The following is a 57,671-nucleotide window of genomic DNA, read 5'->3' on the forward strand; positions in this document are numbered from 1 at the left end:
CGCTCATCTCCTTTTATATAGATTCGACAAAGACCATTTATTTCCATGCCAACAACAAAGGTTTATGAGTAATTGTTAGACAGTCTGACGTGCGGTTCAGAGAACAGGAATTGAGATCAACAATAAACGCTTCTATTCTGGTAGACAAGCTTGATCGAGTCCTTTAGTTACTGGTTACTGCGAACAGTCACATCCGTGTAGGCTCTATTCCCGTTAGGCAGGATAGCTACCAAAGTAAAACGGGTTACATTGCCGGTAACAAGCACATTTCCAGCCGTATCAACTGTGACTGTACCCACACTTCCATTGCTCGGATTTCCGACAATATCCTCCGGATTGAAAAATGTGTTAAGTGCAAAGTTATAGTTTTGAGCTTCACTCTGCTCGTACTCAATGCCATAATTGTCGGTAATCTTCAAATCCATTTTATCATAAGCGTTAAACAGACCATAATAGACTCCTCCGGTTACCGTTGCAGTATGGGTATAGGAGGATTTTCTGGCTTCAATTTTTTGTCCTGCCACGGCATCAGTTTTGACCTGAACGGAAACGGCTGTTTGTTTATTTTCTCCGTTCTGGGTTGAGTAAATGATGTTTACCGTAGCTGTACCCGCTTTGTTACCAAGAATATATCCTTTATGATCGGATGAAACGGCTGCCTTGACTATGGAAGGATCGGATGAAGTGATTGATTGAATAATGCCGGGTATTGCTATTTGTTCACCGGATGAATTGGTTGCATTCATCGTAATTTTTTTGGCAAATTTACTGGACACAGGGTTTTCTGCATCGGCTTTTGTTGTATACCCGGACAAGCCTGTTGCTGCCTGCGTTATTCCGCTGTCAATAACATTACTCAAATCATATGAGCCTGTAATCTCGTAGTTCAACGTACCTGATGCTGTTGACGAACCGATTGCAAGTGTACTGGATACGGTCCGAATGGATGATAGGCCGTCACCACTTAACGTTATAATATAAGAGCCGGGGCTCAAAACGGTATTAGACAATTTTAGAGTTGCTGTTTTTTTATCAAGTGACCAGCTTACGGTCTTGGACAGCTCTGCACCTTCCTTGTTAATCGACCACAGTGCAAGGTCTGTATCGACTGGCTGATCCAGAGTAACGACAATCGATTGGTCGCCGGATGCTTTGGATGAGAGGATGGCTGGACCTTGTGACTGATTTTGACCCTGACCTTGACCCTGTGTAGGAGTCTTGGCCGCGTTGAATGCCTCAGAAGACCCATAGGCTCCGACAACCAGATCAGAACGTGTCGCTACTGCGCTGCCAACTTTATCGGCAGGATGAATGCTTAATGAAGTGGCTTGTTTGACAGCATCCGTGTACCATGGAGATGATGACGTATTGACGGTCTTGCCCAGACCTTTGACAAGAACAGTATCTAATTGTCCAATGGTTACATTCTCGCCTGGGGCAAAGGTGGTGTCTGTCATGCCATCAATGAGACCTGCTTTTTTAGCAGCTTCAATGTAGGGAATAGCCCAACCATTGGCAGCGTCACTGGAACGAACATCAGCGAAGCTGGAGGTTTGGTTAGTCAAATCTATTTGCAGTTCGAAGATCAGTGAAGCGACTTTGGCAAATTGGGCTCTGGTCATATTTTGGGTGATACCAAAGCTGTCGCTGGATACGCCTTCGAATACTTGCTTGGCCAGAAGCGCGTCAATTTTGGATTTTAGTGCACTATCCACATTCGTCAGATCCTTGTAATCGGCTGTAGTTTTTAAAGTGTCAGCCATTGCTGTGGAAGCCATAATCGATAAGGCTAGAGTAGCAGCGGCGATCATAGAAATCTTTTTTTTCATTAGGGCCATACCTCCAAATTTGTTGTCCATTCAAGTATAACTATTTAGTTAGTATAATTATAGATTAGTCTTAGTATAGAATATACAGGGAATGGTTTCAAATTTACGGAATGTCGGTATGTCATTATGTATCAAACTGTAATCGTGGTTTCTTGACACAAGAAATGAAGCAGAAGCCTCCAGAGAAGTTGCAAGGCGTGCTTCACCATGTTAAGCTTCCATGAATTGTTGACGATTAATCATTCGAAGCGATTTCATTTCTTTCTAGGGCAATTAAATGCAGTACAGATGAAGCGTTATAAATGGCCTCGAATATTCTTTTTTCAGAAAGTAAGTATTGTTCCTGCTCATATAAATATAAGGCTTCCGTTAAGTCTTTAAGGGCCAATTCCAAGCAGTTTGCAGTGATTTTTGTGTAATTAAAATGTTCCATATCCTACTCAGCTCCTTTTTTATATACTTTATGCGGCTGTACAAAGGTTGTACTAGACTGAACCACTATTTTTAGGGTAGGGATGAAGGGAAATCTGATCGTAATCAAACAATTGAAGGTTGCCTGGAGTGTTTCTTTACTTTTTACATTAATGCTGTTATTTTACTTCCATGCAACATAAGAAAAGAACGGGGGTAAAAGGATGTTTACTGAACAAGAAAAGGAAGCCTTGTACAAGTGCATTTATATGAGAAGGGATGTACGGACATTTTTACCGGATCCTGTTTCGGAAGAAACCATAATGAAATTGCTGGATGCCGCACATCATGGACCTTCAGTAGGGTTTATGCAACCATGGAATTTTATCCTAGTTTCTACTGATCAAGTCAAAGAGCGTTTGGCTTGGGCAGCAGATAAAGAGAGAAGGGCATTAGCAATTCATTATGAAGAGACACGGCAAGACGAGTTTCTAAGTCTAAAGATCGAGGGGATCAAGCAGGCTCCTTATACGATTTGCGTGACTTGTGACCCAACTCGGGGTGGCTCTCATGTTCTAGGAAGAAATTCGATACCCGAGACAGATATTATGTCCGTTGCTTGTGCGATACAAAACATGTGGTTAGCGGCTTGTGCAGAAGGCTTGGCTATGGGCTGGGTAAGTTTCTATAAAAAAAATGATGTTCGAGATATCTTGAGAATACCACCTCATATTGACCCGGTAGCATTGCTGTCGGTAGGATATACAGACCATTATCCAGAGAAACCGATTTTGGAGACAGCCAATTGGGAAAAACGGAGGGGCCTGAATGATCTGATATTTAGTGAGACTTGGGGAAATTCAAAAAGCTGACCGAAGTTGATTATGCTTGATATGGAAAATCAGCTGTATGAAGTTAAAAGGAGGAGTCTGTAATATTATGATCCAACCCCAAGTCTCAACGACAGCTGATTCCGAGCCGCAAATAGCTTGCATCATATCAGTCACCTATCCCGTACGGCACGGTAATGTGGTTCGCCCTCTTGTGGATAGCGCCCCTACCTTCAGACGGATTTGCGAGGCAATTGAGACCGCAAGGCACAGTGTCTGGCTCACGATCACCTTCGCGGCGCCGGATTACCAGATGCCGGACGGACGTGGCACGCTGTTCGATGTGCTTGATCGGGCGGTCGCACGCGGGTTGGACGTTCGGATCATTTTTTGGCGCCCTAATCCGGAGAGCAGTGGGTATGGCCAAGCATTTGCGGGATCGCCTGCTGACCGTGACATGCTTGATGAGCGTCATTCGCGCTTCCGCGCCCGTTGGGACCGTGCTCACGCCGCCTACTGCCAACACCAAAAAATTTGGCTGATAGATGCAGGCCAACCGTCCGAGACAGCATTTGTTGGTGGAATTAATCCAACTTTCAAAGCCTTCGAGCCCGGCCACGTGGGAGAAGGTCATCGTCACGATGTCTACGTCGAAGTGATGGGACCATCTGCGACCGATGTGCACCACAATTTCGTCCAAAGATGGAACGAGGCCAGCGAGAGAATGCTGGAAGACGGCGTGTGGGGTCACAACGGCGACGATGAACTGTCCTTTCCGATGCACGTTACGGATCCCCGAGGCGACAGCCTCGTACAGATCCAGCGCAATGTCCATGCGGGCCGTTACAACGATAGTCACCCGACTCCAGGAGGGCTTTCCTACGATATCGCCGCAGGGGAGCGAACTATCTTCGATCAGTACAATCAGGCAATCTACGCTGCACGCAGTTCGATCTATATTGAGAATCAGGCACTCCCGATTCCAGAGATAGCTGCCAGTCTTGAGGAAGCTCTTAAGCGTGGTGTAGATGTTGTTGTCCTCGTTCCAGCCGAACCCGAGGAATATGTACGCGCAGCCCGCAGGAACCGGGACCACAAAGGTTTCTTTGCTCACATAGAAGCACTTGGTGACTATGAAAATTTCACGCTTGTCGGAATTGCCGGGCCCAATGGTCAGGGTGGGCGCAGCAATATCTATGTACACGCCAAAATCATGCTGGTGGACGATGCATGGGCGACAATTGGGTCCTGCAATCTTCACTCGAATTCGCTCTTTGGTCATACGGAGATGAACGCTGCCATATGGGATCCGAAAGTGGTGCGTGCGTTACGCCATCAACTTCTGTCTGAACACATTGGCCAGGACACCTCCTTGTTGGACGACAGAGCTGCGCTTCAGCTCTATCGAAAAGTTGCTCAAGAAAACCAACTCAAAGGAGAGTGCGGTGACTTCAACTGGGAGGGTCTTGCATTTCGTCTGGATCCGAAGACTTACGGCGAATAACAGTACATATTGCCTGGACTAATCATTTTAATAAACTGAATATCTCAAACGAAAAAAGCTATCTTTTATGTACAAAAAGAATAGCTTTTTTTGTGCTGTAGTGAATACATAGTTTGTGACCAACAATACTTCTTTACAAAAGTATTTATTAATTTTAAAGTAAAGGTAATAAATGTAATTTTCATATTGCCAAAGAATGGAGGAATAGAATGCGGTCGAAAAAAAAGATCTCTTATTTGTTACTCATCCTATTTTTTGCATGTATCGGTGCCGCGCTTTTAGGTAAGGTGCTTTTTTTGAGTGATACTACAGCAACGCAGGAAATCATTCCTATAACAGAACCCAAGCCTGTCACAACCGAAAATACGGCTCCACAAACAGCGAATAAAAATTTAATAGAGTTGATTAAAGCATATGGGGATATTCCTTTGATCGATGCTCATAATCATGATGCCAGCGATTATAAATATATCAGAATGAAAAATATGTGGGAAACGACCGCGGTCGATCGAATCGTTTTATTCGGTGACGTCTCTGAGCCCTCGGCAGTAAAAACGGATGAGATTGCATGGGAAGCCTACCGCGATCGCCCGGAAGTCATCATTCCCTTTTTCTCCGGAATCAACTTGCTTGAATCTTCAGGGGTGGATGCCGCTCGCACGATGCTGGAAAAAGGATATTTCGGAATCGGGGAAATTGCAGCCGCGTCCACCAATTCACCGGTATTGTCCAGGGTTGCTTGGAAAACGAAAGATTCGATGGACGGCTTCTTGCCACAAATTTATGAACTGTGTGCCCAGTACAAAGCCCCCGTCTTGCTTCATATCGACCCTCCCAACGGATTTGTAATTGAGAAATTCAAAGACGCATTAGCGTCCTATCCGAACACGACTTTTATTTTCGCGCATGCAAATGCCTTTAATTCTCCGGGAAACATCCGTGAGCTTTTGAAAACATATCCTAATGTGTACGCTGATTTCTTCGCAGGGTTCACAGCGTTTAATCCAGAAAGCTCCAATAAGCTTAAAGATTTTATACCCATTATGAAAGAGTTCCCTGACCGCTTTGTGCTGAGTACAGACTCGGGGTTCGGTTTGAAAAGTGAGGAACAAGCGATCGAAGGCATGTACCGTCTGATTGACGAGCTCGGAGACAAAAAGATTGCCACAATGATTGCCTATGATAATCTGTATGCTCTTATTCGCGATCAACCAGCCACAACTACACAAATTGAAGCTATTCGTAAGCTGGATAATGGAAAATTTCAAACACTCAATCTGGAAAGGCTAACAAAGCTGGAGGCAGGGGAAATTCTTGTAGGTAAGAAATAAGAACGAAAGTGAAACTGTGCACAGGTGGATATGGACGAGCGTTCGGTAACACGAATGGAGCGAATTGAAATATGCTGTAATGGCAAAGATATCTGATATACACAGTGTACCTTTGAGGAGGTGTATGATGAAGTTTGAGTTGGGACGTTGTTTGCTACAGGATCGCTTGAACGAATTAGATATGACATTAGAGGAACTCTCGCGGCAGCTTCGTTACAAACCTGAACGCATTTTAGATTATATAGATAACCAAAGAGTGATGCCACTAAAAACGGCAATCTCCATAGCCAACTCAGTCGGATGCAATGTACAGGACTTATATGAGTTAAGGCCGATAGACTGATGAAGCTTAAAAATATCGGAGGTAAGAGGTTCTCACCGTACAGGGGGCCTTTTTTTCTGTTTCATTTAGGGATGGAAAGTCCGTTTGTGATGCTGATTCCCATCATCATAAATTATTTTGCGTGTATTTCATATAATGCTACAATATGGGTAGATTAGATGGGTTAAGTTTCTTCAAATTATCGCGGCTCAGGATTTAACGGACAGAATAACGTAAGGTCATTTTATATTTCGTGCAAAACAAAACTGAAAATCTAAAAATATGGAAATTATAAGGAGATACAATGACAGAACATAAAGCAATACCAGAAAAAGAAACTGGGTGGAATTTCGACAACAGCTACGCTCGTCTGCCGAATTCATTGCATACCAGAATCAACCCAACACCTGCACGCTCACCAAAGCTGATCATTCTTAATAATCCGTTGGCCACATCTATGGGGTTGAATGTCCAAGCGCTGCAAAGCAATGAAGGTGTAGCAGTGCTTGCTGGCAACCAGATCCCAGATGGAGCTTTGCCTCTTGCTCAAGCGTATGCAGGGCATCAGTTCGGGTATTTTAACATGTTAGGGGATGGCCGAGCTGTGCTGCTTGGCGAACAGATTACACCATCAGGTGAGCGGTTGGATATTCAGCTTAAGGGATCAGGCCGTACACCATACTCCCGGGGAGGCGATGGTCGAGCGGCGCTTGGACCGATGCTGCGCGAATACATCATCAGCGAAGCCATGCATGCCCTTGGTATTGCTACCACCCGCAGCCTTGCAGTGGTGACAACGGGCGAGACCATAAACCGCGAAATCGGTTTTCCTGGCGCAATTCTGACCCGCGTGGCTGCCAGTCATCTGCGAGTCGGAACCTTTCAATACGCTGCAAGATGGGGGAATGACGAGGATCTACGGGCTTTGGCTGATTATACCTTACAAAGGCATTTTCCAGAAGTTGACGCTGCTGAGAACCGTTATTTGAGCCTACTTCAGGAAGTGATCAAGCGTCAGGCTGTGCTGATTGCCAATTGGCAGCTTGTGGGCTTTATTCACGGGGTGATGAACACCGACAACATGGCCATTAGCGGAGAAACCATTGATTATGGTCCTTGCGCCTTCATGGATGCCTATGATCCAGCCACTGTATTCAGTTCCATTGACAGTAATAGCCGTTATGCCTATGGTAATCAGCCGCATATTGCTGCATGGAATCTTGCCAGATTAGCTGAATGCCTGTTGCCGCTGCTGCACGTAAACGAGGAACAGGCTGTCAAATTAGCCGAGGATGCGATTTCAAATTTTGGCGAGCTGTATCACCGTAATTGGCTGAAGGGAATGAGGGCCAAGCTCGGAATGTTTAACGAAGAGCCAGAGGATGCATCTCTGATTGAGGATCTATTGGTTATGATGCAGAAATACAATGCTGATTATACGAATACGTTCCGTGCATTAACCATGGATCATCATGAGGACACGGTTTTGTTTGGCACAGAAGATTTTGCTCAATGGCATGAGCTGTGGCAGGCGAGACTCAGCAGGCAGCAGGAATCACAAGCTTCCTCGCATCAGTTAATGAGAAACAGCAATCCTGCGATAATTCCACGCAACCATCGGGTCGAGGAAGCTTTGGAAGCTGCCGAGCAACAAGGAGACTACAGTGTGATGGAGCGACTTCTGGATGTGCTTTCCAGCCCTTACGCGCACTCTCCTGAACAGGCGGATTACTCTACACTGCCTGAGCCATCAAACCGACCTTACCGAACCTATTGTGGTACCTGAATACGGACGATTTCCCTCTTCACCTTTGTTATGTGGTAAACTGTTGGTATTATGGTTAAAGATTGGGGGATCCTATGGAACAAATAGTGTTCAATCAACTTGAATTTGTACGCCGTCTTACAATCGATGCTGTGGAGGGAATATCAGAAAAAGCTCTGGATTTCATTCCAGAAGGGTTTAATAACAATGTGAGATGGAATCTGGGACATATTTACTTGGTTCAAGAGAGATTTGCCTTTCATTACGCTGGTGAACCTGTGCAATTGCCTGACAATTATGGTCGATTATTTGCAAAAGGTACCAAACCAGCCGATTGGAACGAGGAGCCTCCAAAACTAGACATACTACTTGAAATACTTGCAGAGCAACCGAAACGGATTCAGGCGACCTTGTCCAATCGCTTTGGCGAGCAAGTGAAAGAACCATTAACAACAGGCAGTGGTTTAACTTTAAGTACAATAGGTGAATTCTTAAACTATACACTTTATCACGAGGGCATGCACTTTAATGCGATACGTGCACTAATACGATTCACAGATAAAAGCTTGTAAATACAGATCGACAACGACTAACATGCGTATACTAAACGAAACAGCTAATGCTTAAAGATCCTAAGACCCTGCTCCAGGGTCTATTTGCATTGTTCGTGAATTAAATTCCATGCTGGAATGATTTACCGTTTAGTTTTATTTAATAGGGGTAAATACATAAGGAGCTTATTACATAGAGAAATTTTGGGAGGGAACTATTTTGAGAAAATGGACATCAATGTTATTAACCGTTCCGCTGCTGCTGAGCATCACTGCGTGTGGGCAAAAAGGTGAAGTTGCTCCTGCAGGGGCCAGTCAGCCAGCGGCTGGCATGAATCAACCAACGGCAACAAGTAAGGTTGAAACAACTAAAGGGATGCCAACAGTCGAAGAACTGATCAAAAAAACATCGGAGGCCAGTCAAAAGCTGAAAAGCTATTCCATGGATACGAAGATGGATCAGAATATTTCCGTTACCGTGGACGGCAAGAAGCAAGATCAGAAAGTAAATATGACTATGAAAACAGATGTGATTCAAGAGCCGATTGCCATGTATCAGGAAATCAAAATGGCGATGCCAGGCAATGGTCAAACTCAAGACATTAAGCAATACATCACACAAGAGGGAATATACATGCAGTCGCAGGGAACCTGGACTAAATTGCCTGACAACACCAAGGATCAATTAATGGCAACGATTAAAAATCAGGCAAGCCCGGATAAGCAGCTGGAGCAATTCAACTCTATAACCAAAGATACCAAGGTTACAGAGGATGGAGGCAATTATGTGATGAGCGCGACGATATCCGGCGATAACGTTAAAGAGCTGGCTAAGAAGCTGATGAACAGCTCAGGCAGCAATAATCCGCAAATGAATGCGATGATGGAGCAGATGAATATTAAGAGTATGAAGATGACGTATGCCATCAAAAAGGATGAGTATATCCCAATGAGTATGAATGTCGAAATGACCATGGATATGGACCAACAAGGACAAAAAATTTCCATGGATATGAAAATGGACAATACCTTTTCCAATCATAATAAAGTAGCTGAGATTAAAGTGCCTGCAGAAGCTTTGAAAAGTGCCAGTTAAACATCACTTGTAATGGAGAGAGTTTTGTCTCCTGTATGTGCCTTACGAATCTCCAAAAAGCCACAATGCGATAATTCGCATTGTGGCTTTTTCATGTAGCAGGTCCTGCTGACAAATCAGGCTTTAATCGTGTGATACTTATGATGGCCTTACCCCGGCGGTAGAATTCCGCAGTACCAATTGAGTCGGCAGCGTCAATTGCTTACGCTCCAGCAGCGGATTTTCAATGACAGACATGAGCAGCTGTGCAGCGGCTGCGCCGATTTCTTTATCCTGCTGGATGACGCAGCTGGGCGGGATACGAGAGAGCGTAGAATGCTCGTAATCGTCGAAAAATATGACGGACAGCTGTTCAGGTACCCTGATCCCAAGCTCCTCTGCCGCTTCGAGCACTGCAATTCCGCTGCTGTTCGTCGCCGCGAACACGGCGGTCACATCGGGATTCCGTTCCAAAAAAGACCGAACGAGAGATTTATGTTCAACGAAGGTGTCGCCTTGTTCAGCCTTCGGTGGATGTTCGCTAAACAACTCGATCAGACAGCGGTGATGGTCAATCGGAATGTGATGCTGGGTCAGCGCTTTTTCAAAACCTGTCAAACGGTCTTCCAGACTCGTAGTTGACCGATTGTGCAGGGCGACGAACGCGAGGTTGGAATGACCGAGATCAATAAGGTGAGACGTCGCGTCATATGCACCGCCTACATTGTCCGAACAGACGCAATTCGTGTCGACCCCTCGCAAGTAACGGTCTATGACGACAACCGGAAATTTATTCAATGTCAGTCGCAAAATATCTTCGCTATAGGATTCACCGTCAACCGGTATAATCATGAAGCCTCTGGCTCCCATCCTGGAGCATTCCTGCAGTAATTGCCGCTCTTTCTCCTGATCATTCCGTGTTGAACGGAACATGATGGGATATCCATGCTCGGACAGCAACTCTTCAGCTCCAGCCAAAATATTTGCAGACAAAGAGCTTTGAATACTGGGGGTCAAAAAGACAATGGGCCTGAATGCACCTACTGCTCCCACCGCGCGTTCCTGAGGCATCGAGAGGTTATCCTGATCAGCTACAGCCTGCGAAATGAAAGAGCCTTTACCCTGAATACGGTAAATCAGCCCTTCCTTAACCAAATCGGACAGTGCGTTTTTGACGGTGAACCGGCTGACTCCGAACTGTTTGGCCAGCTCCGCTTCCGTGGGTAACCGATCATTTGCCTGCCATTTATTTTGATGAATATGTTCAAGGATGTAGTCTCTGATTTGCGAGTACAGCGGAGCGCGTTTCGCTTCACGTATCATAATGTAGGGCCTCCTCTGTCCAAAATATACATACACATCCTATCAAAAATAATACCAATATACAAATTTATTTTGTTGTATTTTTAGCAGTGAATAGCGAGTATATCTAATGTATGAGGTTAAAAAATAAATCTTTACAAGTATATTTGTTAGATTTATATTTAAGTTGTAATATATGTATATTTGTATGTTTGGTATTTATGGATCATAACAATGGAGGGAATTACATGAAATCGATCGACGCCCGGCTCAGGAAGCTCCTTGGAAATGCGCCAAAAAGCTATTGGGAAGAAAAAATAAGCTCAAAACCAGGTTATTGGGGAGAACGGTTATTGTCGCAGCTGGTTTTTGCTCATGAAGTTTCTAAAGTGGAAGGACGCAAGTATGACGAACCGATTGAAGCAGCGCTGTCCTATGTAGAAGACCAAATCGCCGAAGAAGGCGTCATTGGCAAGCATACAGCACAGCACGTTGAGAGCATGCTGAGCGAGCTTGCTGCTGTAGCGAAAAGTTACGATATCATCTGCGCTGCACACGCCCATATCGACATGAATTGGATGTGGCCATGGGATGAAACGGTTTCTGTTACCATCGATACGTTCCGAACGATGCTGAATTTGCTGAACGAGTACCCCGATTTTACATTTTCTCAATCACAGGCGTCCATTTATCGAATCGTCGAGCAGTACGCACCGGATATGTTGGAGGAGATCAAAGAGCGTGTTAAGGAAGGGCGCTGGGAAGTGACCGCGTCGCACTGGGTGGAAGCAGACAAAAACATGCCGAACGGTGAAAGCCTGGCCCGGCATTTGCTTTATACAAAACGATATTTATCGCAGCTATTCGATATAGACCCGGACAGTCTAAATCTCGATTTTGAGCCGGACACTTTCGGGCACAGCGTCAACGTGCCCGAAATATTGGCGAACGGCGGCGTTAAGTTTTACTACCACTGCCGTGGTAATGACGGACACATTGTATATCGCTGGCAAGCGCCTTCCGGTAAGTCGGTTATCGTTTATCGTGAGCCGACGTGGTATAACGATAGCGTACAGCCCATTCTAGGATCGTATGTCCCGGAAATTTGCCGCCAAACCGGCTTGAAAACCTATTTGAACGTTTACGGTGTTGGCGATCACGGCGGCGGCCCGACGAGACGCGATTTGGAACGTATCATGGATATGAACGACTGGCCGATTTATCCTCAAATCCGCTTTGGCACCTTCAGTGAGTATTATAAGCTCGTCGAACCGATTGCCGATAAGCTGCCTGTCGTGACCGGTGAAATCAACTTCGTCTTTACTGGCTGTTATACATCACAGACAAGGATCAAGACAGCAAATCGGATCGGAGAAGCGACGTTAAACGAAGCTGAAACGTTCAGCTCGGTGGCGGCGATTGCAACGGGGTCCGCATATCCGGGAGCGGCGTATGAGGAAGCTTGGAGAAATGTGCTGTTCAACCAGTTTCATGATATTCTTCCCGGCTCCGGTGTCATCGAAACCAGAGAGCATGCGCTCGGTCTGTTTCAAAATACGATGGCGATCGCGAGCACGAACCGTAAGCTTGCGCTTGAAAGTATTGCCGCCACGATCGATACGTCACAATGGAGCGGACCTGAAGACAAGCTCACGGTGTCCGAAGGTGCAGGTGTCGGTTATGGCACCCGCGAGTTCAAAATTACGCAAGTCGAACGCGGCCGCGGTAATACGCGAATCGTTCATTTCTTCAATCCCTCTGTATACGACCGCGAGGAGACTGCTGAATTCGTACTTTGGGATTGGAATAGCCGAATTAAAACACTGATTGTCAGGGACAGCGAAGGCAGAGATACTGCACATCAAGTGATCGATGAAGGTTTTAACCCATATTGGGGACATCATTACATGCGGCTGCTCGTATATGCCAAAGCCTCGGCATGCGGTTATAGCACATACACCATTTCGGAGGGTGAAGGATCGGTGAATCCTTTTCTGCCAACTGATCCGAGGGTGGAACGAGAGAATGAGTATGTGCTTGAAAACGACGTACTGCGGGTCACCTTTCATCCCGTCGATGCAACGGTCATATCGATGATCCAGAAAAAAACGGGTACACAAATGATAGATGCATCCCGTCCCGCTGGCTTGTTCCGTCTGATTCAGGAGGATACCGGAAAAGGGATGAGTGCTTGGTATATTGGTCGCTATATGAAGATCGAGAATGCGCATAGTAATGTGAAATTAAAAATGATCTCGGATGGCAGCATACGACAATCTTTGCAATACGAGCTCGAATGCGGCGCTTCCAATTTGAAAGTCATCGTATCGCTCGACCGGAATAATCCGCGTCTCGATTTTCAAGTAGAGTGCGATTGGCACGAAATCGGCAAGTCGGGCATAAGCATTCCACAGTTGAACTTCCATTGGCCGCTTGCCTACGAAAGCGCGACTTATAAATATGATGTGCCGTTTGGTACGATTCTGCGCAAGCCGCTTGACATGGACGTCCCGGGTAATAGCTGGGCGCTCGGCGTGCAAGATGCGGGCAAACCATCTGTCATGCTTGTGACGAACAACAAATACGGGTTTCGCGGGACGGACAATGCGTTGTCGGTTTCACTAATCCGCAGCTCTTATGCTCCTGACCCGTATCCGGAGTTTGGCAATCATCACCGTATCAGCATTGGGGTATGCGTTGTGGAATCAGCCTGCGATCAAGAACTGATCGAAAACGCATACCGTTTCAATCATCCGTTCAACGTATTGTCGGGTACTCCGCATACAGGTACTCGGCCGCTTGACGGAAGTTTTTTGAAGCTGACGGAAGGCAAGGTGGTTGTAGCCGCTGTGAAAATGCCGGAGCAAGATACGGATAAACGGTGGATCATCCGTGTTCACGAAACAGAGGGGCAGCGAACGACAGCAACGCTGCAGCTGTTCCAAGCCGTATCAGAAGCTTATTACGTAGATATGAACGAACGCAAGGTAACCAACGATGGTTCGATTCAGGCTAGTGGCAAGACGGTTACATTCGAAGTACCAGCCTATTCGGTTGCATCGATTTGCCTGGAATTCGAATAATGTACGGGCATTAATTGATAGTGTTACTAATAGATCACCCTGATTCATTCTGGGTGATTTTTTTTCTGTAGACGAATGTTATAAAATGACGTATTATAATGTTATAAATAAACATTTTAAGTTATAATCGAACTTAAAAAATTTTAAACTATGATTTTAAGGGAGTGGATTTAATTGTCGCTACAACTAAAACCAAGATTAAATCGTATGTTCAGTGCGCAAGGAAAATGCTTTGATGTGGCTGTTGATCACGGTTTTTTTAACGAGTTTGGATTTTTGGCTGGAATTGAGAATATGAAGCAAGCGATCGCAACGATTGTGGAAGCAGGTCCCAATTGTATTCAACTTAGCATTGGGCAGGCTGGACATCTCCAATCGATCCCTGGCAGCCAGAAGCCTGGGCTCGTGCTTCGTACAGATGTGGCTAATATTTATGGAAGCGTGCTGCCGCGTTTCTTGTTTAGTGAGCTTATCGATAAGGCCATCGAGCATGCTGTTCGAATGGATGCGGTGTCGGTGTGTGTAAATCTTTTACTGCTGCCTAATCAGCCAGAGCTGCACTATCAATGCACTAAAAATGTTTCTTTACTAAAAACAGAATGTGAGAAATACGGTATGCCCCTGATGGTAGAGCCTTTGGTTATGGCGAGTCAAGCTGAGGGCGGTTATATGGTAGATGGTGATATTCACAAAATTATGCCGCTTGTTCGCCAAGCTGTTGAATTAGGCGCGGATGTGATTAAAGCTGACCCTTGTGAACGTGTAGAAGAATATCACCGTGTCATTGAAGTTGCTTCCGGGATTCCAGTACTTGTTCGTGGCGGAGGAAGAGCCAGCGATGAGGAAATTATGAACCGTACCGTAGAATTGATGAAGCAAGGCGCTTCAGGAATTGTATATGGCCGCAATGTCATTCAGCATCCGAATCCAGCGGGTATGACCAAAGCCCTGATGTCGATTGTCCACCACGGAGCCTCCGCAGAGCAGGCCCAGGCTTTATTAACTCAATAACATTGAGAAGGAGATCATTGTAAATGTCGAAAAAAATCATTCGCTTTGGGGTTATTGGCTGCGGTTTAATGGGGAAAGAATTTGCCAGCGCGGCAGCCCGTTGGTGTCATCTTACTAATGTTGATTTTGAACCAAGGATTGTGGCTGTATGCGATGCGAATTCTGTGGCGACGGAGTGGTTTCAGGATAACATTTCAAGTGTGGAAGCCGCATACACCGACTATAAGGAGCTTCTCGCCAATCCTTCTGTAGATGCCATTTATTGCGCGGTTCCCCATCAGCTTCATGCGACAATTTATATCGATATTATCGAGTCAGGCAAGCATTTATTGGGAGAAAAGCCGTTTGGTATTGATCAGCAAGCAAACCGACTTATTTTAGAAGCCATTATTAATCATCCTGAGGTCATCGTTCGCTGCTCCTCTGAATTTCCTTTTTACCCGGGAGCTCAACAAATCTTTCAGTGGGTCCAAGACAATAAATTCGGTAAAATTATTGAAGTCGAAGCAGGCTTCTGGCATTCCAGCGATCTCGACCCAACAAAAGTGATTAACTGGAAAAGGCGAATCGCCACCAATGGCGAATATGGATGTATGGGGGATTTAGGCATGCATGTCCTACACCTACCGATGCGTTATGGCTGGAAGCCGAAGTCTGTAAGTGCCTTATTGTCCAAAATCATACCGGAGCGACCGGACGGTAAAGGAAACATGGTGCCCTGCGAGACGTGGGACAATGCCATCCTTGCTTGTGAGGTGGAGCTTGAAAACCAACAGTTTCCTATGATTCTCTCCACCAAGCGGATTGCCCCGGGTCATGCGAATACGTGGTTTATCCGGATAACAGGTACGGATTTCTCTGCAGAATTTACAACGAAAAATCCTAAGCAGGTAGCTTCCTTACCGTATACACCAGGTGGTGCTCAAGCATGGCATGTAGTAGATGCTCCCTATAAATCAGCGTATGGCACAATAACCGGAGGTATCTTTGAGTTCGGCTTCTCGGATTCAATTCTCCAAATGTGGGCAGCTTTTTGTGACGAGCTGGCGCATGGAAAGGATACACAGCAGCCTTTCTACTGTGCAACTCCAGAAGAGGCAGCAGACAGCCATAAGATTTTTACAGCTGCATTGGAATCAAACCGGACAGGGCAAACGATATCGATTGACTGGAGGGATTAGCTTTGAGTGGCAACGAAGCAGAAGTGATCGTCGCGGGGCACATCTGTCTGGATATCATACCGACTATCTACGAGAAGCAGGCTGGAATGGAGGCTTTGCTGGTTCCTGGTAAACTGGTGGATATAGGTCCTGCCGTCATTTCAACAGGAGGTGCTGTCTCCAATACGGGAATTGCGCTTCATCGGCTGGGCAGCAAGGTGAAATTAATGGGCAAAATCGGTAAAGATCAGTTCGGTGATGCTATTCTAAACCTACTGAGACAGCATAGTTCGACATTAGTCGATGGTATGATTGTATCACCTGACGAGCATAGCTCTTATTCTATCGTGATTAGCCCTCCACACATAGACCGGACCTTCCTGCACTCAACAGGAGCTAACGATACGTATTCAGCTTCAGACCTAACTTCTGAACAACTCCAGAGTGCACGCTTGTTTCATTTTGGCTACCCTCCTTTAATGCGCAGGATGTATGAAAATGATGGTGCTGAATTGGCCTTATTGCTCAAGAAGGTCAAGGATAGCGGGTTGACCGTATCGCTTGATTTGGCTAAGCCTGATCCTGAGTCCGATGCGGGTAAAGCCGATTGGCGTGCTATATTTACAAAAGCACTTCCTTATGTCGATGTGTTTCTGCCGAGCTTTGAGGAAATTCTTTATATGCTGCGTCCTGATTATTACGAACAGTTTCGGCAAGAATCTCTGTCAGGGGATCTTTTACCCTTTGCGAGTGGAGCTCTTCTATCTGAAATTTCGGAGCAATTGTTGGAGATGGGTGCTGCTATCGTAGTGCTGAAGCTTGGCGAGTATGGCTTGTATGTACGAACAACGTCCAATGAAAGTCGGCTGTTGACTATGGGACGCTGCTCACCCGCTCAAGAACATCTCGTCAATTGGACGAATAGTGAGTTGATAACTTCTTGTTATAAGGTGGATGTTGTGGGGACTACAGGTGCCGGCGATTGTACGATTGCAGGATTTTTACATGGCCTGATGAGGGGTTTAACTTTAGATGATACACTACATACCGCTGTCGGTGTCGGTGCGTGTAATGTTGAACAGGCAGATGCTACAAGTGGAATTCCGGATGGATCCGTTTTGTGGAGTCGAATCAGCAGTGGTTGGACAAAGCGTGAAATGAAGCTTAATTTGCATAATTGGAGCAACAATGAGGATGACCTTTGGGTTGGACCTCATCACAAATCTGTGGAGAAGGGCAGGGATCATCTATGAAACGAAGTGAGTTTGGTAAAGCGCAGGAGCGTGCTGCCGCGATGTTGAAGTCTAGCGGTATTGCATTAACGAAAGAGGAGCAGGAGCATATTGAAGTCGCGGGTTTTGGACTTGGCGAGCTTGACATTCAAGGCTTGGAGCTCATTACTTATGTGAATAATGACCGCTACTGCGCTAAAGAATTAGTATTGTTCCCACGCCAGACGTGCCCAGAGCATATACACCCACCAGTTGGCGATGATCCTGGCAAAATGGAAACCTTTCGCTGCCGCTCAGGAAAAGTATTCCTGTATGTCGAGGGTGCAGTTGCGGCAAACATCCAGTCGACGATTCCGCCAGGAAGCGAGCCTTATTACACCGTGTTTCATGAGATCGAATTACTTCCCGGTGAACAATATACGATAGCTCCTGGTACTAAGCATTGGTTTCAATCGGGCGACTTGGGTGCGATTGTCTCCGAATTTTCCAGCACTAGCCGTGATGAGTATGATATCTTTACAGACCCCCGTATCGAACGGATACCAATCGTTACGGAAGATGAATAAGAGGATATCACCCCATGATTCTATACGGAAAAAGCTGGTCGAGACGCGAACTCGAAGCACGTGTAGGCAAAATTGAACAAATCGCTGGTATTAAACGGTTCAAAGGCATAGAGGGAAATGAAATGGGTGTTGAGCAGATTCAGGTACGAACGGGAGCGGGCTTGACCTATTATGTAACCCCATCCAAGGGCTTGGACATCTCTCTAGCTGAATTCCATGGAGTGCCGATTAGCTGGCAATCTCCCAATGGGGATGCTCATCCCGCTTTATATGACGCTGCGGACAATGGCTGGCTTCGAACAGCATCCGGTGGTTTGCTTATGACCTGCGGATTGATGCAAGTAGGCTCATCTGGTAAGGATGATGGGGAAAGCCTTGGTTTGCATGGTCGAATCCACCATACGATAGCAAAGCAGGTCGCGGCTGTAAGCAGCTGGTCTGATGACGAAATGGATATGAACATTTCTGGCGAGCTGGAAGAAACCTCGATCTTTGGAGGGTGTCTTCGCTTATCGCGCCAAATTAGCAGTCGTCTCGGGAAGAACGAAATATTCATTCAGGACGAAGTACGCAATATGGGCTTTCAGCGCTGTCCGCATATGATCCTCTACCATTTCAATTTCGGATTTCCATTGTTAAGCGAAGAAACAGAAATCCATTTCAAGGATACCTATGTGCAAGCGCGAGAAAACGGTAATTCGATTCATGGCTATAAGGAGTGGCACGCTCCGGATGCAAATTATCAAGAACGAGTCTATTATCACGAATTGCAAGGCGAACCGGAAGTGCAAATTATCAATCACCATTTCCCTTTTCATAACGGGGATGCTAAGGTACAGGCTACGCTTCAATGGTCATCAGACACCTTACCGAAGCTTGTTCAATGGAAAATGCCAGGAGCTGGAACCCATGTGCTTGGCATAGAGCCTGCTAACTGCCATGTGGAAGGCCGTCATAAAGCGCGTGAGCAAGGAACTCTTGTCTTTCTGGAGCCCGGTGAGACAGTGAAATATAGCTTAAGGTTGCTCCTGACCTAAGTTCCGTGGATAATAGAGGGATTGAAGAAAAGTAACGGGGGTTCACCATGACGCATAGTCCAATCATCAACCAACGTCAGCAGCAAATTTTGGATCGAATGGCTCTGGACGGCGAAGTTAAAATTGCTGAGTTGAAGGATACGTTTGACGTTACCGAAATGACGCTGCGCAGAGATCTGGAAAAGCTTGAGTTCATGGGACTGCTTAGGCGTACATTCGGAGGCGCCATTCTCATCGGCAAGGATATTGCACTGCAGGATCGAACGGGTATCATGATGGATGAAAAAATGAGCATTGGCCAGCTAGCTGCTCAGCTTGTTAAGTCTGGTGATTCGATATTTTTGGATGGCGGCTCAACAACGCTGCAAGTTGCCAAATATTTGAAATCGGAAATGAGCATTACCGTCGTCACGAATGCCCTTAATATTGCCGCTGAGCTTCAGGCCAAGCAAATTTCTACAATCGTAGTTGGAGGCATGCTTCTGGATAAAACATCGACTTTGGTAGGTCCTATTGCCGCAGGCTCCATTGCCCAAATGGCATTTGACCGTGTCTTCATCGGTACCACTGGAGTATCGATCAAGCATGGCTTTAGTAACTCCAATATGCATGAAGCCGAAATTAAACGGCTTGTCATCGAGCAAGCTTCAGAAGTGAATATTGTCATGGATCATTCGAAGTATGGGTTGAAGGATTTGTTCTCGTTCGCGGCTCTTGAAGCTGTAGATCGGATTATCTCCGATCGACTTCCCGATCTGGAATTGGATAGTATACTTAAGGAAGCTTCTGTACAAATTGTAGTCAAGAACTGATTGCCCAATAGAAGAAAACGCCAAGCTCTGGAACCACTCAGGCTTGGCGTTTCTTTTTTTAACACAAACTTTACATGCATTGCGATAAGATATGTAAAGCACAATCTAATCGTTCTTGTACGAATTTGGACACGGGGGGTTACAAGTTGAAATTGTCCATTGGTAAACAAATCATCATCGGTTTTCTGATCGCTCCGCTTTTGCTCGGTGTCATTGGAGGGATGTCTTATCGGTATTTACAGACGGTCAATGAATCGTATACGGCACTGGTGGAGGTACAGGCACGTGCTGCCTTTGATTCACATGTTATTCAGTTCGACGCGGCTCAGCAAATGAATTTCCTTAACGCTTATTTTGTAGTCAATGAGAGCCAGTACTTGCAAGGGTTTCAATCGACGAATGCAGATCTGAACGAACTGGTGGGGAAAGTGTCAAACAATTTGTCGGAGGAAGGGAAGGTAACGGCGAAAGAAATTTCGGAACTGAATAAGAAGCTGCAGACTCAGGCGGATAAAGTCGCAGCGCTCTTGAAAACAGACCCGAAAGAAGCGAAAAGGCTCATTAGTCTGGAAGTGCTTCCGACCGGCTCGGAAATCAAAAATGTGACCAAAACAATCGTTGACCAGCAGGAGCAATTGATGAATGAAGCTTATCGGACGAATGCGCAGCTTGTTGAGTCGACACGTCAAATGATTGTCATTGCCAGCGCCGCCGCGATCCTGATTGCGCTAACATTCGGGATGATATTGGCCGCTCGTATTTCCCGACCTTTGGCTGTAGTTAACCGCCAATTGAAAGATATAGCGGAGGGAGAAGGCGATTTGACCCGACAAATTGTGATCAGATCCAAGGGTGAATTTGGAGAACTCGCTGGATCATTCAATCAGATGGTGTATAAGCTTCGTGAGCTTATTCAACAGGTGGGTACCCATGCGGAGCAATTCGCAACGCATTCCGTACAGTTAAATTCCAGTGCTGCAGAAACGGGGGAGGCGTCAGAGCGAATTGCTACCACGGTTCAGGAGGTCGCAGCCGGGTCGGTGAAGCAGCATATAAGCGTAGCAGAGAGCTCTCGCATCATCGATGTGATCTCACGACATGCCGAGAGGATTGCCGTCAAATCCAGTCATATGTCCTTGACCGTAGACCATGCAAAGGAAGCGGCTTATCAGGGTCATGATGCGATAAGAACGGCCATGAAGCAGATGACCGAGGCTCACGAGGTGATGACTTCGATGAATGAAGTCGTTGGTGGGCTTCAGGATAGGGCTTTGGAGATTGAGAAATCGATCGAGCTCATCACCGATATAGCCCGTAGAACGAATCTGCTGGCTTTGAATGCCGGGATTGAATCAGCGCGTGCAGGTGAACAGGGCAGAGGATTTGCAGTCGTCGCAGGGGAAGTACGCAGCTTGGCTATTCAATCGGCACAATCGGCGGAAACGATCGTCGAGCTGATTGCAACGATTCGGGAAGAAACCCGGAAAGCGGCCATGCTCATGAACGAAAGTACGAAGGTTGTCGATTCCGGGTTGCAGGACGTGAACCATGCGGGAGCGTCGTTCAACTCCATCGTTCAATCCATCGGTGAGATCGATCAGGAAATGATTGAGGTCACCGAGGTATCCGGCCAGATGGAAACAGACACGGTTCACGTTGCTCAGGCGATCCATGCGATTGCCGAGGTTGCCGCAGCGAATGCGAACGGCACGCAGCATATTCTTGCCTCGACACAAGAGCAGCTTGCATCCATGGGACATATGACAGGCTCGATCCGGCATTTAAGTGATGTGGCGGGACAGCTGCAGCTGTCTATCGACCGTTTTAAAGTATAGTCGGCATACTCCATTTACACGTAGGCTCTTCCCCTGGTTAGTATACACGGAACTCCTTTGCCAATCGCACCAGGCTGGGACATCTCCTCCAGGTAACGACGACCACGTTCACATTTTTTGCATCGGCTGCAGACATCGGAGGTAACTACCTTCATATTAAATTTATATTTATCTATCGAAGAGGGTGGCGTGTTTTTCTTTGTGGCTTTTTTACTCACTATACTCACCTCAAATGTTGGTTTGAAGTATAGTATGCTGTTCGTCGGTGATTGGACACATATCCAATACTGACTTTAATTCATACATCTTGATTTTTGTTTCGTCTGCTGAGTTGTCGAATTAATGTAACGATGAAGATCAGAAGGAGCGGAAAAATATAAGCGATATTATTAAGCAACGGCCATGTTGTATTCACGATTTCTTCAAGCGCGGATTCTTTGGTATAGGTAGTGAGTGATAGCAGAAGGCAGATAAAAGCGACGGGAAAGACCAGGAAACGTTCGTTTTTTAATCTGAGCCATTGCGACAGAACCCTCATAAGAATAAGCAGAAGGATGGACGCTTTGAAGTAAAAGCCGATAATAAGCGAGAATCCGATGACCGATTCGATTCTTTCGATGATCTCCTGAACAAAGATCAACCGTGCAAGCTGGTATAAGGAATATTTGAGTTCACCTGACAGAGGCCCCAGTACCATAATGCTGCAAATGACCGAGGTCAGCAACGTCATGGCATTAACAATGAGCGCAAGAAACAAGTGCTTCCCGACCTTAGATGTATCCTCTTGCTGCACGTAAGGCAATATGATGGAAAAGACCACAAGCTCGGCATAGGGAAATCCATAAACGATATATGCAGCTTTAAGAATGGGCCCGATCCCATCGGGCATGACAGGAAGAAGGTATTCCAGATGAAACAAATTCCCGACGAGCACCCAGATGATGACGATGAATCCAAACATCAGAGCCAGTAAGACAGCGGCCATTCGGGCCATAACCTCAATGCCAGCAAGCGCCGTCAAAGCTATCGTCACGAATAGTAGAGAGTTTACGGCATAGGTAGGCGTCTCTTTTAACATCGTGCTTTTAAAAAAGGTTCCAATCTCAATCACGATGCCAGCTACATGCCAGAACATCACGCAGGTAAGTGGAATGAGCAGCACCGTGGTTAATACGTTCCCCAGCGTAATGCGACTGTATTCAATAAGTGATTTATTCGGAAATTGACGATATAAATAAAGAACGCCTGCTAACAGGATCATTCCCATTGCCAAAGCGATCAGAAGAGAAATCCATGCTCCATTGCCGGCAACGTTCGTCAGGGGCGCAGGGATGATGACGATGGAAGAGCCTGTCATAAAGAAGAGGAATAGCATGGTCATCTGGACAGAGCTAACACGTTCTTGCTTATTCATAGGTTCCTCCCGATTCCAGGTTAGTGCATTATGAAGACTTTGCAGGATCAAGCCATTGGACGATTTGCTTGGCCGGGCCATTTAATAGATTGAAGATGGTGTCAAGATTAGGCCACGACTTGGTGGTAACAAATAGAAAACCGAGATAAAGAAGAGGCGCCAGCATCGCCCCATAGACAAGCCGATCGCGGGGGCAGGCTCCTCTGAACTTTGGTATGTCGCAGACAAGCATAGCGGCAGCCAGTAACAAGAAGCAGACTAATTTACCAATCATGGCTACTTCTCCTTTGTTCCAAACGGGGTTCCTACATTCATGCCAGTACTCAGTACTTCGACATCCACATCGATCTGGAATTGACTTTGGGCAAGTCGCTTATTCCATGTCGGCTCAAGGTGTTTCCAGAGCTTGGGATTTTTCCTGTAAATTTGATTTCCGATTCCGATGGCGTCCAACTCCTGTCGCTTGAAAATCGAGATCGCATGCTGAAGTTGTTTTTTGACCATGTCTGTGATTGTATGCTCGAAACGTTCTACGTCTTCTTTCGTTTTTAAAAGGGAGCATCGCAGCTCTCCAACCGTTCCTTCGATTCGAATATTTACCCCTATCGACACGACATCATCTTCTACTATAGGCGTTACTTTGCTGTTGAAAGAGAGAACTTCAAACGATTCTTTGTTTTGAACTTGATCTTTGGCGCTGTTGATACAAGGAAATTCCAGTATCCCACTCATGTATTTGTCTGTCAGCATCATGAACGCTTCCGTATCCGTCTCCTCAAGGATGTGAACCAGCTTGCCGTCTTTGATAAACGCGACTCCAGATACCTCCGCTTTATTTTGCGAGCCGTTTTTATGAATGTAAGGGATGGCGGAGGTTTTAGAGGGACTTTTCAATTGAATCGCCAAGTCATACAACGGGATGCTGGAGGTTTTGGCGGAATAAAGGGAACCGCTGGTTTCCATCTTTTTGTATTGTTGGCCAATAGTCTGCTCAATAAAGGGTTGAATTTTCAAAAAATCTCCGGCTGATCCTTCTGCAATCAAGGGGAGGACCGTGCCGCGAGGTTCTTGGTCTCTGGAGAAAAAATCAAGAACTTCCCGTATGTTTTGGGTTTTGGCCAACTGTTCTCCGATTAGAATAACACGCATATGATCCCACTTGGGCTTGCGTCCGAACTTCTTCGTGATGTCCCGAATGGCTTCGAAGATCGTTTCACCGCTCGTTTGGATATTGATGCCCTTCTCTGCAGGTTTCGCACTTGCGCTCGTTTCCATCTTAGTTGAAGGATTGTAGAAAAGGGTCGTTAACTGGATGAGATCATCCTTGGTCCGATCAATGGCCACCGCTTGGACATATCCGTATTCGTCCAATTCATTATTATCCCAGCATCCAGCGGTCAACCCAAGGATAACTAAGGAAACGAGAATGGAATAAAACGGCTTCACGGCACCTTCTTCCCTTCTGAGGCCTTTTTGTGCAAGTGTCGATTACGCGGCGAATGAAGCAGTACCCGTTGCGGTAAAACGATAATGGCATCCCTCAGTCTGTTGATGTCCAGCGGAGCTATTGACGAAAGGTACGGCTGTCCCAAAGAAGTCAATGTTGCCAAGTGAAGGTAAATCAGTATGAAGCTGACCATGATACCGAGTCCTCCGAACGTTGCTGCGATAATCATTAACGGAAACCGCAATATTCGGATCGCGATTGCCATATTGTATTGAGGGAGCGCAAAGGAAGCAATGCCCGTTAATGCGACGACAATCACCATAACCGGGGATGAGATCTGTGATTGTATGGCTGCTTGCCCGATGACCAGCGCTCCAACGATGCTTACGGCAGAGCCGATCGGTCGAGGCAATCGAATACCTGCTTCCCTCAGCAGTTCAAAGAAAAATTCCATAATGAGCGCCTCAATCACAGCCGGAAACGGAATTCCCTCCCGTGTGTTCAATATCGCAAGAAGCAGAACGGTCGGAATGAGCTCAGAATGGAAGGTGGACAAAGCAATGTAGGTACTCGGAAGCATCAGCGCGATAATAAAAGCCGCTACTCGAATCAATCGAATTAAAGAAGAAAAAATTGTTCGATAATAATAATCTTCACTTGTCATAAAGAACTCCACGAAATTACCCGGACAGATTAATATAGAGGGGCTTCCATTCACCATAGCGATGATCTTGCCATCCAGCAGAGCCGTAATGGCAGTATCTGGACGTTCCGTATATCGAACCTGCGGAAAAGGGGAATAGCGGGAATCCCCGATCCACTCTTCGAGATAGGAAACTTCGAGAATTTCTTCCTTATCGATTTTGGCCATACGATGCTTGAAATCGCTTAACGTATCAGGATTCACAGTTCCATCCAAATAACCGTACGATACCTTTCGCTGGCTCTGCTGACCTGCTGTAAAAAACTCGAATTTAAGCTTTGGCGATTTAAGCAAGCTGCGAATGACGCCGATATTACGGTCAAGACTCTCAATGAAGCTTACGTGGGGGCCTTGTACAGCAGGCTCTGTAATCGGTTCAGAAGCCTGACGCTGTTCAACATCAAGGGCAACATAACCAATCGCTTTATTCCATCCATTAAAAAAGATAACGACTTCTCCATCCAGAATTCTTTTGACGGCTTGATCCATATCTTCCATCAGTTCAGCTGAGGAGGAGGAGACTCCATCGTTCTCAAAAAAATCAATCAAAATGTCGACCGTAATCGTCGTAGCGGGACCGATCTCGTGGGCAACGAGATTTTGCAATGTCTGCTTAAGATAATTCTTATGATCGGGCTTGATCAGCGTTTCGAAATAAACAGAAAATGCCGTTTGCTCCAGCTTTGGACCATAACCCCAAGGGGAAATCTTCAAATCCTTGCAATTGGCAAAATAATCTTCGATGCGCCTCAAATTGTCTTCTAATCGCGAAGAAATGGCATTGGAGTTCAGGGATTCTGATGCAGAAGCAGGATCTGTCTGTGGAGCGGACGGATGACTGGGCGGTAGGCTGTTATCATTTGGATTTTTCCGCATGCTGCACCTCCATACAGGGAAAAGGCGTAAAGTATTTACATTATTTCCACAAATAAGGGACTATATGCAATGAATTTTTTAACTACAATCTACTTGTGAATATTTGGATAATGATAGGATTACGATGTTTGATAAACTTTTAAAAGGAATATTTTGACAGTTAATAGATGGTGTGCTAAAGTGTTTTGTAATAAGTGTTACACTATTAGACAAAGGTGTTAATGATGAGTAAAAAATCTAAAAGAAGTATCGTCATTTCTGTAAGGCTGGATGACACCTCGTTGGCTGCAGTGGATTTATTAGTGAATTCAGGGCTTGCGCAGAGCCGTTCGGAAGCAGCGTCTCAGTTTATTGGTATAGGTGTGCAGTCATCAGGGGCGTTGATTGTAAAAGCCAAAGTGCTCGAAGAAAACGTTCGTGTATTAAAAAAAGAAATGCTGGATGTCGTTACTAACAAGAGTCTTGGTGAAGTCTCGCATTTGCTTCAAGTTGAGGACAAGCTCCAGGAGGACAAGACGCCCAAATGATTGGCATTCCCCTTGAAAATTTAATATTGTCTTATTTGCACGAGCGGTTTGGTTGGTATAGTTAAAGGGGGAAGGACTACAACTAGGAGTTGGAATCATGATTAGAGTGCTGCTTGTGGATGATGAAAAAGAAATTCGTGAAGGTCTGAAAAAAGTTTTCCCATGGTCGGATTACGGTATTGATGAAGTGATCGCAGCTGATGACGGAGATACAGCACTTCAAATTTTTCGTGATATGAGGCCCGATATTCTAATTACTGATATCAAAATGAATCGAATGTCGGGAATTGAATGTCTAAAACATCTGCATAACGAAGGCTTCCCTATGGGCAGTTCAATCGTAGTCAGCGGCTATGATGATTTTGAGTTTGTTAAACAGGCGCTGCAGCTTGGTGTCATGGATTATTTATTAAAGCCAATTCGGTTGGATGAATTGAAAGGAGTCGTACAGAGAGCAGTTGATCTAGTACGGGCAGAACGGCTTCGCAGATCCAATCAGGATTTTCTGGAAAACAATGTGAAGCAGGCGATGCCTCGCATCCAGGAACAACTGCTGCAAGAATTAATTAAGAAGGATAACCAGAACCAGCTGGACTCGCGTATTCGGCATCGCCTAACGAGTGTGAATCTGGATTGGCTTCTGGAAAGCTCGGTTGTTCTGCTTCTGCTCGAAATTGATAATATGAAGGCCATCGAGCAATCCAAACGGTATAAACACGAAAAAGAGCTGGTTCTTTTCGCCACTGACAATGTGATCGTGCAAACGTTGAAAGAGGAGAGTCAACGGCAATTTACGATTTTTCGCGATGCCAAGGATCGCTGTGTCATTATGTTAGAGCATACACAAGGGGAAGACACAACAGCCAGTCTACAATTGGCAGAGCTTCTGATTGAACGTATTAATAAGTATGTCAAAGTAAACGTCAGTATCGGAACGAGCGCGGCATCCGACAAATTTTCCAAACTGGCAATGATCTACAACGAGGCCGTCGAAACGCTTGAGCACAAAGTGATCTATGGTGGAAATCGGGTTCTGATGGCTGGAGTGCATGGGGAGGATAAGGAATTCAACGAGATTCATTTGAGCGAGCTGGATGCGCTGCTGGATCTCGTCAAATATGGGTCGGAGCAGGAAATTGTGCAGCAGATGGACGAATTCTCTGAGTTGGTTCGTACTTGGTCCTATACGAATATCCGTGATATTCAACAGAAGACCTTTGAATGGCTGCTTGAATTTTTTAAAAAGGCATCGGCTGCGGGATATAAAGATTGCTGGTGGGAACATAATGTCATAGCATTATGGGAGCAGTTGGAGCAGTACGATACGATGGAGTCTCTTCAGATTCAGACAACGAGATATCTAATGGAAGTGTCCCGTGGTTTTGGGCAGCTATCCCAATCTCATAACCAGATCTTAATGACAGCTGAGCAATATATGAAGAAAAATTACGCAGACAGCTTAACCTTGCAAAGCGTGGCAGAACAAGTGTATGTGACGCCTGTATGGCTTAGCAAATTATTTAAAAAGGAAAAACGATCCACTTTTCTGGAATATTTAACGGATATTCGCATGGAGAAATCCAAAGACCTGCTGGGCGATATTCGTTACAAAATTTATCAAATATCACAGCTTGTGGGCTATAAAGATCCCGTTCATTTTGCCAAATTGTTTAAGAAAACGACAGGCATGACGCCCAAGGAATATCGCAACTTAAGAGGCATTCAGGATGAATAATTCAAGACTCATACTGAATGGCTCATTTCGCAGGAAAATTATCGTTTTGTTCTTTTGTCTAATCCTTGCGCCCTTTTTATTTTTTTCCTATTACTCGTATCATCAGTCTACTAAAGGCATATCGGACGCCAGTGAATCTTTCTACATAGCTTACTTCATGCAAAATCGGAAAAATTTTGATGCCTATCTAGACGGTTTAAACAATAGCATCAACGATATTATTGGAACCAAACAGCTTCAACAGCTGCTGGATACGAAACCACAAACACCGGAAGAGGACAGCAATGTAGCCGTTGAGATGGCGAGCTTCATTTATCAGAAACAACTCCTGCTTGGCGGCGCAGGCGCGTTCCGTTTGCGTATATATCCGGTTCATCTGGAGGACTACCCAACGTTCACTAAAAATTTGGATGATGGCAGCAGCTTAGCTGAGCAGGCATGGTTCCGCGATGAAATTTCACATGGAAAGCCAACCTGGCGTTTGTTTTTACCACAGGACAATCCGTCTTTTTACCCGACACCGTTAATAACGAGGATGAAACAATTTACAGGCTTGTATGATAATGAACCTCGAGGAATTATTGCGGTAGATATTTTGGAAGATCAAATGTATCGATTTGTAACGCCACCCCAATCTCTCAAGGGGCAGGAGTCTTTCATTCTCAATGATGAAGGACACGTGCTCTCACACACCAAGAAAGAGCTGATCGGTTCCAATATCAATTCGGCTGCCTTATTAAATGTCATTAAACAGCACAATGAGGGAACCGAAATTATTAATTTTGGCAATTCCCAATCTCTGATTACGTATGCCCGTTTAACCGATGAGCCTTGGGTCATGGTCAGCAGCATTCCGCTAGCGACTTTAATGAGTCCCATTCAGGAAATAACGAAGCTGACGGTCGTATTTGTTGTGGCTTATATCGTTTCCTGTGTGGGTGTGATCATTTACATAACGCTGCATTTTACCAATCCGATTATGCGGCTGGTTCGATCCATGCGAAAGCTGGAGCAGGGTGATTTTCAAACGACGCTCGTGCAAACGAACAGACAGGATGAAATCGGGTGGCTTTACAACGGTTACATTCAGATGACACAAAAGATCCAGCAGCTGCTTCAAGAAGTATATGTGTCGGAACAGGTCAAGAAGGAACTGGAATTTCAGGTGCTCAGTCACCAAATCAATCCTCATTTCCTGTATAACACGCTTGAATCCATCCGTTGGAAAGCGGAGTCTCATCATTTGGCTGATATTAGTGAAATGGTTGCGTCGCTGGGAAATCTTTTGCGACTCAGCTTGAATCAAGGGAAGGAATTGACAACTGTACGCAGAGAGTTGGATCATTTGAAAGCTTATACGCACATTGAATCTGCCCGATTGGATCGTCCGCTGCGCGTTGTGGTGCTTGTCGATGAGGGATTGATGGAACTGCCAGTCCTGCGTCTGCTGCTGCAGCCATTAGTGGAAAATGCGATTCATCATGGGATACGCGACCAAATGGACAAGGGGAAGATAGTACTGACCGGTAAACGTGAGGGGAGTCAGCTCATCTTCGAGCTGTCAGACAACGGGAAAGGGATTCCGGAGCAGGTTTTGCAACAAATCCATGATGGCCGAATCGGAGAGGAGCGCAGCGGGGCTCGTCAGGGCGTAGGATTGTGGAATGTTCATCAACGGCTCAAGCTCTATTTTGGCGAAGAATATGGGCTGAGTATTGTATCCGCGCCGATGGAAGGAACGCATATAACGATCAGGCATCCCATCCTACAGCAGGATACAGAGATCAAATGAAGTGAAGGAAACTCTACTTGGAGTGATGGTGACCCACGAGCTGGACACTTTGGAAGAAAGTGCCGGCTTAAGGGTCATTTGTGTTTTCTGTGGACATTCAATTTATTAGGCTAATAATGCGGGGTGAAAGTTTAAGTCTGCCTCATAGTTTATAAATGGCCCAGACCGTACAATAAAGACATCAAGCAACACACCTTCATGATAGAGAGATTAGGATAGGAGAGGAAGAGAATGGGTGTGACGAAGAGATTTTTGGGGGAAATGACGAGGAATGGGTCTGTCTACTTGATGTTTGTACCTGTTGGGCTGCTGCTTCTTGTGTTTAATTACATGCCGATGGGAGGGCTCGTCATTGCCTTTAAAAATTTTGATTTTACTCAAGGCATATTTGGCAGCAGCTGGGCGAATCCGATCTTCAACAATTTTAAATTCCTGTTCAATTCCGAATACGCGCTTCGGGCGCTAAGGAATACGATTTTCCTGAATTTATTATTTGTTTTCTCAGGATTGATATTTGAAGTCAGTCTGGCCCTGCTGCTCAACGAAATCCGCAACAAAGCATTCAAAAAAGTAGCACAATCCTTAACGTTTCTGCCCTACTTTATTTCATGGATCGTTGTGGGTGTGTTTACTTACAATCTGCTGACAGATGTTGGGGCTGTTAATTCCATCATCTCGTTTTTTGGATTTGAACCGATAGACTTCTTCAGCAAGCCTGGCCTATGGCCGGCGATCCTGGTGTTGATTATGCGCTGGAAAGTAACAGGATATGGAAGTGTCATTTACTTGGCCGCATTGACGGGGATCGACGCTTCTTACTTTGAAGCAGCTGCAATCGATGGAGCGAACAAATGGCAGCAAATCCGCTATATCAGCCTGCCGATGCTGAAGCCAACTATTATTATTCTAACATTACTCGCTATCGGACGGATTATGAACGCTGACTTCGGCATGTTCTATGCAGTTATTGGCGATGCTTCGACCTTGTATCCAACCACAGACGTCATCGATACTTTCGTATACAGGGGTCTGAGAGTGAACGGTGATATTGGAATGTCTGCTGCTGCCGGGTTTCTGCAATCGATTGGTGCTTTCATCCTGGTGCTGGGGAGCAACCTGATCGCCAGAAAAATCGATAAAGATTCTGCGCTGTTCTAATTTACCACAAAGGATGTTGGATTCATGACAATGAAACGATTTCAATTTTCTCAGCTTATCATGATGATTTGGATTTCTCTATTTTGCTTGTTCTGTCTCATCCCTTTTGTGATGGTTATTAGCGGTTCCTTGAGCACGGAGGCGGACATCGCCAAGCATGGATACACACTGGTGCCGCTTCATCCCAATCTAACCGCTTATCGTATGTTATTTCTGGGTGCAGAACGTATTATTGATGGTTATAAAATCAGTATTTTCGTAACCATCGTAGGCACTGTGCTGGCTGTTCTCGTCAATTATCTCGGCGGCTATGCGATGGCAAGGAGAACACTGAAGTATCGAAATGCATTATCGATTTTTGCTCTGCTAACGCTGATGTTCAATGGGGGATTGGTACCTTGGTACATCATTTGTGTCAATTATCTGCACTTGAAGGATACCGTTTGGGCATTGATTTTGCCACCGCTGGCGCAAGGCTTTAATTTGTTCCTGATTCGCAACTTTTTGCAGTCGATTCCGGAAGAGCTTTTTGAATCCTCGAAGATTGACGGTGCAAGCGAATGGAGAATCATGCTGCAAATTATAGCTCCACTAGCCAAGCCGGTACTGGCAACGATATCTTTATTCGTCGCTTTGAATTATTGGAATGACTGGTTCCTTGGGCTTATGTTCGTCGATAATCAAAAGCTTCAGCCTTTGCAGCTTATGCTGCGGACGATTGTAAGCAACGTCGAGTTTCTCAAAAGCTCCACCAATTCGGCTGAAATGCAGCGGGTAGCGGCAACACTTCCTACTGAGGGCGTCAAGATGGCTGTAACCGTGATCACGATTGGGCCGATCATTTTTCTATATCCATTCCTGCAAAAGTATTTTGTCAAAGGTTTAATGGTAGGCGCCGTTAAGGGATGAATCCAAGCTATTGCAGCCATCGCTGTTTAGTATATTGAATCCAATCAATTGAAGGGGAGAGTCATATGATCAAGAAACCGTTTACTACGCTGCTTGCAGCGACCATGCTCCTGAGCGGTGTGACCTTGACCGCGTGCAGCAGTGATACGAAACCATCAGGGAGTACACCAACAACACCAACAGGAACAGCAGCAGCTGATACCCAAAAGCCGACATCCAAAGAAGAGGAGGTCACACTGAAATTTTATTTTGGCGGGGATAAGAAGTCAAGTACAGATGAAGTATGGAAGGCTGTCAGTGACTACGTGAAATCCAAAGGCTTAAATGTTAAATTTACAGTGAATGTAATACCTTTTGGCGACCCCTATAAAGAAAAATTGCTTGTCATGTCAGCATCCGGTGATGATTGGGATATGAATTACGATGGGGATTGGTTGGCTTACCGCCAAATGGCTTCCAAGGGTGCGTATCTGGGGCTTAACGACTTGCTTCCCAAATATGCGCCGAATTTGAATAAAAAATATCAAGAGCAAGGGACATTGGCTGCTGCTACGGTAAACGGGCAAGTGGTGGCACTGCCATGGACGATGAAAATGAGTCAAAGGCCTTTTGTGAAATGGCGTGCTGATTTAACGAAAAAAGCGGGTATTGAGCCAGCACCGGGTTCCATCAAAACCTTGGAGGATCTCGACAATTTGGCGCATCAAATCAGAAAAGCTTACCCTGACATGAAGGTGGCTTTCCCTGTAGTTCCAACTGTGCTATCCGGTTTCTTTGAATTGCGCGATGAGTTGAATGATTTGTCGGCGCAGGGGGGCAATCAGCTCATCGTGGAGCTGAATGATTCAACCTTTAAAGTAAAAGCCTTGGAGCAAACGAAAACTTACAGCGACATGGCTAAATACGCGCAGAAATGGTATCTCGATGGCATTATTAATAAGGATGTTCTGGTTGATAAAGAAGATCCGGGTCCTAAGTTTAGAAATGGTAAAATGCTGCTCGCTAACAGCTCCCACGAATGGGCAAATGCAGAAGAAAATTTCTCGGATAAATCGTCTGAGCGTTCATCTTCCCAGCTGTATCCCGATAAAAAATTCCCGAACCGTACAGCATTGGCAAATGTTGTAGCTATCAATAAAAACTCGAAACACCCGGATCTGGTTCTTCGTTTCCTGGATATGATGGAGACAGACCAGAAGCTGTATGATCTCGTGCAATATGGGGTCGAGGGCAAAAACTATATATTGGATGGCAAAACAGCGAATTATCCGGCTGGAATGAACGCCACAACAAGTAATTACATGGAATGGGGCGGGCAATGGGCGCTCTGGAAGCCGCAATTTATGAGACCGAATCCGACTTATAAAGAAGGCTTCTGGGTAAAAGAGGCAGAATTCGCCAACGACCCAAGCAATATCACGAATCCGCTGGATGGCTTCTTTGTGGTCAGCGATAAGATTAAGAACGAGCTGGCTCAGCGCGATCAGGTTCAAAACGAACTAGGCCGGGCGATTGAAGCCGGTGCTGTAAAAGATGCGGATAAAGCGGTAAGTGAGTATATTGAGAAACAAAAAGCAGCAGGCTTGGACCGGATTATTGTTGAGGTTCAAAAACAGGTCGATGCTTTCATCGCTGCAAAGAAAAAGTAAGGTAGAGGGTCGCTGTGCAGAACGGCGACTCTTTTATTTGCTGAATGTAAAAGAAGCAATGGGCTCGTACATCGGTGTTTTTTGAAGATGGCTTTCATAAAGCTTAAATTCATTGACCGACTTGTACAAAGTAGACTCCGATACGTGTGGGACCAAATTTGTAATAGAGAATGGGATAGAGTCACCTTTATAGCGTCGAGCGATGGTCAAATGAGGGTGAAAATCGCGGTTTTCCTTGAGGAATCCGAGTTCAGTCATACTATTATCTATATATTGCTGTAAGTTCATTAATGGTAACAGATCACCTCCCACACCTGCCCATAAAATACTGGGTGAAGCGTGAGGGCCAAAGGTTCCCCATTCTGTCAGCGTTAGTTGAAAGGGCTGGGTCGTTTCAGCAACGTGAGTTAACAGTTTAGACAGCCGCTCGTATTGTTCAACGGATGTATCCCCTAAAAATTTCAGCGTAATATGGTAATCCTCAGGGTGTGTCCATTTTTGAAAAGGAAGCTTGGGTTGGAGTCTTGTCATTTGTTGAGTCAATTGTTGTCTCCATTGTTCGTCTATAGGAATGGCGATAAATAATCGCGATGATTCGATACTCATAGGCTGCATAGATCCTCACTTTCAATGATCAACTTATTATGCTTGATTTCACCAATCTTATGTATACAAGAGGCTGCCAATGAAACAGCAGCCTCGTTGCAGTGACCGTATTAGGAATATTAGAGCGGAATCGACTGTAATCAAAGAAGCCATGTTAATCGGTTATATTTTTGGTGTAGTATTCGATAATATCTTTACGGCGAATAATACCGATAAACACACGATCATCGTTTACGACAGGTACAAAGTTTTGATCAGCCGCAAGTGCCAGCATGTCCTCCATTTGTGCATTAATCGAAACACATTCGATCTTGAGGCGTTTTTTGATGTCAATTATGGAGACACTATTCATATTATCAAAATCTAGGCCAGGGGTATTTTTCAGCTTCCATAGCAAATCGCCTTCCGATAAGGTGCCTACATACTTCCCTTCACTGTCAATGATGGGGATTGCCGAGTATTGGTGATGCTCCAAATGTTCCATAGCTTCTTTCATGGACATGGAGGTGGTAATATAAGCAACATGATCTTTGGGAAACAAAAAAGAAGATATTTGCATAGGTCAGGACTCCTTTACTCTGGATTTATATAGGCTACCTTAATTATTACATAACCTCAGGTGGAATGTAATGTTAAATGGTAGCAGTGTGGGCAATATAGAGGGATTCAGGGAACATATAACCAGGTATGCAGCTGAAACGACAACAATTGCTTGATACTACTGTAATACGAATGCAGGGTGAAGTGCAATTCCTCTTGAGTTCAAGATCGATCATGACAAGGATACACGAGTAGACAGTCAAAACGTCCAAACACAGAATAACATTCCGCATATAACTAAAACGTGGAGATATCTGATGATTTGGGGTGATGACTTGAAGTACTGGAATAATAAGCTGGGAAAATATCGGGCGCTGATGAATAATAAGGAATTGGCCCATCACTTGCCACCGACGAGCCTTGTCAATAAAACAAACGTAAGAGGGATGCTTGAGAAATATCGTGCTGTGTATCTAAAACCAAGCCACGGCACAGGGGGCTTTGGTATTTTTAAATTGTCTCGCAGTGCAAAAGGCTATCGACTGCAGAATGGCACACGAAGCCGATTCTATACCACGTTTGATGGGGCCTATGCAGCTTTCGTCAAAGAAAAGGGGAAGAAAACCTACCTCGTTCAAAAAGGCATCCCATTACTCCACTTCCATGGTCGTCCGTTCGATCTACGAGTCATGGTACAGCGCAGCCCAGAGCGAAAGTGGGAAGCAACAGGAATTGTGGGACGCTTAGCTCGACCCCATAAGGTCGTGACCAACTATCATAGCGGTGGGAGGCCGATGCCTGCCCATGAATTGCTGGCCCCTTTTATGCCCAAAAACAAGCAAGTACCCTATGTAGCTGGACTCAAGACGTTGAGTGTCAAGATCAGCAGACATATGAGAGGCGTTTTCCCACGGTTTCGGTCATACGGGGTGGATATAGGAATTGATGGAAAATTGAAGCCGTGGATAATTGAGGTCAATACGTCACCGGATAAATACATCTTCAATGCGCTTACAGATAAGAGGATGTTTCGCACCATCATGCGCTACTCGAGGCTTGGAAGATAGACAGCCAATGCTGGTATGTTATACCTCAAAAACTTGCCGACAAAATTAAATATCCAACCCTCATCCCAGAAGGATGTACCAAAGTTATTGAGACTCTCCGGGATATCGTCCATTAACTAATCCGGGAATCTGACTGGGTGATTGATATTGGCCCGGAAGGAGGTGCAGCGGGTGGCCGGCTTGTAGCCGAAGGTACACCGGAGCAGGTTGCCGAGGTGTCAGCTTCTTACACAGGTATGTTCTTGAAACGGGTTTTGGTCCAAGGACTCTAATCACAGAAGTTCATATGAGAAATGGAAACACATATCTAAGCTCAGGCGGAGACGACGCTTGAGCTTTTTTTGATGAAAGCCCTTTAATAAGAAAACATTAAAATTAAAGGTCAATGTATAATATTGAGTTTAATATTGTGTATCTTGAATCGAATTTACCTTAATGTCTGTATGTAAAATGGCGGTTTTATTTTGTAAACTTATAACTACTCGGCGAATACTCGCTTGGGAGATGGATTCACTAATCCACAAAATCTAAATAGGAGATGTTTCCAAATTGAAAAAGCACAATATTTCTGCCGCGCGAAGTGCCACCGCCAGCACTACGTCTTCTGACCGTCTCCCATGGGCAGGTTTACTTGCCTTGGCTATGGCCGCATTTATTTGTCTCTTCACCGAGACCATTCCAGCTGGCTTGCTGCCCCAAATCAGTGAAGGGCTGGGAATCTCGGAGGCCCTCGCTGGTCAACTAGTTACGTTGTATGCTCTGGGCTCCCTCTTGGCCGCGATTCCTTTGACAACCGCAACAAGAGGTTGGCGGAGACGGCCGCTGCTGCTGCTGCTCATGGTTGGTTTTCTTGTGTTCAATAGCGTCACCGCTATGTCTTCCAATTATACACTTACGCTGGCTGCCCGTTTCCTTGCTGGGGTATCAGGTGGTGTCTTATGGGGAATGGCAGCAGGTTATGCCCGTCGAATGGTGCCGGATGCGCTCAAGGGGCGAGCCTTGGCAGTGGCAATGGTCGGTTCGCCACTCGCCCTGGCGCTCGGTGTTCCTGCCGGAACATTCCTCGGCACAATGGTCGGCTGGCGTACAGTGTTCGGGATCATGTCGCTGCTGACTGTACTGCTGGTTGCCTGGATATCCTGGAAGATGCCGGACTTTGAAGGGCAGTCAACGGAACAGAAATTACCGCTCCACAAAGTTTTCGTTATGAAGGGGATTCGCCCCGTATTGGCTGTTGTTCTGGTATGGGTGCTGGCTCATAATATTCTTTACACTTATATTGCGCCTTACCTTGCTCAGGTCGGGCTTGCCCGTCGCGTTGACTTGATACTGCTTATTTTCGGCATGACATCGATTGTTGGGCTCTGGATTACCGGTATGTGGATTGATCGAATGCAGCGTCGATTGGTACTGATCAGCCTTGCTGCTTTCGCCTTGGCCGCTATGCTGCTTGGCATTGGCAGCAGTCAGCCTATTGTGATCTATTTGGCGGTTGCCGTGTGGGGCCTGACGTTCGGCGGAGCGGGTACCCTGCTGCAAACGGCAGTGGCCGAAGCCGCTGGCGAGAGTGTAGACGTAGCCCAATCGATGCTGGTAACGGCATGGAATCTGGCCATCGGCGGGGGCGGCTTAATCGGCGCTATTTTACTCGAAGCTATAGATGTCCGTTCCTTCCCGTGGGTCTTGTTTATTCTGCTGCTCTTTGCTCTGCTGGTAGCGTGGAGCGCCAGAGAACATGGGTTCACTTCAAAGAAGCATGGTTGAGCTCATTTGATTCTTCAACAGCTGGAATGAAAGGTTTATGGTCGACAGGTGAAGACATGACAATCAAAATCGTGTACGTGCCATATTTATTGCAGTCATTGCCAAACTGTTCAAGAGAGCGAATGGAGTCGGTCATCACTTTTAATAAATAATTGTGTTCCCCACTTATCCGGTGACACTCTGCGACATGGGGAGACGTGCGGACAAATTCGAGAAATGAATCACACTCTCTAGTCTGAAACAGGAAATAAGCAGCTGCTTGTTTCCCCGTTTTCTCGGGAGAAATGATGGTGCGGTATTCCTCAATAATTCCTTTTTCCTCCATGCGTCGCACTCTTTCTGTTACCGCAGGTTGGGATAGATTAACATATTTACCCAGTTCTGTCATCGAAATTCTTGCTTGATTTTGAAGATGGAAAAGGATTTGTTTATCAACTTGATCCACTTGGATGTCCTCCTTTAATTTTAAGGTCAATTTAACAAAATATATCGTATTCCTTTGTATCATTGCCATAGTAAACTGGTTATAGGGTATTAAATGAACGGTTTGGTTAATATATTAAACTATATTCGGTAAATTAATCAATACTTTGTAAAATAACCAACTCCCTCGATCAAAATAGCGATAGCCAGTGTGAACCTTGTGGCTAAGTACGACATCCTTTGCGGCGGCTCGAAAATCGCGTTTATAATAATTTGCTTTTCATATTCATACCATAACGGCAGAGATGCCGTTTTTTTAATAAAAAAACAGTAGATAAATATATCGATACGACATATAATATATATCGATACGACATATATAGGAACGTGGTGATTCGGGCTTGTACGAATTGTTTGTCTTAGGAGAATTGATGACGGGTGAGAAGCATGGTTATATGCTGCAGGATGTTCTTAAAAATGCGGTCGGGCTTGGTCGGAAGATCAGTTCGGGGACTTTGTATCCACTGCTCTCTCGCATGACGGAAAGCGGATGGATCAATTTGCGGGTCGAAGAGGAAACGAAGGGAGGACGAACGAGAAAAATATATGAGATTACCGAAGCAGGGCGTGATCGTTTTCAGCTGTTGATAGCGGAGCCGCTTGATTTCATCCTGGATGCGGAAACGCAAAATACATTCCGGTTCAAGATGGTGTACTTTCAATATGTGGACAAAGAAGTGCGCCTGGCTTGTCTGAAACAGTATCTGCTTATTCTCGAGAGGAGCGTAATACATGTATTACAATTCGAGTCGCGTCTGTTAATGCAAAAGCCGGAACCTGAGAAGCAGCGCGTCCAGCTGCTGCGGGTATTCGATCATCGCAAGCGTCTGGGCGAGGTTGAAATCGAGTGGATAAAGGAAGAAATCGAACGAGTCCGAACACAGCAAGACGAATGATCGGACATGAAGGCATTTGTCAAAAGGAGGATCGTATGGAACGAATATGGACGAAATCTTTTATCCAGATGACGTTGGGGATGCTGATCTTATTTACGGGTTTTTATTTGCTTTTGCCTACAATGCCGCTTTTTATTAAAGAAATGGGTGGCAATGAATCGCAGGTCGGACTTGCGGTAGGGGTATTTACTTTAACGGCGGTTGTCTTTCGTCCGATTGTCGGGGGATTGCTGGATCGTTACGGCAGAAGACCGTTCATGATCTGGGGACTGCTATTCTTTATCCTTTCGATGTATCTTTACGATTGGGTAGGCACAATGGCGATTTTACTTGCTCTACGCGTGCTTCATGGTGCCAGTTGGGCTTTATCGACGACGGCAGTCAGCACTGCAATCACGGACATTATCCCGGCTTCGCGCCGTGGGGAGGGCATGGGTTGGTTCGGCATGGCGATGACGGTCGCTATGGCGATAGGTCCGATGCTGGGAATATGGGTGCTGGAGAACAGCTCGTTTCATGGCTTGTTTTTACTCGCAACAGGCCTATCTGCTGCAGCATTATTACTCGTTTTTTCAACCCGCATTCCTTTTAGCCCCCAAACGACCGATAGGAAGATCGTATTATTCGAGAGATCCGTACTGCCCGTTACGGCAGTGCTCTTCTTCGTAGCTGTCGCATACGGCGGGATCACGACTTTTTTACCGTTATTCGGGGATTCGATTCAGGTAAACTCTGGAACATTCTTTTTGGTATATGCTGTATCGCTAACGCTGGCAAGGCCGGTTGCAGGCAGACTTTCCGATCGATTCGGCGAAGCCTATGTGATATTGCCGGCCCTGATTGTTACAGCATTGTCGTTGGTGGTACTGAGCTTCTCAAACGGACTGATCGGTGTTATTGTCGCTGCCGTTCTTTACGGGATCGGTTTCGGTTCCGCGCAGCCAGCTCTTCAAGCGGCTAATCTAACGCTAGCTCCTCCAGATAAAAGGGGTGTCGCCAGTGCTTCTTTTATGACCGCGTTTGATCTCGGCATTGGACTCGGTTCGATCATTCTCGGTTGGGTTGCCCAATATACCGGGTACAAGGTTGTGTTCATCGTTTGTGCGGTATCAGTATTCGTATCCGCAGGGGTTTTCATGCTATTTGTTAATCGACGTTTGTCTGAGAAACGAACTCATACGGGTTAAAGGAGAGAGCTTGCAAGGCATGCAAGGACCTGCAGCAAAACCCAGTCTTAACACTTTATTTTCGTGTTTTGGCTGGGCTTTTGTTTATTAGAAAATCAGAATCCAATCCGGCGCAAGCAGCGGAAACAGAAGTGAAAAGGAAAATTTTCATTTACCTATTGAAAATCTCACAATACCGAGTATAATACTTGGTATAAGAAAAAAAGCTTACTCAGGTGATCGATCTATTTTATTTAAACTTTGTAGTGGTTGAATCAAAAGACCTTTGATATAATGGATATGAAAAGCTTTTCATTACAAATATAAGGTGAAATTAAATGAAATCAACCATTAAAGATGTAGCCCGAATGGCCAATGTCTCAATCAGTACCGTTTCAAGAGTTTTGAATAATCCGAATATTGTTGTTAAAGATAAGCGCGATAAGGTATTACAGGCGGTCCAGGAGCTGAATTATTCGCCTAATGCTTTGGCCATAGGCCTGATTCACAAACGAACGAAAACGTTGGGCGTCCTGATACCAGATATATCCAACTTGTTTTATGCGGAAGTGATCAAGGGTATGGAAGATGCAGCTCATGAAAGCGGCAATAACCTGATCATATGCAATACGGATAATAATGAAGAGCGAAGGCTGTCCAGTCTGAAAGTGTTAAGCGAAAAGCAGATCGACGGCATCGTGTTCACCAGTGAACCTGTATTTCCGGATAGCTATGAAGTATTCAAACGCTTAAATATCCCTATCGTTCTTGCTGCTACCCACAGTCTGGAGTATGATATTCCATCAGTCAAGGTCGATGACGAGCAAGCAGCCTATGATGCGACTGATTATTTGATCAAGAAGGGTCATACAAAGATTGGAATGATCAGTGGTTCAATGCTTGATCCGATATCCGGTTTGCCAAGAATTCAAGGTTTTCTGCGTGCTCATAGAGCACATAACATCGAACTTGTACCGGAGAATCGCATTGAATATGGCAAATACCTTTTTGAAGACAGCTACAAGGCAATGAAAGCATTACATACGAAGTTCCCAGAGATGACGGCTGTATTTGCAACTAGTGATGAAAGAGCACTTGCGGCGATTTCCTATCTGCATGAACACAAGGTGAAGATACCGGATGAAGTTTCAGTAATCGGCTTTGACAACACGCGGATGGCAGGAATGTGTTACCCAAAGCTGACAACAGTCGCTCAGCCTCTGTATGAGATGGGGTCGCAGGCAATTAAAATGTTGGACAGTTTAATAAATGGCGTTGCGTTGGATGAAATGAGGTCCTATATGAACCACTGGATCGTGGAACGGGATTCGGTTAAACAATTAAATCATGTGTAGCAATTGAGGATGGAGGCTGGAAAGGGGTTCTGATGAAGAGCCTTGCATTTTCTGAAAAGCTTTTCAGAAAAGCTTTCATTCTTTTTTATAAAAAATGAAAACAAAACTAATTTGGAGGTCTGAAAACAAATGATGAACAAATTATTGAACACAGCATTAATTTTATCCATTTCTGCGGGGCTTGCTGCCTGCGGCGGAGAAGCTCCTTCCAAACAAGCTGCTCCTCAAGACAGCAGCCCAACCAAAGAAACCAAACCATCGGCAGAAAAGGTGAAAATTGTATTCGGACAAGGTGCAGATCAAACTGAGGGAACGAAAAAGCTAGTTGCCGCGTTCCAGGCAAAGTTTCCTAATATTGAAGTGGAATTGCGCGACTTCCCGAATGACTCTTCGCAAACACATGATCAGCTCGTAACGATTTTGGGTGGCAAATCGGCGGAGGTGGATGTTATCAATCTGGACGTGGTATGGCCAGCGGAGTTCGCACAAGCCGGATTTATCCTTCCACTTGACCGGTTGATTAAAGATGATAATGTGAATCTTAGCAAATACCTTAAAGCAGGAGTCGAATCCGGATATTTCAACGGTCAGCAATGGGCGCTTCCACGTTATAATAACTCAGGGCTGTTGTACTACCGGAAAGATTTGGTGAAAGACGTACCAAAAACCTGGGATGATCTGATCAAGCAGGCAGAGCAGTTGAAGGGCCAAGGTGGTACTCAGTACGGTTTTGTTACGCAAGCGAAGCAGTATGAGGGATTATCGGTCAGTTTTACAGAGCTGGTTAGTGCTTACGGTGGCAAAATTATCGATGATAAAGGCAATGTAACCGTGAACAGCCCAGAATCGCTTAAGGGATTAAAGCAGCTGGTGAAAATCGCCAAGTCTCCTGCAGTACCGTCGAATCTGAACACCTTTACGGAAAAAGAAACCTTGACTGCATTCATGGAAGGAAGTGCTGTGTTCGCCCGCCATTGGCCGGCTTTATACGCACAAGCAAATGATCCGAAAGTATCCAAGGTAGCTGGCAATGTTGGCATCGCTCCACTTCCTTCAGGAGATGCGCGTTCAGCGGCTGCACTGGGAGGTTGGCTTGCAGCAATTAACAAATACTCCAAGCATCCGAAGGAGTCATGGGAGTTCCTCAAATTCATGGTCAGCGCTGAGGGGGAGAAGATAATCGCAATCAACAGCACACAAACGCCTACCTATCTTCCACTGTTTGACGATGCTGAAGTGCAGAAAGCAAGCCCATTGTTTGCGAATCGTGATTTTGTTAACGGTCTGAGCAGCGCGATTCCAAGGACAATTACACCGCAATATGCAAAAATCTCCGGCATTATCCAAGTGGAAGTGTCTAAAGCGATTGCAGGCGAGCAAACACCGGAACAGACTTTAACTAACCTGGAAACACAAATCAAGCAGGCAGTTGCTGCGAAGTAAGATAAAGAGGCGAAATAACAATAGAATGGAGGGTCATACAGCAGGATGACTCTTCATTTTTTCCTGTTACGATACGGCTAAAGGCAGGTGACCCCGAAATGTTCAAACGAATCGGTTTAACAAAAGAAAGCAGGACGGCCTATGTATTGATTTTGCCCGCAGTGCTTTTAATTTGTGCTATTGCCATTTGGCCGGTTATGCGTTCCTTCTGGATCAGCTTATATGATATTCGTCTAAACGATCCGACTAAGAGCGAGATTCATACCATGTATGCGTTGGATATGGAGAAATACGCAGAAACGTTACCTATATTATTAAAAACATTGGAGACCGAGGTGGGTGCAGGTGGCACAGCGGGTACCGAATTAGAGCCGTTAAGATTGAAAACGGAACAAATCCGCAAGGAATTGGAGACAGACCCGGCGATAAAAGACAGGTATGAGCAGATTGATCGGCTATTATATGATTTTAAACCGGTACCTGCGCAGCTGAAATACATGAAACTTGATAATGACAAGGCAGCAAGCGTGAAATCTGAGCTTAGTGTCATTCACAGCAGCTTGGTGCAGTTGAAAGAAAAAGGAATGATGAAACGGCCTGACGATGCGATCGGATTAACGAACGCACTCCAAGGAACCTTTATCGAACCGAACTTTGTCGGCTTGGGCCATTATAAAAAATTTCTGACGGATAGTCGTCTATGGCAATCTATCGGTAATACATCCTTGTTCACGGTTTATGCCGTTTCGATGGAAATGCTGTTTGGCCTGCTGATAGCACTCCTGATCAATCGTTCTTTCCGGGGACGCGGTCTTGTGCGAGCGGCGGTTCTGATCCCTTGGGCTACACCAACTGCCATTTCGGCTATGATCTGGCACTTTCTCTACGATGGTCAGAACGGTATTGTGGCAAAGCTGTTTGCTGAAGCGGGCTTTATACCGCAAATGAGTACACTGCTGTCTACCAAGTCTGGAGCTATGTTCTCTATTGTTCTGGCGGATATGTGGAAGACGTCCCCCTTTGTCGCTTTACTGCTGCTGGCGGGACTTCAAACCATATCCGGCTCCTTGTATGAGGCGGCCCAAGTTGATGGAGCGGATCGGTGGAAACAGTTCATTCATATTACGCTGCCCTCTTTAAAAACCACGATCCTCGTTGCGGTCATGTTCCGTACACTGGATGCCTTCCGTGTATTTGACCTGATTTATGTGCTTACAGGTGGCGGGCCGGCCAATTCGACAGAATCGATATCCATCTACGCTTACAAAACGATGTTTTCCGAGCTTAACTTTGGCGCAGGCTCAGCATTGTCTGTTATCGTGTTTCTATGTATCGCCATCATATGTATGATCTATGTAAAAATATTAGGCGCCGATGCAGTCAGCAAACGCGGGAGTTAGGAGGTATGCGCAATGGTTAAAAAAGCAGGCTTTCTTTTCTATTTAGGTGTCACGGTTTTTGTGGGGGCGGCCATGTTTCCTTTCATGTGGATTTTCCTGGCTTCCATTAAGCAAACTGCGTATCTGTATGGAACGTATGCTTTTGATATATTCGTCCCTGGTTATACATTGGATAACTATGTTCGCGTATTCGTTAATCATCCGTTTGGCCGTTATTTGCTCAACAGCTTTTCGATAGCAGGCCTGACCATGATTTACAGTCTGATCGTCGCGTCCTTTGCGGCATATGCGATTGCCCGGCTTCACTTTTGGGGAAAATCTGTCTTTTTGGGCGTACTGCTTGCTGTTTCGATGTTTCCGCAAATTGCCACGATTTCTCCGATTTTTTTGTTTATGCAGGCTACAGGTCTGCGAAATACTTATTTGGGACTTATAATCCCTTATACGACGTTCGCGCTGCCGTTATCCATTTGGTATATGACAACCTTTTTTCAAAAAATACCGTTCGAGCTTGAGGAAGCGGCCAAGGTCGATGGGGCCTCGATTATGCAAACCTTTTGGAAAATCCTGCTTCCTCTCGCAGCACCGGGACTGTTTACGACTGCGATTATTGTGTTTGTTGACGCCTGGCATGAATTTCTCTTCGCTTTAACGATCAATTCCAAACAAGACATGATGACAGTACCTGTAGGTATTGCGATGTTCCAGGGAGAATTTACTTTTCCATGGGGCGAGATTTCGGCAGCGGCCATAACGGTAACGATACCAATCGTCATTCTGGTGCTTATATTCCAAAGACATATTATTTCAGGCTTAACCTCCGGTGCAGTGAAAGAATAAAGCGCCGCAGCAGCCAAGAGGAGACAATACAATGAAAAAACCTAACATTATATTCATGATATCACACGATACAGGTAGATATTTGGGCTGCTATGGCCGAACAGTAGAAACCCCATCGATTGATGCTTTGGCGGAAAAAGGGGTACGCTTCGATCGATATTTTTGCCCTGCTCCCCAGTGCAGTCCGAGTCGTGGAAGTATATTGACCGGATTGTATCCGCATAACCATGGGATGATCGGTTTGGCCCATTTGGGATTTTCAATGCATCCGGGTGTAGCGACCTTGCCTAAGGAGCTCGGCAAACAAGGCTACGAAACAGCATTGATTGGCTTCAGCCATGAAACGATAGACGAACCGGACAGCCGGTTAACCTCGTCCACCTCCAAGCTTGGTTATGACAAGGTACTACCGGTTCCTGGAGACAGGGGACCTCAAGTCGCTGACAGGGTCTTGGACTATTTACATGAAAAAGCTGAAGCCAAGGATGGAAAACCTTTTTTCGCGTCAGTGGGCTTTTTTGAAACACATCGGGATTTTGATGAATATGAAGCGGTCGCTGACCCGGTGGATAAAGTAGTGCCGCCATCTTACCTGCCGGATACACCTCAGGTTCGGGAGGATTTTGCGCTGCTGCACGGCTCCGCCAAAGTGCTGGATCAAAGCATAGGTCGCATACTCCGTGGATTGGAAGAAAGCGGATTGAGCGATAACACGCTTGTAATTTATACGACTGATCACGGCATAGCCTTCCCGAGAGCAAAGGGGACGCTGATGGATGCGGGCTTGGAAACGGCTTTAATTATGTATTATCCCGGACAGATAGCTGGGGGACTTGTAATGAATCAGCTGCTTTGTAATATAGATTTAATGCCCACATTGCTTGAATTTGCGGGAGCGGAAATTCCTCAGGGGCTTGATGGAATCAGCTTTCTCGGTTTGTTTAAGCCGGACACCTATGCGAAGCCAAGAGACCATTTTTTTTCCGAATTGACCTGGCATGATCAATACCATCCGATGAGGGGCGTTAGAACGGAAAGCTATAAATATATCCGCAACTTTGAAGACGGGCCTTCTGTGTATCTTCCTCTAGACATTCACCGCAGCCTTTCGGGGCAAGTCGTAAGGGAGGAATACTACAAGCCTAATGTGCCGGAGGAGCTGTACAGCTTGCGGGATGATCCTCTTGAAACTAACAATCTTGTCCACGTTCCGGAATACCAACAGGTATTGAAAGAGCTTCGAGATCAGGTGGATGTTTGGATGAAGACTACGGATGATCCTCTCCTGAATGGAAGGGTGACGGGCCTTGCAGCACCGGAATGGCAGGAGCAATTGGATAATGGTTCCGCTTATGGAGCTAAAAGGTAGCGGCGAGATCCTACTACAGAAACTAAAGCCTCTGTAATTTCAGAGGTTTTTTAGTTTGATATTGTGAAAAGGGGATTGACACATAAAACATCACGAAATATAATGATGAGGAAACCGGTTTACTACATTTTATATTTCTATCACACAATTAAACATCGTCGCTCATTAGTAATCTAAACGAAATTTTCATTTCACTTAGGGTACGTTGATCTAGTTTATTTAATCTAGAAAAATAACAATTAGTAAACCGGTACACTAAATATTTTAATTTATGTCAGAAAGGATGAGTCTTATTGAATATTATCGTATTTATCAAACAAACCTTAGACACGGAAGAAAAAATCACGCTGGAAGACGGTAAAATTAACGAAAACGGGGTCAAATTTATTCTTAACCCTTATGATGAATATGCGGTTGAGGAGGCGCTTCAGTTAAAAGAATCCCATGGCGGAGAAGTAACAGTTGTGGCTATAGGGCCGGCTCGCACGGATAGCGCTCTGCGTCATGCATTGGCAATGGGGGCTGACTTCGCTGTATGTGTAGAGGATGAATCGTCTATACAGGATGATTACGTATTGTCCAAAATATTAGCTGCTGCAATTAAAAAAAGGGGGTCCTTTGATATCATTCTGGGTGGATACATGACCATTGATAATGGGTCGACACAAATGGGTCCCCGCGTAGCGCAAGAATTGGATATTGCTTTTATTACTGCGGTGACGAGCTTGAAAATTGACGGAAACAAGGTGCTGGCGCAAAGAGATGCGGAAGGGGATACGGAGAACGTAGAATCGTCATTGCCTATTCTGATTACTGCGCAGCAGGGATTAAACGAACCCCGTTATCCATCTTTACCAGGTATTATGAAGGCTAAGAAAAAGAGCATCGATCGATATTCCCTGGAGGATTTGGGTCTTTCCACGGAGGATACCAACTCGATGTTAGAATACGGTGATGTGTATTTGCCACCGAAGAAAGGTGAGGTTAAACTGCTGGAGGGTGACGCCGAGGAGCAAGTAGACCAGTTGATCGCACTATTTCCTAATCTATTAAAGTTGAATTAATTAACGTTATTAAACATAGGAAGGATTGAAAAGAGATGGCAAAAAACGTTCTGGTTGTAACCGAAATACGTGATGGGAAATTACGTAAAGTATCCCTGGAAGTGCTTAGTGCAGCAAAAAGGATGGCGGATGGCGGTCAAGTTACTGCAATTATTATCGATAACAACGATCATGAATTGTTCAGTCTATTGGCTCATTACGGAGCAGATCAAATATTCGCGGTTTCCTCCAATCAACATAATAGTAATCCCGCTGAGCTATATTGTGACGCACTTGCAACTATAAGTAGCCGAGTAAATCCGGATGCGATATTGCTCGGACATACCACTATCGGCAAAGATGCAGCGCCGCTATTTGCAGCCCATATAGGAACAGCCTTGATTTCTGATTGTATTGACATCGAGGTAAATGGAGACTCCATTGTATGTACGTGCCCGATATATTCAGGTAAAGCTTTTCACAAAGCAAGGATTAAAGAGGGGATTATTATGGCTACCATACGCCCCAACAACATCCGAATTGAGGAACCTGACACGAGTCGCATTGCAGAAATGATTAACTACGCTATCGAGCATAGGAACGTTCGAACCGAGCGGAAAAGTGTCATCCGCAAAGCAGCGGACAGCATTGACCTCAACGAAGCGAGAATTATTGTTTCGGGAGGGCGAGGGGTTAAGAGCGCAGATGGCTTTAAACCACTTTACGAATTAGCCGAAGTGGTTGGAGGTGCTGTCGGGGCTTCACGTGCAGCTTGTGATGCCGGATACTGCGATTACTCATTACAGATCGGTCAAACGGGGAAAGTGGTTACCCCCGATCTCTATTTGGCCTGCGGGATTTCCGGCGCGATCCAGCACGTAGCAGGGATGTCCAACTCGAAAGCTATTGTTGCTATTAATACTGACCCGGAAGCCCCGATTTTTAAAGTTGCTGATTATGGAATCGTTGGCGATTTATCTCAAGTCATTCCTATCATGAGGGAAAAGCTGCGAAAGTTGAGCCATTAAGCTTACATTTCAGAATCTTTTTTTAAGGGAAAGAAAGGAGTGGACGTATGGTATCCCTGTTCAACTTTGTTGTTGTCCTCCTTTTAACAGGTTGTGCGCTATATATATTCGCGAATTTGATCTACAGTCGTGTTTCATTTATTAAATTGGGGAAACCAGCGAATTTACAAAAAGATTATGCACAACGTATCCATGAAGTGCTCGTTAATGTTTTCGGACAAAAGAAATTATTAAAAGACAAGAAAAGCGGAATGATGCACGTTATTATGTTTTATGGCTTTATCATTTTACAGTTTGGAGCTCTGGAGCTGATTCTAAAAGGTTTTGTCAAAGGGTTCGAATATCCGCTGGGAGATACACACCCCTATTTCAGTTTCCTTCAGGAAATCACAACTTTTCTAGTACTTTTGGCTACGCTGTATGCTTTTTATCGGCGTTATATCGAAAAATTGGAGCGATTGAACCGTACATTCAAATCCGGAATAGTCATTATCTTTTTATCGGTTTTAATGTTCTCCATCTTGATGAGCCTGTCCTTTGAACAACTTTGGCTAGGACATTCGGGCGCATTTGCGGCTCCGATCTCATCAGCGATTGCTTCTTTGTTTCAAGGCATGAGCACTCATGCGGCGGCAGCATGGTTTTATGTATGTTGGTATGTTCATCTGATCACGCTGCTTGCGTTTGCAGTTTATGTGCCACAATCCAAACATGCACATGTGTTTTTTGCGCCAGTTAACATTTATTTGCGCGACACCAAGCCCGCAGGCCAATTGACAACCATTAGCTTTGAGGATGAAACGCAGGAGGTTTACGGGGTTGGGAAAATTGAAGATTTTCGACAAAATCAGCTTATTGATCTATATGCCTGTGTAGAGTGCGGTCGCTGTACGAATATGTGTCCGGCTTCGGGTACCGGTAAGACGTTATCTCCTATGGATCTTATTGTGAAAATGAGAGATCACCTTATGGACAAAGGAGCCGCGGTCACCTCCCGTAATCCATGGATTCCAGGTATGGCTCCCAGTCAAAGCAATGCTTCAGCAAATCTGATCGGAGATGTCATTACAGAGGAAGAGCTGTGGGCATGTACAACCTGTCGCAATTGTGAGGACCAGTGTCCGGTTGCGAACGAACATGTCGATAAGATTGTAGATATGCGCAGATATTTGGTGCTTACTGAAGGGAAAATGCCGTCAGAGGCTTCTCGGTACTTCCAAAACATTGAGCGACAAAGCAATCCTTGGGGCATTAACAGGAATGAGAGGATTCGTTGGCGAGAAGGAAGAGATGACATCGTGGTTCCTATAATCGATGAGGTTGTCGAATTCGAATATTTATTCTTTGTGGGGTCCATGGGCTCTTTTGACCTCAGAAGCCAAAAAATCGCACAATCGTTTGCCAAGATTCTTAATGTTGCCGGCATTAAGTTCGCTGTGTTGGGTAATGAGGAGGTTAATTCCGGGGACACGGCCAGACGTATGGGTAATGAGTTCTTGTTCCAGCAGCTATGTCAGGAAAACATTGAAGTATTCCGTTTCTATGATATCAAAAAGATAGTAACGATATGCCCGCATACGTATAACACATTTAAAAATGAGTATCCCGAATTTGGTTTGAAGGCAGAAATATTTCATCATACCGAAATTATTTGGAAGCTGTTACAGGAAGGACGCATCCAACCTACCAAGGAAGTCAAAGAAATCGTTGCTTATCATGATTCTTGTTATATTGGGCGTTATAACCATATCTATGATATTCCGCGCGAGATTTTAAGGAGGATTCCCGGGATTGAGATCGTTGAAATGGAACGCAACCGGCAGGACGCATTATGCTGCGGTGCTGGCGGTGGGATGATGTGGCTGGAAGAAAAGCAAGGGAAGCGTATCAACATCGAACGGACGGAACAGGCGATTCAGCTGAACCCGACGATCATTGGGTCAAATTGTCCGTATTGCCTGACGATGTTTAGTGATGGGATCAAAGCCAAAGAAGCTGATAAAACAGTTAAAGCATTGGATATTACGGAAATTGTCGAAAGATCCTTATAAGCATTGTTCAAAAGAATAATATTGACAGTAAAACAGTAAAATACTACACTATTATAGTGTACCGGTTTACTAATAAATTCCGTTCTGTCCTGTTACAAAAATGTGTGATAGAGGTGAGGCGCATGCTAAAGGATATTCAATTGTTAAGTTTCACTCACTTTCTTCAGGGCCCGTCAGCAGTACAGATTTTAGGTGATTTAGGTGCAGATGTCATTAAAATTGAGAACGTCAACGGTGCCTTTGAGCGACAATGGGCTGGTGCAGAAGCATTTCTTCATTCTGAGAGCGTTTTCTTTTTGCTGGCTGGAAGAAACCAACGGAGCTTAAGTATCGATCTTAAGGATGAAGCAGGCAAAGCGATCATTTGGGATTTAATGAAGCAGACGGATGTGATCGTCGAGAATTTTCGACCAGGCGTTATGGATCGGCTGGGGTTCGGATATGAAGCGGTATCCGAGTTCAACCCGGGCATTGTATATTGCTCATGCTCCGGTTTTGGATCTTCTGGCCCTTACAAAGACAGGCCTGGACAAGATTTGTTAATTCAATCAATGAGCGGATTGGCGATGCTAAGCGGACGAAGCGGTGACCCACCTATTCCGGTCGGGACGGCAATCGTCGATCAACATGCTGCTGTATTGGCTGCAATGGGTGTGCTGGCGGCGCTATATGAAAGAACAAAAACGGGCATCGGAAAAAAAGTGGAAAGCAACTTGCTCAGCGCAGCTCTTGACTTGCAAATTGAACCGATCAATTATTTTGCGAACAATGCGACACTTTATGATCGGAGTGCTTCGGGTATTGCAACGAAATTCCATCAAGCGCCTTACGGCATTTATGAGACGGCAGACAGGCATATATGTTTATCTATGAATTCATTAAGTCATTTATCCAAAGCTTTTTCGGACAGCGATTTTCTGCAGTGGACTTCGAGTGATCAATACAAAAAACGTGAGTTTATTAACTCCAAAGTTGCGGAACATCTGAAGAAGGAGGGTTTCGATTATTGGTCACAAGTGTTTGATGAGATTGGCGTATGGTATGCGGAAGTCAACACTTATGAAAAAGTGATGAACGATCCGCAGGTCGTATGGAACGATTCCTTCGTCAGTTTTGATCACCCCCGAGCAGGGAAGGTGAAGCTTCTAGCACATCCCGTGAAATATGATGGTAAGGTTCCGGCTGTCACCAGAGTGCCCCCAAGGCTAGGTGAACATACCGAGGAAATATTAACGGAGCTTGGATATGGGATGGAGCAAATCAACAAACTCGAAAGCACGGGAGTCGTACGAATCATGCAAAAAGATAATATAAAATAGAGGGTTAGCTCACCCTTGCGGTGGTACAACATACTTCAATAGAAAGAGGGATTCGTATGGGAGAGAAAATAGGTGTTGGTCTTATAGGTTGTGGTGCCATCTCCAAGGCGCACATCCAAGCGATTCAGGAATTGCCCGATCTTAACCTTATAGGCGTTACGGATCGCGACGTTTCGTTGGCAGCACGTATTGCTGAATCAACAAATACGAAATCTTATCCGAACAGTATCGATTTGGTTTCAGATCCTGACATCAACCTAGTGGTGTTATTAACCCCTCCGTATTATCACGAGGAACTTATTTCGCTTTGTGCCAACCATGGCAAGCATATTTTAGCTGAGAAGCCAGTCGGCGTCGATGTGAACAAAATAAAAACGTATGTAGATTTGTGCAAGCAAAAGGGAACACAACTATCTGTCGTATCCCAGCATCGATTTGACCCTTCGGCATTATTTCTTCGTGAGAAAATCGACCAGCAAAAGCTTGGCAAGCTTATCACAGCTAACTGCACCGTTCATTGGCATAGGCCAAAGTCCTATTATGATTCATGGCACAGAAGTAAAAGCTTGGCTGGCGGGGGAGTTCTCGTCGTTCAAGCGATCCATACCATCGACTTGATGCTATGGTATATGGGGGATGTAGAGACGGTGTTCGGATATACGGACAGAGCTGTTCATACCGACATTGAAGTCGAAGATACCGCGGTAGCCTGCCTGAAATTTAAAAGTGGAGCACATGGGATGATAAGCGCCACAACAGGTACTTATCCCGGATATCCATCTCAACTCGATATATTCGGAAGCTCTGGGTCCATCAGCATCGTGGGAGATGAAGTTTCCTTTTACAGCTCCAGATTAGATCAGGAGAATAGTATAACCGATGGATTAAAGGGTGAGACGAATTTGGATCATGGGAACATATCTGTTGCTTCCTTGAAAGCACAATATAAGGATGTATTGTCGGCCATTCGCAATCAATCCACACCTGTTGTTACCGGTGATGAAGCGGCCAAAACCTTTACTATACTGGAGGCGATCTATGAGTCTTCACGAGCTGGCAAAGCAATCAGGCTTTAACCATGTAACTATGTCTTTCGCTAAATCGGCAGAGTTTACCGGCAATGATTAGTTAATAACTATTAAAGGAGTGTCGTATGATGAATTTTCAAGTAGATGAGACGAATCAAGAAATTCGAGACATGGTCCGTCATTTTGCAATAGAGGTTATTTCACCTCGTGCCAAAGAAATCGATGAAAAGGACGAATTTTTCCCTGACATTGTTGAAAAGGCCGGCGAGCTTGGTATTTTAAGTATGGAGCTCAGCGAAGAAGAAGGAGGGATTGACTGCGGAACTTTAGCATCCGTGATGTGCAATGAGGAGATATCTCGAGCAAGCGCAGCGGTCAGTAACGTTATAGGCGCTATTCATCTTCATCTTGGCCTTCTTCATCGATTTGGTAGTAAGGCACAAAAACAGCGATGGATTCCTGCTTTAAGCAGTGGGAAACAAATCGGGGGCTTTGCGATCACGGAACCGGATTCTGGTTCGGATGCAGCGAGTATTAAGACGAGTGCGGTTAGAAACGGAGATAACTGGGTCATAAACGGCAGTAAATGTTTTATTACTTTGGCTCCCGTGTCCGATATGCTGATTGTCCTAACATCAACCGATCCCACAAAAGGAGTACATGGTCTCACCTGCTTTATCGTTGAAAAAGGGACGCCGGGATTGAAGGTAGGTCCCAAAGAATCGATGATGGGACAGCATGGCGTACCGGTCAGTTCCGTGTATTTCGATGATTGTACAATTTCGAAGGAGAATATGTTCGGTGAAGAAGGCCAAGGCTTTAAAATTATGATGTCCGGCCTTGATGGTACTCGTCTTGATGTAGCTGCGTGTGCGTTAGGTCTTTCCCAAGCAGCTTTTGAATTAGCATCGAATTATGCGGCTAATCGCAAACAATTTGGTCAGCCTATTGGAAATTTTCAAGGCGTCGGTTTTATGCTGGCGGAAATGGCAACAGAGATTGAAGCGGGAAGACTTTTACTCTATCGAGCTGCTCAGTATCGAGATGCCGGCATTCCTTATACCAAAGAGGCTTCTATGGCCAAATATTTTTGCTCCGACAATGCGATGATGCATACGACCAATGCCGTTCAGATCTTCGGAGGATACGGTTACAGCAAGGAATACCCCTTAGAAAGGTTTATGCGAGATGCCAAAATATGTCAGATATATGACGGGACATCACAAATTCATCGTCTGATTATCATGCGCAATGTTTTAAAGGAATATAAAGAATTTACTTGCAATTAAATGGTGAGGGAGTGGAGGTTATGGTTCAAATTATCAAAACCGAAGAAGCAGCAGCACTAATTAAAGACAATGATACGCTTTGGATTGGGGGATCGGGAGGTGGTCATGCCGTTCCTGAAAAGCTAATTGAAGGGCTTGAGGGCCGTTTTGTCAAATCTGGTTTCCCGCGCAGCCTTACATGTGCCCATGCTGTAGGGATAGGCGATTGGAAAGAAGCCGGAATGAATCGATTGGCGCACTCGGGATTAATTAAACGCTCAATATGCGGCACGCTAACCAATAGTCCCCGGATTGCAGATATGGCATTATCGGGCGAAATCGAGTCGTACACATTCCCACAGGGAGTTCTTTCTCAATTGACCAGGGAAATGGCAGGCGGACGTCCGGGATTAATTACGACAACTGGACTGCATACTTTTATCGATCCTCGCTTGCAAGGTGGACAGCAGGGGAGCAAACGAGGTCCGGATTTAGTGGAGGTTCTTGAAATTGATAACAAAGAATATTTACGGTACAAACCCATCAAGATCGATGTTGCTTTTATTCGGGCTACAACAGCTGATGAAAAGGGTAACCTGACAATGGAACACGAGGCCGTATTCGGTGAAAATCTATCCATAGCTACGGCTGCGCGTCGGACGGGCGGAATAGTGATAGCTCAAGTGGAACGTCTCACCAAAAATGGCACCTTACAGGGGAAGCAGGTTAAAGTTCCCGGCATTCTTGTCGATTATATTGTGGTTGACAAAGAACCTTGGCAAACATATGTCACGAAATTTGACCCAGCCTATGCCGGATACATTCATAAGCTGGATAGTGAAATAGCAGTTCTTCTTCTTGATTCAAGAAAGATCATTGCCCGTCGGGCAGCCATGGAATTGTTTAAGGATGCTGTTGTGAATCTGGGTTTTGGCGTTGCGAACGGAATATCCTTGGTTGCAGCTGAAGAAGGATTTTATAACGATCTTACTTTAACCGTCGAGCAAGGCTTAATTGGAGGTATACCTGCTTTGGGGAATGACGCTGGAGCTGCGACCAATTATGAGGCTATGATCGATCAACCATACCAATTCGATTTTTACGACAGCGGTGGTCTGGATTTGGCATTTCTATCATTTGCGGAAGTCGATCGGCATGGGAATGTCAATGTCAGCCGGTTCGGCAACAAAATTGTTGGCCCAGGAGGTTTTATTAATATCACCCAAAATGCCAAAAAAGTATTTTTCTTAGGTACATTAACAGCGGGAAAAAGCGATGTTCGAATTGAAGACGGTAAAATGGTCATCCATCAGGATGGTTCCATTAAAAAATTCATTCAAGATGTAGAGCAAATTACATGGTCCGGCGGGTATGCCTTGGAGCGCCAACAAACAGCGAAATATATTACAGAACGAGCCGTATTTGATTTGACGCCGGATGGAATCATGCTGAAGGAGATCGCACCGGGAGTGGATATTCAGCGTGATGTTCTTGATAAAATCGATTTTCCAGTTATCGTACCGTCTGAGGTACCCTTGATGGATGCTCGAATTTTCAACGCGAATCTGATGAATTTAAAAGACGAATTAAAAGGAAAAGAGGCAAGATAATCGATGAGTGATACGATAAAGCTAATTCGGGAGTCCAATGGCATAGCCGTTATTCAATTATCCAATCCTCCATTAAATGTGGTATCAAGAGAGCTGACGCTTCAGCTTGCGCAAGTTTTAAAACAAATCGAGTCCGATCCCCAAATTCGCGTTGTTATCGTTACCGGTGAAGGAAACAGGGCGTTTTGTGCGGGGGCGAACATCAAAGAATTTGCTGATTTGGTTAAGGCAGGTACCGTGATCGTTGACAAATTAGCCATCGAAAATTACGTATACGATATGCTGGATAAGCTGCCGATCCCTACCATTGCGGCTATCAACGGAATAGCCTTGGGCGGAGGTGCTGAACTGGCTTTATGCTGCGATATCAGAGTGATGGAGGAACAGACTCAAATTGGATTTCCAGAATGTAAATTGGGCGTATTTCCTGGGAGCGGAGGAACGCAAAGATTGCCCCAATTGATTGGTGAGGCAAGGGCCAAAGAGCTGATGTATATCGGGGATTCCATTGATGCAGAGACGGCTTTTCGTATAGGGTTGATTAACCGAATCGCTCCAGAGGGGAAGGCTCTGGAAGCAGCTATGGAGCTTGCTTTAACGATTTCCCTAAGATCCGGTGTAGCTATGAAATGCATCAAACAAGCAGTAGATCATGGTTTACTGGCCGGAACGGCCGCAGGACAATCCAAATCGTTAGAGCTGAGCGAAATCGTCTTTAAAAGTGAGGATATTCATGAAGGCATTGCTGCATTTTACGGTAAACGCTCGGCGAATTTTAAACATCGATAAATTTTGATAATTGAATAGCATCTACCGTTAAGTCGGAACCAGGATACTTTCTCGGAAAGCCTGGTTCCGACTTTTTATTGATGTGAAATTTCTTTGCAGGATTCCCGCGAAACTAACGATGGAGCCAGCATCACTTGCTGCAGCGTTTCTTTTGCTATTTGGCCCTCAATTTTTTGTACCAACAATTGCACGGCTTGAGTTCCGAGCTCTTTGATTCGAGAATCAATTGTTGTGAGAGGGACTCTGGCCAATTTGCAGAAGAATAAATTGTCAAAGCCGATGAGTGATATTTCCTCGGGGATTTTCCAACCATACTCACGTGCGGCATCTAATAAGCCAAAAGCGAGCACGTCGCTTATCGCAAAGATTGCGGTCGGTTTATGATTCGATAGCATAATTTTTTCTGCAGCGCGGTATCCATCCTCAAGTGTTTTTCCACCCTCTATAATATACTCTGGATTATACAGTTCATATTTCTGCAACACTTCAATGAACCCGCGTGCTCTTTCACGAGTCGGATAGATGTCCTCTTGCCCCTGGATCATACCAATTTGCTTGTGACCTAACCTTACCAAATACTCGGCAGCCAGTTTCCCACCCGTGTAATTATCCACGACCACATAATCAATAAAATCCGTAGGAACATGACGATGAACCATAACAATGTGCTCAAAAGATCGTTTTAATGCTTCCAGATTCAGTCGGTTTTCTCTTGCATTGGCGAGAATCAAACCATCCAG

The 57,671-nt window shown here is 45.2% G+C and carries 51 protein-coding genes (1 of these 51 running past the window's edge); 39 read left to right on the plus strand and 12 right to left on the minus strand.

The window, feature by feature from the left end:
* Positions 1-167 precede the first annotated feature (167 nt).
* On the minus strand, positions 168-1,829 hold the full coding sequence (locus tag BK127_RS24765; RefSeq protein ID WP_076234211.1) for an S-layer homology domain-containing protein: 1,662 nt from the start codon (positions 1,827-1,829) through the stop codon (positions 168-170).
* A 235-nt stretch (positions 1,830-2,064) separates the two neighbouring features.
* A complete protein-coding gene (locus BK127_RS24770) occupies positions 2,065-2,262 on the minus strand; it encodes a hypothetical protein (RefSeq protein ID WP_076234212.1) in 198 nt (65 codons plus the stop codon).
* A 202-nt stretch (positions 2,263-2,464) separates the two neighbouring features.
* On the opposite strand from BK127_RS24770, the gene bluB reads away from it, so the two are divergent.
* The 7 genes from bluB (at position 2,465) to BK127_RS24805 (ending at position 9,639) form a co-directional block, all read left to right on the plus strand.
* Complete coding sequence (gene bluB / locus BK127_RS24775) at positions 2,465-3,112, plus strand: 5,6-dimethylbenzimidazole synthase (RefSeq protein ID WP_076234213.1); 648 nt, start codon at positions 2,465-2,467, stop codon at positions 3,110-3,112.
* Positions 3,113-3,179: 67 nt separating this feature from the next.
* A complete protein-coding gene (locus tag BK127_RS24780; RefSeq protein WP_076234214.1) occupies positions 3,180-4,574 on the plus strand; it encodes a phospholipase D-like domain-containing protein in 1,395 nt (464 codons plus the stop codon).
* Positions 4,575-4,783: 209 nt separating this feature from the next.
* On the plus strand, positions 4,784-5,905 hold the full coding sequence (locus BK127_RS24785) for an amidohydrolase family protein (protein WP_076234215.1): 1,122 nt from the start codon (positions 4,784-4,786) through the stop codon (positions 5,903-5,905).
* Between the two features lie 127 nt (positions 5,906-6,032).
* The gene (locus BK127_RS24790) at positions 6,033-6,248 is read left to right on the plus strand and encodes a helix-turn-helix domain-containing protein (RefSeq protein ID WP_076234216.1); all 216 of its coding nucleotides are present in this window, start codon (positions 6,033-6,035) and stop codon (positions 6,246-6,248) included.
* 283 nt (positions 6,249-6,531) lie between these two features.
* On the plus strand, positions 6,532-8,013 hold the full coding sequence (locus BK127_RS24795; protein WP_179097590.1) for a protein adenylyltransferase SelO: 1,482 nt from the start codon (positions 6,532-6,534) through the stop codon (positions 8,011-8,013).
* A 74-nt stretch (positions 8,014-8,087) separates the two neighbouring features.
* Entirely contained in the window at positions 8,088-8,564 is a 477-nt protein-coding gene (locus BK127_RS24800) for a DinB family protein (protein WP_076234217.1), read from the plus strand.
* Positions 8,565-8,763: 199 nt separating this feature from the next.
* Complete coding sequence (locus BK127_RS24805; protein WP_076234218.1) at positions 8,764-9,639, plus strand: DUF6612 family protein; 876 nt, start codon at positions 8,764-8,766, stop codon at positions 9,637-9,639.
* Positions 9,640-9,777: 138 nt separating this feature from the next.
* Here BK127_RS24805 and BK127_RS24810 read toward each other — a convergent pair whose 3' ends face one another.
* Positions 9,778-10,941 (minus strand): GntR family transcriptional regulator, encoded by a 1,164-nt coding sequence (locus BK127_RS24810; RefSeq protein WP_076234219.1) that lies wholly within the window; start codon positions 10,939-10,941, stop codon positions 9,778-9,780.
* 227 nt (positions 10,942-11,168) lie between these two features.
* Here BK127_RS24810 and BK127_RS24815 point away from each other — a divergent pair, with 227 nt between their 5' ends.
* The 8 genes from BK127_RS24815 (at position 11,169) to BK127_RS24850 (ending at position 21,656) form a co-directional block, all read left to right on the plus strand.
* Positions 11,169-14,003, plus strand: a complete 2,835-nt coding sequence (locus tag BK127_RS24815) for an alpha-mannosidase (RefSeq protein WP_076234220.1) — start codon at positions 11,169-11,171, stop codon at positions 14,001-14,003.
* A gap of 174 nt (positions 14,004-14,177) precedes the next feature.
* Positions 14,178-15,014, plus strand: coding sequence for a class I fructose-bisphosphate aldolase (locus BK127_RS24820; protein WP_256711435.1), 837 nt, complete (start codon positions 14,178-14,180; stop codon positions 15,012-15,014).
* Positions 15,015-15,037: 23 nt separating this feature from the next.
* Positions 15,038-16,195, plus strand: a complete 1,158-nt coding sequence (locus tag BK127_RS24825) for a Gfo/Idh/MocA family protein (protein WP_076234222.1) — start codon at positions 15,038-15,040, stop codon at positions 16,193-16,195.
* 2 nt (positions 16,196-16,197) lie between these two features.
* Positions 16,198-17,427 (plus strand): carbohydrate kinase family protein, encoded by a 1,230-nt coding sequence (locus BK127_RS24830; RefSeq protein WP_076234223.1) that lies wholly within the window; start codon positions 16,198-16,200, stop codon positions 17,425-17,427.
* Entirely contained in the window at positions 17,424-17,972 is a 549-nt protein-coding gene (locus BK127_RS24835) for a D-lyxose/D-mannose family sugar isomerase (protein WP_076234224.1), read from the plus strand. Before BK127_RS24830 ends, BK127_RS24835 begins: the two co-directional genes overlap by 4 nt.
* Before the next feature lie 14 nt (positions 17,973-17,986).
* Complete coding sequence (locus BK127_RS24840; RefSeq protein WP_076234225.1) at positions 17,987-19,009, plus strand: DUF4432 family protein; 1,023 nt, start codon at positions 17,987-17,989, stop codon at positions 19,007-19,009.
* Positions 19,010-19,056: 47 nt separating this feature from the next.
* A complete protein-coding gene (locus BK127_RS24845) occupies positions 19,057-19,821 on the plus strand; it encodes a DeoR/GlpR family DNA-binding transcription regulator (protein ID WP_076234226.1) in 765 nt (254 codons plus the stop codon).
* Positions 19,822-19,967: 146 nt separating this feature from the next.
* Positions 19,968-21,656 carry a methyl-accepting chemotaxis protein gene (locus tag BK127_RS24850; RefSeq protein WP_076234227.1) on the plus strand — a complete coding sequence of 563 codons (1,689 nt, stop codon included), beginning with the start codon at positions 19,968-19,970 and terminating at the stop codon, positions 21,654-21,656.
* A 14-nt stretch (positions 21,657-21,670) separates the two neighbouring features.
* Here BK127_RS24850 and BK127_RS45730 read toward each other — a convergent pair whose 3' ends face one another.
* The 5 genes from BK127_RS45730 to BK127_RS24875 all read right to left on the minus strand — a co-directional run bounded on the left by BK127_RS45730 (position 21,671) and on the right by BK127_RS24875 (position 26,096).
* Positions 21,671-21,874 carry a hypothetical protein gene (locus tag BK127_RS45730; protein ID WP_076234228.1) on the minus strand — a complete coding sequence of 68 codons (204 nt, stop codon included), beginning with the start codon at positions 21,872-21,874 and terminating at the stop codon, positions 21,671-21,673.
* A gap of 80 nt (positions 21,875-21,954) precedes the next feature.
* On the minus strand, positions 21,955-23,070 hold the full coding sequence (locus tag BK127_RS24860; protein WP_076234229.1) for a GerAB/ArcD/ProY family transporter: 1,116 nt from the start codon (positions 23,068-23,070) through the stop codon (positions 21,955-21,957).
* A gap of 28 nt (positions 23,071-23,098) precedes the next feature.
* Positions 23,099-23,344, minus strand: a complete 246-nt coding sequence (locus BK127_RS24865; protein WP_076234230.1) for a hypothetical protein — start codon at positions 23,342-23,344, stop codon at positions 23,099-23,101.
* 2 nt (positions 23,345-23,346) lie between these two features.
* Positions 23,347-24,516 carry a Ger(x)C family spore germination protein gene (locus tag BK127_RS24870; protein ID WP_076234231.1) on the minus strand — a complete coding sequence of 390 codons (1,170 nt, stop codon included), beginning with the start codon at positions 24,514-24,516 and terminating at the stop codon, positions 23,347-23,349.
* On the minus strand, positions 24,513-26,096 hold the full coding sequence (locus BK127_RS24875; protein ID WP_083689559.1) for a spore germination protein: 1,584 nt from the start codon (positions 26,094-26,096) through the stop codon (positions 24,513-24,515). Before BK127_RS24875 ends, BK127_RS24870 begins: the two co-directional genes overlap by 4 nt.
* Positions 26,097-26,320: 224 nt before the next feature.
* Between BK127_RS24875 and BK127_RS24880 the strand changes: the two genes are divergently transcribed.
* The 6 genes from BK127_RS24880 (at position 26,321) to BK127_RS24905 (ending at position 33,866) form a co-directional block, all read left to right on the plus strand.
* Positions 26,321-26,623, plus strand: a complete 303-nt coding sequence (locus tag BK127_RS24880) for a hypothetical protein (RefSeq protein WP_076234232.1) — start codon at positions 26,321-26,323, stop codon at positions 26,621-26,623.
* Between the two features lie 97 nt (positions 26,624-26,720).
* The gene (locus BK127_RS24885) at positions 26,721-28,358 is read left to right on the plus strand and encodes a response regulator transcription factor (protein WP_076234233.1); all 1,638 of its coding nucleotides are present in this window, start codon (positions 26,721-26,723) and stop codon (positions 28,356-28,358) included.
* Positions 28,351-30,150, plus strand: coding sequence for a cache domain-containing sensor histidine kinase (locus tag BK127_RS24890; RefSeq protein ID WP_076234234.1), 1,800 nt, complete (start codon positions 28,351-28,353; stop codon positions 30,148-30,150). Before BK127_RS24885 ends, BK127_RS24890 begins: the two co-directional genes overlap by 8 nt.
* Positions 30,151-30,381: 231 nt before the next feature.
* The gene (locus BK127_RS24895) at positions 30,382-31,308 is read left to right on the plus strand and encodes an ABC transporter permease (RefSeq protein ID WP_076234235.1); all 927 of its coding nucleotides are present in this window, start codon (positions 30,382-30,384) and stop codon (positions 31,306-31,308) included.
* A 24-nt stretch (positions 31,309-31,332) separates the two neighbouring features.
* Positions 31,333-32,217 carry a carbohydrate ABC transporter permease gene (locus BK127_RS24900; RefSeq protein ID WP_076234236.1) on the plus strand — a complete coding sequence of 295 codons (885 nt, stop codon included), beginning with the start codon at positions 31,333-31,335 and terminating at the stop codon, positions 32,215-32,217.
* Between the two features lie 65 nt (positions 32,218-32,282).
* Positions 32,283-33,866, plus strand: a complete 1,584-nt coding sequence (locus tag BK127_RS24905) for a DUF3502 domain-containing protein (RefSeq protein WP_076234237.1) — start codon at positions 32,283-32,285, stop codon at positions 33,864-33,866.
* Between the two features lie 33 nt (positions 33,867-33,899).
* Here BK127_RS24905 and thpR read toward each other — a convergent pair whose 3' ends face one another.
* Together thpR and BK127_RS24915 are read right to left on the minus strand one after the other, a co-directional pair.
* The gene (gene thpR / locus BK127_RS24910) at positions 33,900-34,472 is read right to left on the minus strand and encodes an RNA 2',3'-cyclic phosphodiesterase (RefSeq protein ID WP_076234335.1); all 573 of its coding nucleotides are present in this window, start codon (positions 34,470-34,472) and stop codon (positions 33,900-33,902) included.
* Positions 34,473-34,626: 154 nt separating this feature from the next.
* Positions 34,627-35,031, minus strand: coding sequence for a CBS domain-containing protein (locus BK127_RS24915; protein WP_076234238.1), 405 nt, complete (start codon positions 35,029-35,031; stop codon positions 34,627-34,629).
* Positions 35,032-35,329: 298 nt separating this feature from the next.
* On the opposite strand from BK127_RS24915, the gene BK127_RS24920 reads away from it, so the two are divergent.
* From BK127_RS24920 to BK127_RS24925, 3 genes are all read left to right on the plus strand, one after another.
* A complete protein-coding gene (locus tag BK127_RS24920) occupies positions 35,330-36,079 on the plus strand; it encodes a YheC/YheD family protein (RefSeq protein ID WP_076234239.1) in 750 nt (249 codons plus the stop codon).
* Positions 36,080-36,216: 137 nt separating this feature from the next.
* Positions 36,217-36,351 (plus strand): hypothetical protein, encoded by a 135-nt coding sequence (locus BK127_RS44905; RefSeq protein ID WP_256711436.1) that lies wholly within the window; start codon positions 36,217-36,219, stop codon positions 36,349-36,351.
* Positions 36,352-36,628: 277 nt separating this feature from the next.
* Positions 36,629-37,843 carry an MFS transporter gene (locus BK127_RS24925; protein WP_076234240.1) on the plus strand — a complete coding sequence of 405 codons (1,215 nt, stop codon included), beginning with the start codon at positions 36,629-36,631 and terminating at the stop codon, positions 37,841-37,843.
* Here the strand turns inward: BK127_RS24925 and BK127_RS24930 are convergent.
* Positions 37,821-38,288, minus strand: coding sequence for an Lrp/AsnC family transcriptional regulator (locus BK127_RS24930; protein WP_076234241.1), 468 nt, complete (start codon positions 38,286-38,288; stop codon positions 37,821-37,823). The two genes, BK127_RS24925 and BK127_RS24930, sit on opposite strands and share 23 nt — an antisense overlap.
* Before the next feature lie 379 nt (positions 38,289-38,667).
* Between BK127_RS24930 and BK127_RS24935 the strand changes: the two genes are divergently transcribed.
* The 15 genes from BK127_RS24935 to BK127_RS25005 all read left to right on the plus strand — a co-directional run bounded on the left by BK127_RS24935 (position 38,668) and on the right by BK127_RS25005 (position 56,931).
* Positions 38,668-39,222 (plus strand): PadR family transcriptional regulator, encoded by a 555-nt coding sequence (locus tag BK127_RS24935; protein WP_076234242.1) that lies wholly within the window; start codon positions 38,668-38,670, stop codon positions 39,220-39,222.
* Positions 39,223-39,257: 35 nt separating this feature from the next.
* Positions 39,258-40,409 carry an MFS transporter gene (locus tag BK127_RS24940; protein ID WP_076234336.1) on the plus strand — a complete coding sequence of 384 codons (1,152 nt, stop codon included), beginning with the start codon at positions 39,258-39,260 and terminating at the stop codon, positions 40,407-40,409.
* A gap of 317 nt (positions 40,410-40,726) precedes the next feature.
* Positions 40,727-41,743, plus strand: coding sequence for a LacI family DNA-binding transcriptional regulator (locus tag BK127_RS24945; protein WP_076234243.1), 1,017 nt, complete (start codon positions 40,727-40,729; stop codon positions 41,741-41,743).
* Positions 41,744-41,872: 129 nt separating this feature from the next.
* Positions 41,873-43,186, plus strand: a complete 1,314-nt coding sequence (locus BK127_RS24950; RefSeq protein WP_076234244.1) for an ABC transporter substrate-binding protein — start codon at positions 41,873-41,875, stop codon at positions 43,184-43,186.
* Positions 43,187-43,284: 98 nt separating this feature from the next.
* Complete coding sequence (locus BK127_RS24955) at positions 43,285-44,586, plus strand: carbohydrate ABC transporter permease (protein WP_076234245.1); 1,302 nt, start codon at positions 43,285-43,287, stop codon at positions 44,584-44,586.
* 12 nt (positions 44,587-44,598) lie between these two features.
* Positions 44,599-45,426 carry a carbohydrate ABC transporter permease gene (locus BK127_RS24960; protein WP_076234246.1) on the plus strand — a complete coding sequence of 276 codons (828 nt, stop codon included), beginning with the start codon at positions 44,599-44,601 and terminating at the stop codon, positions 45,424-45,426.
* Between the two features lie 31 nt (positions 45,427-45,457).
* Positions 45,458-46,795 (plus strand): sulfatase family protein, encoded by a 1,338-nt coding sequence (locus BK127_RS24965; RefSeq protein WP_076234247.1) that lies wholly within the window; start codon positions 45,458-45,460, stop codon positions 46,793-46,795.
* Between the two features lie 293 nt (positions 46,796-47,088).
* On the plus strand, positions 47,089-47,859 hold the full coding sequence (locus BK127_RS24970; protein WP_076234248.1) for an electron transfer flavoprotein subunit beta/FixA family protein: 771 nt from the start codon (positions 47,089-47,091) through the stop codon (positions 47,857-47,859).
* Positions 47,860-47,894: 35 nt separating this feature from the next.
* Positions 47,895-48,866, plus strand: a complete 972-nt coding sequence (locus tag BK127_RS24975) for an electron transfer flavoprotein subunit alpha/FixB family protein (protein WP_076234249.1) — start codon at positions 47,895-47,897, stop codon at positions 48,864-48,866.
* A 47-nt stretch (positions 48,867-48,913) separates the two neighbouring features.
* The gene (locus BK127_RS24980) at positions 48,914-50,917 is read left to right on the plus strand and encodes a (Fe-S)-binding protein (protein WP_076234250.1); all 2,004 of its coding nucleotides are present in this window, start codon (positions 48,914-48,916) and stop codon (positions 50,915-50,917) included.
* Between the two features lie 122 nt (positions 50,918-51,039).
* Complete coding sequence (locus BK127_RS24985) at positions 51,040-52,236, plus strand: CaiB/BaiF CoA transferase family protein (protein WP_076234251.1); 1,197 nt, start codon at positions 51,040-51,042, stop codon at positions 52,234-52,236.
* A 56-nt stretch (positions 52,237-52,292) separates the two neighbouring features.
* Positions 52,293-53,312: a Gfo/Idh/MocA family protein gene (locus BK127_RS24990; RefSeq protein WP_076234252.1), complete on the plus strand. Its 1,020-nt coding sequence runs from the start codon at positions 52,293-52,295 to the stop codon at positions 53,310-53,312.
* A gap of 80 nt (positions 53,313-53,392) precedes the next feature.
* Positions 53,393-54,553 carry an acyl-CoA dehydrogenase family protein gene (locus BK127_RS24995; protein ID WP_076234253.1) on the plus strand — a complete coding sequence of 387 codons (1,161 nt, stop codon included), beginning with the start codon at positions 53,393-53,395 and terminating at the stop codon, positions 54,551-54,553.
* Positions 54,554-54,573: 20 nt separating this feature from the next.
* A complete protein-coding gene (locus BK127_RS25000; RefSeq protein WP_076234254.1) occupies positions 54,574-56,142 on the plus strand; it encodes an acyl CoA:acetate/3-ketoacid CoA transferase in 1,569 nt (522 codons plus the stop codon).
* 3 nt (positions 56,143-56,145) lie between these two features.
* The gene (locus BK127_RS25005) at positions 56,146-56,931 is read left to right on the plus strand and encodes an enoyl-CoA hydratase/isomerase family protein (RefSeq protein WP_076234255.1); all 786 of its coding nucleotides are present in this window, start codon (positions 56,146-56,148) and stop codon (positions 56,929-56,931) included.
* Positions 56,932-57,005: 74 nt separating this feature from the next.
* Here BK127_RS25005 and BK127_RS25010 read toward each other — a convergent pair whose 3' ends face one another.
* A protein-coding gene (locus BK127_RS25010; RefSeq protein WP_076234256.1) for a LacI family DNA-binding transcriptional regulator crosses the window boundary here: on the minus strand, positions 57,006-57,671 show its 3' portion. Its footprint extends 360 nt past the window's final position; the window shows 666 of its 1,026 coding nt (coding positions 361-1,026); the start codon falls outside the window, past its right edge; it ends in the stop codon at positions 57,006-57,008.

It is taken from the genome of Paenibacillus sp. FSL H7-0331 (assembly GCF_001956045.1).

What these genes read in the sequence shown, in the direction of transcription:
- BK127_RS24785 (WP_076234215.1), top strand. Translation starts at nt 4,784, where the DNA reads ATGCGGTCGAAAAAAAAGATCTCTTATTTGTTACTCATCCTATTTTTT.
- BK127_RS24905 (WP_076234237.1), top strand. Translation starts at nt 32,283, where the DNA reads ATGATCAAGAAACCGTTTACTACGCTGCTTGCAGCGACCATGCTCCTG.
- BK127_RS25005 (WP_076234255.1), top strand. Translation starts at nt 56,146, where the DNA reads ATGAGTGATACGATAAAGCTAATTCGGGAGTCCAATGGCATAGCCGTT.
- BK127_RS24845 (WP_076234226.1), top strand. Translation starts at nt 19,057, where the DNA reads ATGACGCATAGTCCAATCATCAACCAACGTCAGCAGCAAATTTTGGAT.
- BK127_RS24880 (WP_076234232.1), top strand. Translation starts at nt 26,321, where the DNA reads ATGAGTAAAAAATCTAAAAGAAGTATCGTCATTTCTGTAAGGCTGGAT.
- BK127_RS24995 (WP_076234253.1), top strand. Translation starts at nt 53,393, where the DNA reads ATGAATTTTCAAGTAGATGAGACGAATCAAGAAATTCGAGACATGGTC.
- BK127_RS24780 (WP_076234214.1), top strand. Translation starts at nt 3,180, where the DNA reads ATGATCCAACCCCAAGTCTCAACGACAGCTGATTCCGAGCCGCAAATA.
- thpR (WP_076234335.1), bottom strand. Translation starts at nt 34,472, where the DNA reads ATGAGTATCGAATCATCGCGATTATTTATCGCCATTCCTATAGACGAA.
- BK127_RS24950 (WP_076234244.1), top strand. Translation starts at nt 41,873, where the DNA reads ATGATGAACAAATTATTGAACACAGCATTAATTTTATCCATTTCTGCG.
- BK127_RS24920 (WP_076234239.1), top strand. Translation starts at nt 35,330, where the DNA reads ATGATTTGGGGTGATGACTTGAAGTACTGGAATAATAAGCTGGGAAAA.
- BK127_RS24860 (WP_076234229.1), bottom strand. Translation starts at nt 23,070, where the DNA reads ATGAATAAGCAAGAACGTGTTAGCTCTGTCCAGATGACCATGCTATTC.
- BK127_RS24825 (WP_076234222.1), top strand. Translation starts at nt 15,038, where the DNA reads ATGTCGAAAAAAATCATTCGCTTTGGGGTTATTGGCTGCGGTTTAATG.
- BK127_RS25000 (WP_076234254.1), top strand. Translation starts at nt 54,574, where the DNA reads ATGGTTCAAATTATCAAAACCGAAGAAGCAGCAGCACTAATTAAAGAC.
- BK127_RS24810 (WP_076234219.1), bottom strand. Translation starts at nt 10,941, where the DNA reads ATGATACGTGAAGCGAAACGCGCTCCGCTGTACTCGCAAATCAGAGAC.
- BK127_RS24900 (WP_076234236.1), top strand. Translation starts at nt 31,333, where the DNA reads ATGACAATGAAACGATTTCAATTTTCTCAGCTTATCATGATGATTTGG.
- BK127_RS24770 (WP_076234212.1), bottom strand. Translation starts at nt 2,262, where the DNA reads ATGGAACATTTTAATTACACAAAAATCACTGCAAACTGCTTGGAATTG.
- BK127_RS24915 (WP_076234238.1), bottom strand. Translation starts at nt 35,031, where the DNA reads ATGCAAATATCTTCTTTTTTGTTTCCCAAAGATCATGTTGCTTATATT.
- BK127_RS24875 (WP_083689559.1), bottom strand. Translation starts at nt 26,096, where the DNA reads ATGCGGAAAAATCCAAATGATAACAGCCTACCGCCCAGTCATCCGTCC.
- BK127_RS24835 (WP_076234224.1), top strand. Translation starts at nt 17,424, where the DNA reads ATGAAACGAAGTGAGTTTGGTAAAGCGCAGGAGCGTGCTGCCGCGATG.
- BK127_RS24790 (WP_076234216.1), top strand. Translation starts at nt 6,033, where the DNA reads ATGAAGTTTGAGTTGGGACGTTGTTTGCTACAGGATCGCTTGAACGAA.
- BK127_RS24965 (WP_076234247.1), top strand. Translation starts at nt 45,458, where the DNA reads ATGAAAAAACCTAACATTATATTCATGATATCACACGATACAGGTAGA.
- BK127_RS24895 (WP_076234235.1), top strand. Translation starts at nt 30,382, where the DNA reads ATGGGTGTGACGAAGAGATTTTTGGGGGAAATGACGAGGAATGGGTCT.
- BK127_RS24890 (WP_076234234.1), top strand. Translation starts at nt 28,351, where the DNA reads ATGAATAATTCAAGACTCATACTGAATGGCTCATTTCGCAGGAAAATT.
- BK127_RS24865 (WP_076234230.1), bottom strand. Translation starts at nt 23,344, where the DNA reads ATGATTGGTAAATTAGTCTGCTTCTTGTTACTGGCTGCCGCTATGCTT.
- BK127_RS24800 (WP_076234217.1), top strand. Translation starts at nt 8,088, where the DNA reads ATGGAACAAATAGTGTTCAATCAACTTGAATTTGTACGCCGTCTTACA.
- BK127_RS24980 (WP_076234250.1), top strand. Translation starts at nt 48,914, where the DNA reads ATGGTATCCCTGTTCAACTTTGTTGTTGTCCTCCTTTTAACAGGTTGT.
- BK127_RS24960 (WP_076234246.1), top strand. Translation starts at nt 44,599, where the DNA reads ATGGTTAAAAAAGCAGGCTTTCTTTTCTATTTAGGTGTCACGGTTTTT.
- BK127_RS24945 (WP_076234243.1), top strand. Translation starts at nt 40,727, where the DNA reads ATGAAATCAACCATTAAAGATGTAGCCCGAATGGCCAATGTCTCAATC.
- BK127_RS24815 (WP_076234220.1), top strand. Translation starts at nt 11,169, where the DNA reads ATGAAATCGATCGACGCCCGGCTCAGGAAGCTCCTTGGAAATGCGCCA.
- BK127_RS24795 (WP_179097590.1), top strand. Translation starts at nt 6,532, where the DNA reads ATGACAGAACATAAAGCAATACCAGAAAAAGAAACTGGGTGGAATTTC.
- BK127_RS24885 (WP_076234233.1), top strand. Translation starts at nt 26,721, where the DNA reads ATGATTAGAGTGCTGCTTGTGGATGATGAAAAAGAAATTCGTGAAGGT.
- bluB (WP_076234213.1), top strand. Translation starts at nt 2,465, where the DNA reads ATGTTTACTGAACAAGAAAAGGAAGCCTTGTACAAGTGCATTTATATG.
- BK127_RS24955 (WP_076234245.1), top strand. Translation starts at nt 43,285, where the DNA reads ATGTTCAAACGAATCGGTTTAACAAAAGAAAGCAGGACGGCCTATGTA.
- BK127_RS24990 (WP_076234252.1), top strand. Translation starts at nt 52,293, where the DNA reads ATGGGAGAGAAAATAGGTGTTGGTCTTATAGGTTGTGGTGCCATCTCC.
- BK127_RS24840 (WP_076234225.1), top strand. Translation starts at nt 17,987, where the DNA reads ATGATTCTATACGGAAAAAGCTGGTCGAGACGCGAACTCGAAGCACGT.
- BK127_RS24765 (WP_076234211.1), bottom strand. Translation starts at nt 1,829, where the DNA reads ATGAAAAAAAAGATTTCTATGATCGCCGCTGCTACTCTAGCCTTATCG.
- BK127_RS24940 (WP_076234336.1), top strand. Translation starts at nt 39,258, where the DNA reads ATGGAACGAATATGGACGAAATCTTTTATCCAGATGACGTTGGGGATG.
- BK127_RS24985 (WP_076234251.1), top strand. Translation starts at nt 51,040, where the DNA reads ATGCTAAAGGATATTCAATTGTTAAGTTTCACTCACTTTCTTCAGGGC.
- BK127_RS24975 (WP_076234249.1), top strand. Translation starts at nt 47,895, where the DNA reads ATGGCAAAAAACGTTCTGGTTGTAACCGAAATACGTGATGGGAAATTA.